This is a genomic window from Paenibacillus sp. PAMC21692 (assembly GCF_014303795.1).
Lineage (GTDB): Bacteria > Bacillota > Bacilli > Paenibacillales > Paenibacillaceae > Pristimantibacillus > Pristimantibacillus agaridevorans.
The window spans coordinates 4830312-4887982 of record NZ_CP060293.1; the positions used below are offsets into that span (position 1 = coordinate 4830312).

General features: G+C 52.4%; 52 protein-coding genes (2 of these 52 cut by a window edge). 48 read left to right on the forward strand and 4 right to left on the reverse strand.

Annotation, left to right across the window (positions count from 1 at the left end; genetic code table 11):
- The 43 genes from proS to pduL form a co-directional block, all read left to right on the forward strand.
- Positions 1–189, forward strand: partial view of a proline--tRNA ligase gene (gene proS / locus H7F31_RS19335; RefSeq protein WP_087570930.1) — the 3' end only. The gene continues 1260 nt to the left of window position 1, outside the view; only the last 189 of its 1449 coding nucleotides appear in the window; its start codon lies beyond the left edge, outside the window; it ends in the stop codon at positions 187–189.
- A 45-nt stretch (positions 190–234) separates the two neighbouring features.
- Positions 235–4539 (forward strand): PolC-type DNA polymerase III, encoded by a 4305-nt coding sequence (locus tag H7F31_RS19340; protein ID WP_187100106.1) that lies wholly within the window; start codon positions 235–237, stop codon positions 4537–4539.
- A gap of 208 nt (positions 4540–4747) precedes the next feature.
- Positions 4748–5209: a ribosome maturation factor RimP gene (gene rimP, locus H7F31_RS19345; protein ID WP_187100107.1), complete on the forward strand. Its 462-nt coding sequence runs from the start codon at positions 4748–4750 to the stop codon at positions 5207–5209.
- Between the two features lie 48 nt (positions 5210–5257).
- Positions 5258–6355, forward strand: coding sequence for a transcription termination factor NusA (gene nusA, locus H7F31_RS19350; RefSeq protein ID WP_087570927.1), 1098 nt, complete (start codon positions 5258–5260; stop codon positions 6353–6355).
- Between the two features lie 44 nt (positions 6356–6399).
- Positions 6400–6717, forward strand: a complete 318-nt coding sequence (gene rnpM / locus H7F31_RS19355) for an RNase P modulator RnpM (RefSeq protein WP_187100108.1) — start codon at positions 6400–6402, stop codon at positions 6715–6717.
- Positions 6701–7051: a L7Ae/L30e/S12e/Gadd45 family ribosomal protein gene (locus H7F31_RS19360; protein WP_187100109.1), complete on the forward strand. Its 351-nt coding sequence runs from the start codon at positions 6701–6703 to the stop codon at positions 7049–7051. The genes rnpM and H7F31_RS19360 overlap by 17 nt, the downstream gene beginning before the upstream one ends.
- The gene (gene infB / locus H7F31_RS19365) at positions 7029–9827 is read left to right on the forward strand and encodes a translation initiation factor IF-2 (RefSeq protein WP_187100110.1); all 2799 of its coding nucleotides are present in this window, start codon (positions 7029–7031) and stop codon (positions 9825–9827) included. Before H7F31_RS19360 ends, infB begins: the two co-directional genes overlap by 23 nt.
- Positions 9828–9834: 7 nt before the next feature.
- Positions 9835–10191 (forward strand): 30S ribosome-binding factor RbfA, encoded by a 357-nt coding sequence (rbfA, locus tag H7F31_RS19370; RefSeq protein WP_087570923.1) that lies wholly within the window; start codon positions 9835–9837, stop codon positions 10189–10191.
- A complete protein-coding gene (locus H7F31_RS19375) occupies positions 10188–11177 on the forward strand; it encodes a DHH family phosphoesterase (protein ID WP_187100111.1) in 990 nt (329 codons plus the stop codon). The genes rbfA and H7F31_RS19375 overlap by 4 nt, the downstream gene beginning before the upstream one ends.
- 2 nt (positions 11178–11179) lie before the next feature.
- Positions 11180–12088 carry a tRNA pseudouridine(55) synthase TruB gene (truB, locus tag H7F31_RS19380; RefSeq protein WP_187100112.1) on the forward strand — a complete coding sequence of 303 codons (909 nt, stop codon included), beginning with the start codon at positions 11180–11182 and terminating at the stop codon, positions 12086–12088.
- Positions 12089–12179: 91 nt separating this feature from the next.
- Positions 12180–13121 (forward strand): bifunctional riboflavin kinase/FAD synthetase, encoded by a 942-nt coding sequence (locus H7F31_RS19385; protein WP_315970578.1) that lies wholly within the window; start codon positions 12180–12182, stop codon positions 13119–13121.
- Positions 13122–13285: 164 nt separating this feature from the next.
- Positions 13286–13555 carry a 30S ribosomal protein S15 gene (gene rpsO, locus H7F31_RS19390; RefSeq protein WP_087570920.1) on the forward strand — a complete coding sequence of 90 codons (270 nt, stop codon included), beginning with the start codon at positions 13286–13288 and terminating at the stop codon, positions 13553–13555.
- Positions 13556–13701: 146 nt separating this feature from the next.
- The gene (pnp, locus tag H7F31_RS19395) at positions 13702–15807 is read left to right on the forward strand and encodes a polyribonucleotide nucleotidyltransferase (protein WP_187100114.1); all 2106 of its coding nucleotides are present in this window, start codon (positions 13702–13704) and stop codon (positions 15805–15807) included.
- Between the two features lie 201 nt (positions 15808–16008).
- Complete coding sequence (locus H7F31_RS19400) at positions 16009–17019, forward strand: polysaccharide deacetylase family protein (protein ID WP_187100115.1); 1011 nt, start codon at positions 16009–16011, stop codon at positions 17017–17019.
- A gap of 60 nt (positions 17020–17079) precedes the next feature.
- Positions 17080–18345, forward strand: a complete 1266-nt coding sequence (locus H7F31_RS19405; protein ID WP_187100116.1) for a M16 family metallopeptidase — start codon at positions 17080–17082, stop codon at positions 18343–18345.
- Complete coding sequence (gene dut, locus H7F31_RS19410) at positions 18326–18772, forward strand: dUTP diphosphatase (protein ID WP_108994329.1); 447 nt, start codon at positions 18326–18328, stop codon at positions 18770–18772. Before H7F31_RS19405 ends, dut begins: the two co-directional genes overlap by 20 nt.
- Before the next feature lie 141 nt (positions 18773–18913).
- Positions 18914–19813, forward strand: coding sequence for a dipicolinate synthase subunit DpsA (dpsA, locus tag H7F31_RS19415; RefSeq protein WP_187100117.1), 900 nt, complete (start codon positions 18914–18916; stop codon positions 19811–19813).
- Positions 19810–20400: a dipicolinate synthase subunit B gene (locus H7F31_RS19420; RefSeq protein WP_087570915.1), complete on the forward strand. Its 591-nt coding sequence runs from the start codon at positions 19810–19812 to the stop codon at positions 20398–20400. The genes dpsA and H7F31_RS19420 overlap by 4 nt, the downstream gene beginning before the upstream one ends.
- Positions 20401–20615: 215 nt before the next feature.
- On the forward strand, positions 20616–21830 hold the full coding sequence (dapG, locus tag H7F31_RS19425; protein WP_187100118.1) for an aspartate kinase: 1215 nt from the start codon (positions 20616–20618) through the stop codon (positions 21828–21830).
- A 42-nt stretch (positions 21831–21872) separates the two neighbouring features.
- Positions 21873–22748: a 4-hydroxy-tetrahydrodipicolinate synthase gene (dapA, locus tag H7F31_RS19430; protein WP_187100119.1), complete on the forward strand. Its 876-nt coding sequence runs from the start codon at positions 21873–21875 to the stop codon at positions 22746–22748.
- A gap of 540 nt (positions 22749–23288) precedes the next feature.
- On the forward strand, positions 23289–24971 hold the full coding sequence (locus H7F31_RS19435; protein WP_087570912.1) for a ribonuclease J: 1683 nt from the start codon (positions 23289–23291) through the stop codon (positions 24969–24971).
- A gap of 308 nt (positions 24972–25279) precedes the next feature.
- A complete protein-coding gene (locus tag H7F31_RS19440; protein ID WP_087570943.1) occupies positions 25280–26116 on the forward strand; it encodes a ClpP family protease in 837 nt (278 codons plus the stop codon).
- Positions 26113–26331 carry a YlzJ-like family protein gene (locus H7F31_RS19445; protein WP_187100120.1) on the forward strand — a complete coding sequence of 73 codons (219 nt, stop codon included), beginning with the start codon at positions 26113–26115 and terminating at the stop codon, positions 26329–26331. Before H7F31_RS19440 ends, H7F31_RS19445 begins: the two co-directional genes overlap by 4 nt.
- 64 nt (positions 26332–26395) lie before the next feature.
- Positions 26396–29173 (forward strand): FtsK/SpoIIIE family DNA translocase, encoded by a 2778-nt coding sequence (locus H7F31_RS19450; RefSeq protein ID WP_187100121.1) that lies wholly within the window; start codon positions 26396–26398, stop codon positions 29171–29173.
- 133 nt (positions 29174–29306) lie between these two features.
- Entirely contained in the window at positions 29307–30104 is a 798-nt protein-coding gene (gene sleB, locus H7F31_RS19455) for a spore cortex-lytic enzyme (RefSeq protein ID WP_187100122.1), read from the forward strand.
- 145 nt (positions 30105–30249) lie between these two features.
- The gene (gene yfmF, locus H7F31_RS19460; protein WP_187100123.1) at positions 30250–31524 is read left to right on the forward strand and encodes an EF-P 5-aminopentanol modification-associated protein YfmF; all 1275 of its coding nucleotides are present in this window, start codon (positions 30250–30252) and stop codon (positions 31522–31524) included.
- 5 nt (positions 31525–31529) lie between these two features.
- Positions 31530–32816, forward strand: a complete 1287-nt coding sequence (gene yfmH, locus H7F31_RS19465; protein WP_187100124.1) for an EF-P 5-aminopentanol modification-associated protein YfmH — start codon at positions 31530–31532, stop codon at positions 32814–32816.
- Positions 32813–33559, forward strand: a complete 747-nt coding sequence (gene ymfI / locus H7F31_RS19470) for an elongation factor P 5-aminopentanone reductase (protein ID WP_108994335.1) — start codon at positions 32813–32815, stop codon at positions 33557–33559. The genes yfmH and ymfI overlap by 4 nt, the downstream gene beginning before the upstream one ends.
- 102 nt (positions 33560–33661) lie before the next feature.
- A complete protein-coding gene (locus tag H7F31_RS19475; RefSeq protein ID WP_087570905.1) occupies positions 33662–33913 on the forward strand; it encodes a DUF3243 domain-containing protein in 252 nt (83 codons plus the stop codon).
- 252 nt (positions 33914–34165) lie between these two features.
- On the forward strand, positions 34166–34933 hold the full coding sequence (locus H7F31_RS19480; RefSeq protein WP_187100125.1) for a DUF3388 domain-containing protein: 768 nt from the start codon (positions 34166–34168) through the stop codon (positions 34931–34933).
- Positions 34934–34980: 47 nt separating this feature from the next.
- Positions 34981–35910 (forward strand): helix-turn-helix domain-containing protein, encoded by a 930-nt coding sequence (locus H7F31_RS19485; RefSeq protein WP_187100126.1) that lies wholly within the window; start codon positions 34981–34983, stop codon positions 35908–35910.
- A gap of 72 nt (positions 35911–35982) precedes the next feature.
- The gene (locus H7F31_RS19490; protein WP_087570902.1) at positions 35983–36474 is read left to right on the forward strand and encodes a YajQ family cyclic di-GMP-binding protein; all 492 of its coding nucleotides are present in this window, start codon (positions 35983–35985) and stop codon (positions 36472–36474) included.
- Between the two features lie 379 nt (positions 36475–36853).
- Positions 36854–37429 carry a CDP-diacylglycerol--glycerol-3-phosphate 3-phosphatidyltransferase gene (pgsA, locus tag H7F31_RS19495; RefSeq protein WP_087570901.1) on the forward strand — a complete coding sequence of 192 codons (576 nt, stop codon included), beginning with the start codon at positions 36854–36856 and terminating at the stop codon, positions 37427–37429.
- Between the two features lie 274 nt (positions 37430–37703).
- Positions 37704–38957, forward strand: coding sequence for a competence/damage-inducible protein A (locus H7F31_RS19500; RefSeq protein ID WP_187100127.1), 1254 nt, complete (start codon positions 37704–37706; stop codon positions 38955–38957).
- A 299-nt stretch (positions 38958–39256) separates the two neighbouring features.
- Positions 39257–40312: a recombinase RecA gene (gene recA, locus H7F31_RS19505; RefSeq protein ID WP_187100128.1), complete on the forward strand. Its 1056-nt coding sequence runs from the start codon at positions 39257–39259 to the stop codon at positions 40310–40312.
- Positions 40313–40444: 132 nt separating this feature from the next.
- Positions 40445–41137: a RecX family transcriptional regulator gene (locus tag H7F31_RS19510; RefSeq protein WP_261800055.1), complete on the forward strand. Its 693-nt coding sequence runs from the start codon at positions 40445–40447 to the stop codon at positions 41135–41137.
- Between the two features lie 182 nt (positions 41138–41319).
- A complete protein-coding gene (gene rny, locus H7F31_RS19515) occupies positions 41320–42864 on the forward strand; it encodes a ribonuclease Y (protein WP_108994339.1) in 1545 nt (514 codons plus the stop codon).
- Between the two features lie 75 nt (positions 42865–42939).
- A complete protein-coding gene (locus H7F31_RS19520) occupies positions 42940–43734 on the forward strand; it encodes a TIGR00282 family metallophosphoesterase (protein ID WP_187100129.1) in 795 nt (264 codons plus the stop codon).
- Between the two features lie 136 nt (positions 43735–43870).
- The gene (locus tag H7F31_RS19525) at positions 43871–44131 is read left to right on the forward strand and encodes a stage V sporulation protein S (RefSeq protein ID WP_006036664.1); all 261 of its coding nucleotides are present in this window, start codon (positions 43871–43873) and stop codon (positions 44129–44131) included.
- Between the two features lie 222 nt (positions 44132–44353).
- Positions 44354–45310: a dipeptidase gene (locus H7F31_RS19530; protein ID WP_397374722.1), complete on the forward strand. Its 957-nt coding sequence runs from the start codon at positions 44354–44356 to the stop codon at positions 45308–45310.
- Positions 45311–45628: 318 nt separating this feature from the next.
- Positions 45629–47377 carry a 2-oxoacid:acceptor oxidoreductase subunit alpha gene (locus H7F31_RS19535; RefSeq protein ID WP_187100131.1) on the forward strand — a complete coding sequence of 583 codons (1749 nt, stop codon included), beginning with the start codon at positions 45629–45631 and terminating at the stop codon, positions 47375–47377.
- Positions 47364–48230 (forward strand): 2-oxoacid:ferredoxin oxidoreductase subunit beta, encoded by an 867-nt coding sequence (locus H7F31_RS19540; protein ID WP_087570894.1) that lies wholly within the window; start codon positions 47364–47366, stop codon positions 48228–48230. The genes H7F31_RS19535 and H7F31_RS19540 overlap by 14 nt, the downstream gene beginning before the upstream one ends.
- 105 nt (positions 48231–48335) lie before the next feature.
- Entirely contained in the window at positions 48336–48908 is a 573-nt protein-coding gene (gene pduL, locus H7F31_RS19545) for a phosphate propanoyltransferase (protein ID WP_187100132.1), read from the forward strand.
- Between the two features lie 79 nt (positions 48909–48987).
- On the opposite strand, the gene H7F31_RS19550 is transcribed toward pduL, so the two are convergent.
- Positions 48988–50475, reverse strand: a complete 1488-nt coding sequence (locus tag H7F31_RS19550; protein ID WP_187100133.1) for an MDR family MFS transporter — start codon at positions 50473–50475, stop codon at positions 48988–48990.
- A 186-nt stretch (positions 50476–50661) separates the two neighbouring features.
- Between H7F31_RS19550 and H7F31_RS19555 the strand changes: the two genes are divergently transcribed.
- From H7F31_RS19555 to H7F31_RS19565, 3 genes are all read left to right on the forward strand, one after another.
- Positions 50662–51294, forward strand: coding sequence for a TetR/AcrR family transcriptional regulator (locus tag H7F31_RS19555; RefSeq protein ID WP_187100134.1), 633 nt, complete (start codon positions 50662–50664; stop codon positions 51292–51294).
- A 107-nt stretch (positions 51295–51401) separates the two neighbouring features.
- On the forward strand, positions 51402–52952 hold the full coding sequence (miaB, locus tag H7F31_RS19560; protein WP_261800056.1) for a tRNA (N6-isopentenyl adenosine(37)-C2)-methylthiotransferase MiaB: 1551 nt from the start codon (positions 51402–51404) through the stop codon (positions 52950–52952).
- Positions 52953–52975: 23 nt separating this feature from the next.
- Positions 52976–53467 carry a YlbF/YmcA family competence regulator gene (locus H7F31_RS19565; RefSeq protein ID WP_187100135.1) on the forward strand — a complete coding sequence of 164 codons (492 nt, stop codon included), beginning with the start codon at positions 52976–52978 and terminating at the stop codon, positions 53465–53467.
- A gap of 56 nt (positions 53468–53523) precedes the next feature.
- Here the strand turns inward: H7F31_RS19565 and H7F31_RS19570 are convergent, their stop codons facing one another.
- Positions 53524–54150: a biotin transporter BioY gene (locus H7F31_RS19570; protein ID WP_187100136.1), complete on the reverse strand. Its 627-nt coding sequence runs from the start codon at positions 54148–54150 to the stop codon at positions 53524–53526.
- Between the two features lie 127 nt (positions 54151–54277).
- On the opposite strand from H7F31_RS19570, the gene H7F31_RS19575 reads away from it, so the two are divergent.
- Together H7F31_RS19575 and H7F31_RS19580 are read left to right on the forward strand one after the other, a co-directional pair.
- A complete protein-coding gene (locus tag H7F31_RS19575; RefSeq protein ID WP_187100137.1) occupies positions 54278–55114 on the forward strand; it encodes an ATP-binding cassette domain-containing protein in 837 nt (278 codons plus the stop codon).
- A complete protein-coding gene (locus tag H7F31_RS19580; protein WP_187100138.1) occupies positions 55111–56691 on the forward strand; it encodes an ATP-binding cassette domain-containing protein in 1581 nt (526 codons plus the stop codon). Before H7F31_RS19575 ends, H7F31_RS19580 begins: the two co-directional genes overlap by 4 nt.
- On the opposite strand, the gene H7F31_RS19585 is transcribed toward H7F31_RS19580, so the two are convergent.
- Both H7F31_RS19585 and H7F31_RS19590 read right to left on the reverse strand, forming a co-directional pair.
- Entirely contained in the window at positions 56688–57419 is a 732-nt protein-coding gene (locus tag H7F31_RS19585) for an HAD family hydrolase (RefSeq protein ID WP_187100139.1), read from the reverse strand. The two genes, H7F31_RS19580 and H7F31_RS19585, sit on opposite strands and share 4 nt — an antisense overlap.
- Positions 57420–57491: 72 nt before the next feature.
- On the reverse strand, positions 57492–57671 hold the end of the coding sequence (locus tag H7F31_RS19590) for an MFS transporter (RefSeq protein ID WP_187100140.1). 1026 nt of this gene lie beyond the right edge of the window; 180 of the gene's 1206 nt are visible here — the last part of the coding sequence; its start codon lies off the right edge, out of view; the stop codon is at positions 57492–57494.

Genomic DNA, 57671 nt, shown 5'->3' on the forward strand with positions numbered 1-57671 from the left:
TTCCTGGAGGAGCAGCGCGGATTCGTGGAAGCGGGCTGGTGCGGTTCCGAGGCATGCGAGAAACAAGTGAAGGAAGAGACGGGAGCTACGAGCCGCAACATTCCGTTTAACCCTGCATCGCAGAAATCAACCTGTTTGGTATGCGGCGACGCCTCCAAACACACTGTCGTATTTGCGCGCGCATATTAATATCGGCGTAGATCCAGAAGTTCGAATCGACAGGAGTGAACGATCATGTCCAACGACAAGCGACAGCGCTTCGAGCTGCTTATGCAGCAAGCGGAGCTGCCGCAGGAGCTTATTCATACTTATTTCCAGGATGGCCATATCGAGCAAGTAATTGTAAGCAAGTCCAACCGTGAATGGACGTTTTGCATCCGCAAAACGTCCATAGTGCCTTTACAGGCCTATACGGGCTTCTGTGAAGCGGTTCGCCGGAAATTCCATCACATTGCCGACGTTTCGTTTTTGATCCAATATGAACCTGTCATCGATACGGAAAATATCGTTATGCAATACTGGCCGCTCTTTATGGAATGGGCTCAGCGAGAGATCGCCTCCGTTAACGGCTGGTTGCAGAAAGCGGCGCTTGCCGCTCAAGGCGATGCTATTACGCTGACGCTCATGGATTCCACAGGGCTTGAGCTTGCAAAGAAAAAAAAGGTCGACGAAGCGGTCGTTTCATTCTATCGGACTTACTTTGACCGCGAATGCAAGGTAAAGCTGGCCGTAGGGGAAGCGAACCAGGAAATTTACGACCAATTTATGATGAAGATCGAGCAGGAGGAGCGGGAGGCCGTTCAGCAACTGATGGCGGAATCCTACGTGGAGAGCGAAGAAGACGACGGCGAAGAAGCCGTGCGATTGGCTGTCGGCTACGACATCCGCGATGAAGCCGTGCCTCTCATGAACATTCAGGACGAGGAAAAGAAAATAACGGTGCAAGGCGCCGTATTCGGGCTTGATATGAAGGAGCTGCGCAACGGCAGCACGCTCTTTACCTTCAACGTCACCGACTTCTCGGATTCCATTGCGATGAAGATGTTCGCCAAGACAAAAGATGATGTCAAAATTTTGTCCCAGCTCGCAAATGGAAAGTGGGTAAAGGCTCGCGGACGGATCGAATACGACCGTTTTATGCAGGAGCCGGAGCTCGTTATGATGCCGAACGATCTGCATGAAGTTCTCGCACCTCCGGATCGGAAGGATCATGCCGAGGAAAAACGCGTCGAATTCCATCTGCATACGACGATGAGCACGATGGATGCCGTGACATCGATTGGCGACTATGTGAAGACGGCGGCAAAGTGGGGACATAAGGCGATTGCCGTGACGGATCACAGCAACGTGCAATGTTATCCCGATGCCGTCAAAGCCGCCAAGAAACATGACATCAAAGTGCTGTTCGGCGTGGAAGCGAACGTCGTCAACGATGCGGTCCCCATGGTTCTGAATTCCCGGCAGGAGCCTCTTGCTACGGCAACCTACATCGTATTCGACATCGAGACGACGGGTTTGTCCGTCGTAAACAACAAGATCATCGAGCTCGCGGGCGTTCGGATGCGTGAAGGCAAAGAAGTGAATCGGTTCTCGACCTTTATCAACCCGCATGAGAAAATTCCGTATCATATTCAACAGCTCACGAACATTAATGACGAGATGGTGCAGGATGCGCCTGAGCTTGAACCGAAGCTGCGCGAGTTTATCGAATTTATAGGCGACGATGTTCTGGTTGCGCATAACGCCCGCTTTGATATCGGCTTTATCCAGGCGAACTGCAAATCACTGGGATTGCCCGAAGTAAACAACCCGGTGTTGGACACGCTGGAATTGGCGAGATTTTTACACCCGACGATGAAGAATCACAGGCTTAATACGCTGTCGGACAAGTATAAGATCAGCCTGGACAATCATCACCGTGCCATCGACGACTCCGTCGCGCTTGGCGGCGTATTGTTCGGCTTGATAGGCGACGCTGCGGAGCGCAACGTCAGGGATTTGCATCAATTAAATGATTATGTCGGTCTGGACTTATCCAATCAACGTCCTTTTCATTGCAATATTTATGCTCTTAATGCCGTGGGCAAAAAAAATCTGTTCAGGCTGATTTCGATTTCCCACACGGAATATTTTAAACGCGTTGCTACCATTCCGAAGAGCAAGCTGGTGGAGCTCAGAGAAGGATTGCTTGTCATCTCCGGCTGCGAGAAAAGCGAATTTTTCGAAACGGTGCTAAACAAGTCTCATGAAGAAGCGCAGGATATCGCGGAGTTCTATGATGTGCTGGAGATTCAGCCGATCGACTTCTACATGCATCTCGTGGAAAAAGGACTTGTTGGCAGCCGGGCCGAAATCGAAGGCGCGATGCGGCGCATCTGTCAAATCGGCGACGCGCTGGGCAAACCTGTCATCGCGACGGGCAACGTACATTATTTGAACCCGCGGGACAAGATGTATCGGGACATTACGATTGGCGGCATTACCGGATTTAGTCCGCTTAAGGGCATGCGCAAGCCTGATGCCCACTTCCGCACAACCGAAGAGATGCTGGCGGAATTCGCGTTTCTGGGCGAAGCTCGCGCTCGCGAAGTCGTCGTGACGAACACCTCGGCGCTCGCAGATCGTTTTGAAGCCTACGACATGTTTCCGAGGGAACTATTTACTCCCAACATCGAGGGAGCAGACGAGGAAATTAGGAACACCTGCTATGATACGGCGAAGTCCATGTATGGGGAAGATCTGCCGCAGGTCGTCATCGACCGCCTGGAGAAGGAGCTTGTTCCGATAATCAAATATAAATTCTCCGCCAACTATCTCATCTCGGAGAAGCTGGTGAAGAAGTCGAACCGGGACGGGTACTTGGTCGGCTCCCGGGGTTCTGTAGGCTCATCGGTCGTTGCGACGTTCCTCGGCATCTCCGAGGTTAACCCGCTTCCCGCCCATTATCTATGCCTGAACAAGGAATGCAAAACCAGCGAATGGTTTCTCGACGGCAGCGTGCCGAGCGGCTTCGACCTGCCTTCCAAAGCTTGCCCGAATTGCGGGCAGCCGATGAAGGGCGAGGGACAGGACATACCGTTTGAAACGTTCCTCGGTTTCAAGGGCGACAAAGTTCCCGATATCGACTTGAACTTCTCGGGTGAATATCAGCCTATAGCCCACAACTTTACAAAAGAGATGTTCGGCGAGAAATGCGTATACCGTGCGGGTACGATCGGCACGGTCGCGGAGAAGACGGCATACGGCTTCGCCAAAAAATACGAAGAAGAGCATCACAAGAAGTGGCGCGGGGCTGAGCTTGCAAGACTTGCGAGCGGCTGTACAGGCGTTAAACGAAGCACGGGCCAGCATCCGGGCGGCATCGTGGTCGTGCCGGATTATATCGAGGTCGAGGACGTCACCCCGGTCCAGTATCCGGCCGACGACGTAAACGCCGAGTGGAAGACGACCCACTTCGACTATCACGCCTTTGACGAGAACTTGCTCAAGCTCGATATTCTGGGCCACGACGATCCGACGATGATGCGCATGCTCCAGGACTTGACCGGCGTCGATCCGACGACAATCCCCATGAACGATCCAAAAGTCATGAGCATGTTCAACTCGACGGCTGCGCTCGGCGTATCGCCGGAACAGATCCGCTCCTCTGTCGCCACTTATGGCGTACCGGAGATGGGGACGAAGTTCGTCCGCCAGATGCTTCAGGAAACGCAGCCGTCGTCGTTCGCCGACTTGCTGCAAATTTCCGGATTGTCTCATGGCACTGGCGTCTGGCTCGGCAACGCGCAGGAGCTTATCAAGAACGGGACCTGCAACATCAAAACGGTAATCGGCTGTCGTGACGATATCATGTTGTATCTTATCTATAAGGCAGGGATGGACGCGGGACTCGCCTTTAAAATTACGGAGAGCGTCCGAAAGGGCAGAGGTCTGACGCCGGAATGGATAGAAGAGATGAAACGTTGCAAGGTGCCGGCGTGGTACATTGATTCCTGCTTGCGCATCGAATACATGTTCCCGAAGGCGCATGCGGCGGCTTACGTTATATCCGCCGTGCGCACCGCCTTCTTCAAGCTGTATTATCCTATCCATTATTACGCGACCTACTTTACTGTTCGTGCGGACGATTTCGATTTGGAGCTGTTGTGCCAAGGTTACGAAGCTATCTTGCGCAAGCTGATCGAGATCGAAGCCAAAGGATTCAACGCAACGCCAAAAGAGAAAAACATGGTGTCGCAGCTGGAGATGTCGCTGGAGATGACGGCTCGCGGCTTCTCGTTTAAGCCGATCGATCTGTATCGCTCCGATGCCATCAAATTCCAGGTGGATGGCGACTCGCTCGTTCCGCCGTTTGCCGCGATAGCGGGAATTGGCGACAACGCTGCACGCAATATTGCTGCCGCAAGGAATGAAGGGGAGTTTCTGTCGATCGAGGACTTCCAGATGAAGTCCAAAGCGACGAAAACCATTATTGAAGTACTTAACGGCATGGGCTGCTTCCGCGGTCTGCCGGAATCCAATCAATTGTCGTTATTCTGACGTTAGGCCGTTGTGCAGCACTAGAAATCATTCCTTGTCACTTATTTGGGATTATGTTATAATTTTTGTGGCAATGATGAGGATAGATCTTTGATGCAGAAGAGTGGGGAAACCCACTCTTTACGTTTTGTAATCGGAAATTCTCGTTGCCCTGATCAGCGGAATTTACTTTTCCGCGCATGCAACCATTACAGGAGGTTTACTCAATTTGAGCACATCCACTATCAAATCCTCGATTGAGGCTATGGTGACGCCTTACCTCAACGAACAAGGTTTTGAGCTGGTCGATATCGAATACATCAAGGAAGGCAGCAACTGGTTCCTCAGAATCTTCGTCGACAAGGACGGAGGCATCGACATCGATGAATGCGGACGGATCAGCGAATTCGTCAGCGAGCAGTTGGATAAAAACGATCCCATCTCAGGCGCTTATTTCCTGGAGGTATCGTCCCCCGGGGCGGAGCGTCCGCTCAAGAAACCCGAGGACGTGGTTAAGGCGATAGGCAAACATGTGTTCATGACTACATATGAGCCTGTTGACGGCTCCAAGGAATTTGAGGGTTTGCTCGTATCGTTCGACGGCGTGCAGGCCGTCATTCGCATAGGCAAAAAACAGCATACGTTGCCGTACGCCAAAGTCGCCAGCGCCAGATTGGCTATTGTATTTTAGGTTACACCTATTATCGTTTTTATTTTCGAAAGGAGGATCAACGTTCCAATGAGCATGGATTTTATTGAGGCGTTGCAAGAGATCGAGAGAGACAAAGGGATCGCCAAGGATGTGCTGCTCGAAGCCATTGAAGCCGCGCTCATATCCAGCTACAAACGTAATTTCAACACTGCTCAGAACGTGAGAGTGGACATTAACCGCCATTCCGGCGTGATTAAGGTATATGCTCGCAAAACGGTCGTCGACGAGGTGTTGGATCCGCGCCTGGAGATTACGGTGGAAGCATCTCGCGAAATTAATCCGCATTATCAACTGGATGATGTCGCCGAGATCGAAGTTACGCCGCGGGACTTCGGCCGAATTGCTGCACAGACAGCCAAGCAGGTCGTTACCCAACGGATACGCGAAGCCGAGCGCGGCCTTATCTACAATGCCTTCATCGACAAGGAAGAAGATATCGTGAACGGCATCGTGCAGCGTCAGGACGTTCGCAATCTGTTCGTCGATCTGGGCAAGGTAGAAGCGGTAATGCCGCTGACGGAGCTTATGCCAACGGATAAGTTCAAGCATGGCGACCGAGTGAAGTCTTTTATTACGAAGGTCGAAAATACGACCAAAGGTCCCCAAATCATTTTGTCCCGTACGCATCCGGGTCTGCTTAAGCGTTTGTTCGAGCTGGAGGTGCCGGAAATTTACGACGGCGTCGTAGAAATTCGTTCCGTCGCGCGCGAAGCGGGCTTCCGCTCGAAGATTGCGGTTCATTCGCGCAATGACGAGGTGGATCCTGTCGGCTCTTGCGTCGGACAGAAGGGGATGCGGGTGCAGACGATCGTGGGCGAGCTTAAAGGCGAGAAAATCGATATCGTTCGTTGGTCAGAGAATGTCGAGGAGTATGTCGCGAACGCGCTTAGCCCTTCCAAGGTGCTGGAGGTTATCGTATTCGAGCAGGAAAAGATGGCCCGAGTTATCGTGCCCGATTATCAGCTGTCGCTGGCAATCGGCATCAAAGGTCAAAACGCCCGTCTCGCAGCCAAGCTGACTGGCTGGAAGATCGACATTAAGAGCGAGACGCAGGCCGAGCAGGAATACGGCCGTCCGAAGTCCGCGATGGGCACCATGCATCAGGATTCCGTCTCGATCGATTAGCAAAGCGGGCTAGTGCCGTAGATGTAGATAAAGGAGGGTGTGCGGTGAGACCGAGAAAAGTGCCGCTTCGCAAATGCGTCGCCTGTCAAGAAATGATGCCCAAGAAGGAGCTTATCCGGATTGTTCGGGCACCGTCCGGCGAAGTCGCGATCGACCTGACCGGCAAGAAGGCGGGACGCGGAGCGTATCTGTGCGGCAAGGTAAGCTGCTTTAAGCTGGCGAAGAAGACCAAAGCGTTGGACAGGGCGCTTAAGCAGTCCGTCGGCGATGATATTTATGATGCGCTCGAAAAGGAATTTGTTGCGGTAGAGGAACAGTTTATAGCCGCAAAGGAGCTGGAGTCCGATGACGAAGAAGCCTGACAAGGCGTTGTCGGCGCTCGGCATGGCCATGCGTGCGGGCAAGCTTATAACAGGTGATGAAATCGTGCTCAAGGCTGTCAGATCGGGCAAGGTCTGTCTGGTCATTCTTGCCGGTGACGCATCTCCGAATACGAAAAAAAAATTTAAAGACAAGTGCGGCACCTACGGAATACAACTCGCCGAGGCATACGACAGGGAACAGCTTGGCATGGCGATAGGAAAAGCGGAACGCGTCGTTCTTGCCGTGACCGATGTGAACTTCGGAAAAATGATCGAAAATCATCTGAGCCAAAATACGGAGGTGGATCCTATTGAGCAACAAACAGGACAGTAAAGACAATAAAGATAAACTTCGCGTATATGAATATGCGAAGTCGCTAAATATGAGCAGCAAGGAAATTATTACGATTCTTAAACGGCTGAACTTGCCGGTCAACAACCATATGAGCGTAATGGAGAACGAAATGGTTCATAAAGTGGAAGGTTTCTTCCGCGACATTAAAGCGAATGCGGCGGCGAAGCGCGCTCAGGAAAGCGGCGGAGCAGCCGTATCTGCGCAGGCTCGTCCGCAGACCGCGCAGCAGCAAGGCAATCGCGGCAACACAACTCAAGAGAGACAGGGGACAACGAACTCTATTAATACGAAAACACAACCATCCGAACAGCAGCAAACAAGGGATCAGCAGCGTGAGCAAAAACCACAGCAAGGCAATCGTCCAACTGGTCAAGGCCAAGGTCAAGGCGGAAACCGTCCATCCGGCGGTCAGGGACAAGGCCAAGGCGGAGGACGCTCCTATAACGGCGGTCAGGGACAGGGCCAAGGCGGCAATCGACCATCCGGCGGTCAAGGACAAGGCCAGGGCGGCAATCGCCAGTCCGGCGGCCAAGGTCAAGGCGGCTTCCAACGTCAGGGAGGACAAGGCGGTCAAGGAGGCCAAGGCGGCAACCGTCCATCCGGCGGTCAGGGCGGAAACCGTTCAAGCTTCGGTCAAGGCGGTTCCGGCGGCCAGGGCGGCAATCGATCCGGTTACGGTCAAGGCGGCCAAGGGGGCCAGGGCAATCGAACAGGCGCTCAAGGCGGCGGCCAAGGTGCTCAGGGCGGCGCTCGCACGGGCACTGCGCCTCAAGGACAGGCTCGCAGCTTCGATTCCCGTCCGGCACCGGCACGTACAGGCGGCGGAAGCGACGATCGCAGAGGCGGCGGCGATCGCTTCGGCAAGGGCGGCAACAGCGGCAACGGCAGTTCCAGACGTTTCGAAGATGGCCGCGGCGGCGGCTTCAACAAAGGGAACAATCGCGGCGGCAAAGGCCGCGGCAAAGGTCATCAGAATCAGCCTCCTCGCGAGAAGATCGACAACACGCCTAAGAAGATTATCGTCCGCGGCACGCTGACGGTCGGCGATCTTGCCAAGCTGCTGCATAAGGATGCTTCCGAGGTTATCAAGAAGCTTCTATTCCTGGGCGTTATGGCTACCATCAATCAAGAGATCGATATGGATGCGATCATGCTGATCGCAGGCGAATACGGTGTTGAGGTTGAAGTGAAAATTCCGGTGGAGGAAGACACCTTCGAAACCGTGGAAGAGACGGACGAAGAAGAGGATCTGCTCGTTCGCCCGCCGGTCGTTACGATTATGGGTCACGTCGACCATGGTAAAACGACGCTTCTCGACGCCATCCGCAAGTCGAACGTTTCAGGCGGCGAAGCAGGCGGCATTACGCAGCACATCGGCGCATACCAAGTCGAGATTAATAACAAGAAGATTACGTTCCTGGATACACCGGGTCACGAAGCGTTTACGCTAATGCGTGCACGCGGCGCTCAAGTAACGGATATTACGATTATCGTAGTAGCAGCCGACGACGGCATTATGCCTCAGACGGTAGAAGCGATCAGCCATGCCAAAGCAGCTGGCGTTCCAATTATCGTAGCGGTTAATAAGATCGATAAGCCGGAAGCTAACCCGGACAAAATCAAACAAGAAATGACGGAATACGAGCTCGTGCCGGAAGAGTGGGGCGGAGATACGATCTTTGTGGAAGTATCCGCGAAGCAGCGCATCAACCTGGAAGGTCTGCTCGAGATGATTCTGCTTGTAGCGGAAGTCAACGAATTCAAGGCGAACCCGAACAAACGCGCCCGCGCAACGGTTATCGAGGCGGAGCTGGACAAAGGCAAAGGTCCTGTAGCCCGTATTCTTGTACAGCACGGAACGCTTCGTATCGGCGACGCATTTGTAGCCGGCAACTGTTTCGGCCGCGTTAGAGCCATGGTAAACGACAAAGGCCGCCGTCTCAAGGAAGCTGGCCCGTCGACGCCTATCGAGATTACTGGTTTGACGGAAGTGCCGCTTGCCGGCGATCCGTTTATGGTATTCGAAGACGAGCGCAAGGCACGCGCGATCGCAGATCGCCGCGCCATCAAACATCGCCAATCCGAGATGGGCGCCAATACGCGCGTTACCTTGGACGATCTGTTCAGCCACATCAAAGACGGAGAGATCAAGGATCTTAACGTCATTATCAAAGCAGACGTACAAGGCTCGCTCGAAGCGCTTAAAGGCTCGCTCGCCAAGATCGACATCGAAGGCGTTCGCGTCAAGGTCATCCATAGCGGCGTAGGCGCGATTACGGAATCCGATGTCATTCTCGCGGCCGCGTCGAACACGATCGTTATCGGCTTCAACGTTCGTCCGGATCCTCAGGCGGAAGCAACGATTGCCCAAGAGAAAGTCGACGTGCGCATGCACCGCGTCATCTACAACGTCATCGACGAAATCGAGCAAGCGATGAAAGGCATGTTGGATCCGATCTACAAGGAAGTCATCATCGGACACGCCGAAGTCCGGAACGTGTTTAAAGTGACGAAAGTCGGCGCGATTGCCGGTTGCATGATTATTGACGGCAAAGTAACCCGTTCGGCCGAGGCGCGCATCGTTCGCAACGGCATCGTCGTGTACACGGGCAAGATCGATTCGCTTAAGCGGTTCAAGGACGACGCCAAGGAAGTCGCTCAAGGCTATGAGTGCGGTATAACACTGGAACGCTTTAGCGATATTAAAGAAGGCGACGTAATCGAAGCCTTCATCATGGAGTCGGTTGAGAGGTGATTAAGCAATGGCAAAAATTCGGGTAGGCCGCGTAAGCGAGCAAATCAAAAAAGAGCTTAGCAGCATTATTCAGATGGAATTGAAGGATCCGCGCATCGGATTTATAACCGTTACGGGCGTGGAGACGACAAGCGATTTGTCGCAAGCGAAGATTTACCTTAGCGTACTCGGCAATGACGAGCAGAAGGAAGCAACGCTCAAGGCGCTGGCAAGCGCGACAGGCTTCCTTCGTTCGGAGCTTGGCAAGCGCATGAAGCTTCGCCACACGCCGGTGCTATTATTCAAGTTCGACAGCAGCATCGAATACGGCAGCCGGATCGAATCCTTGCTCGAAGATATTAACAAAGGAAGCGACGCGAAGTGACGCGGCCCCAGAGCTATAACGACTTGTTGAAAGAAGCATTGGCCTTCATCGAAGGTCATGCTTCCTTTCTTGTTGTCTCCCATGTCCAGCCGGACGGAGACGCCATTAGCTCAACATCGGTTGTGGCTTGGCTGTTATCCAAACTTGGGAAGACCGCTGTTCTTGTGAACGAAAGTTTGCTGCCTTCAAGGCTGTCGTTCTTGCATCGATTCGAGGAGATTCATTCTTTAAAGGCAGCTAAACTAGAAGGCACTTACGATGCGATCATTGCGGTCGATTGTGCGGATTATCGCCGCATCGGAGAGGCAGCGACCTTATTTGCACCCGGCGCAGCGCTGCTGAACATCGATCACCATCCGACAAATGACGGCTTCGGAACGTTGAATATCATTCGGCCGGAAGCTGCTGCTACCGTCGAGATTTTGTACGACTTGCTTGAAGCGGCGGACATCGCGCCCGATCTCGATTGCGCGACTGCGATCTATACGGGGCTGCTGACGGATACGGGAGGTTTCCGCTATTCCAACACCAGCCCGCGCGTGATGGAGATCGCGGCGAATCTGCTCGCCATTGGCGTGTCTGGCAGCAAGCTTGCGGATCATCTGCTGGAAAAGATGACGATCGGCAAGCTCAAGCTGCTGCAGACCGCGCTTAGCCGTTTGACTTTCTCCGACAATTTGGAGATCGGCTGGCTGTACATGACGAAGGATGATCTGCGGGAATGCGGTGCGGTGCCTGACGATCTCGAAGGCATTGTGAACTACGCGCTTAACGTAGACGGCGTTGAAGTCGGCATTCTGTTTAAAGAGACGGAGTCCGGACAAGTCAAAGCCAGCCTTCGTTCCGCCGGCAAAGCGGATGTTGCTGCCATTGCCCAATCATTTGGTGGCGGAGGGCATGTCCGTGCCGCCGGCTGCACGCTGGATGGGCCGATATCGGCCGCAACGGCGTTGCTCGTCGAAGCGGTTAGAAAGGCGCTGGTCTAACAATGGATGGCATACTTGCGGTATGGAAGCCGGCTGGCTGGACATCGCATGATGTTGTGGCCAAAGCAAGGCGACTATTAAAGATGAAGCGGATTGGTCATGCGGGCACCCTTGATCCTATGGTTACTGGCGTTTTGCCTCTATGCCTGGGCCGGTCGACGAGAGTCGTCGAGTATGTGCAGGAGCGTCCTAAGGCATACGAAGCCGTACTGAAGCTGGGCATTGCTACAGATACAGAGGACATGACTGGCGAGGTTCTGGCACAGGAACCTGTCCGCCGTTTCACGGAGCAAGAGCTGGAAGCCGTGCTGGGACAATTTCTGGGCGAAATTGAACAAGTGCCGCCGATGTTCTCCGCTGTCAAGGTTGACGGGAAGCGATTGTACGAGCTTGCCAGGGAAGGGAAAACAGTAGACCGGAAGTCTCGCAAAGTTCGCATACATGATATTCGGCTCCTTGCTTCCGAGCTCGATATGGAATACCCTGAAATTACGTTCTCGGCCGTATGCTCCAAGGGGACATATATTCGTACGTTATGCGTCGATATTGGCAAGGCTCTCGGCGTGCCGGCCACGATGAAGAGCTTGACCAGAACGATGTCCGGCGGAATTCAGGCCGAGCAGTGCCTGACTCTGGAGGAGATCGAGCAATTGCAGGCTGCAGGCGAGCTCGAGAGCCGTCTTATCTCTCCCGAGGAAGCCATCGACCATATTCCGAAGGCAGTCGTTACGGAGGAAGCTGCAGCCAAGGCGTTGCGCGGACAAAAGCTGTCGCTTCGATCGGCATCTATTCAAGAGTCTTGGGTACATGGCACGTTGTTCCGCGTAACGGATACCCGTGAATCGTTCATTGGCATTTTCGAATGCGACATGGACATCTACGGCTTGCGCCCAGTGAAAGTATTCTCTTGAAATTTCAATAAGGTTCAAAAAGCTCGGTTTGGATGAAACGAAGTTTTTGAACTACCTCTTTTATGGAAATGCAGGTGTATTCGCGGTGAAAATGATTTCGATCTCTTATCCTTTTACGAATCTGGCAGAGCTTGTGCAGGAGAAGGCGGTCTCCATTGCGATCGGTCACTTCGACGGCGTACATCGAGGGCATCAAAACGTCATCCGGCAAGCGGTTGACGTTGCCCGCAAGGAAGGAATGCTGTCGGCTGTCATGACCTTCTCTCCGCATCCCAAGGAAGTGCTGGGCCATGGAGAACACTATTACAGCTGTCTGACTCCGCTTCACAAAAAGCAGGCGCTGTTCGAAGAGCTCGGCGTTGATATTATGTATGTGATGCGCTTCGACCTCAGCTTTGCCGCGGTATCGCCTTCCGAATTCGTCAGCGGCGTATTGCGTCCGCTCGGCGTCGGTCATGCCGTTGTTGGATTCGACTTTACATTCGGCAGCAAAGGCGCGGGTAATGCTTCGACTCTGCTTGAGCTGTGCAAGCCGGATATCGGAGTCAGCATTGTCGAGCCATTATACGATAACGGCGTCAAGGTTAGCAGCACATATACGCGAGATTCGCTGGAGCAAGGCAATCTTGACAAGGCGAACAGCTTGTTGGGCCGTCCTTATGAAGTATCGGGCACCGTCGTTCACGGCGACGGGAGAGGTCGTACCATCGGCTTTCCTACTGCCAATCTCGAGCTGCATGATCCTTACGTAGCCCCGAAGCTTGGCGTCTATGCCATTAAGGCATGGCTGGACGGTGTCGCATACAACGGCGTACTTAACCACGGAATGAAGCCGACCTTCAACAAGTCGGAGATTAAGCCCGTTATGGAAGCGAATCTGTTTGATTTCGACCGGGACATTTACGGCAAGGAAATCAGGGTACAATTTAAAGCTTTCATTCGCCCGGAGCAAAAGTTCGGGTCGATTGATCAATTGATCAGCCAGATCGCCGCCGACGCGGCGCAAGCCCGTGCGATTAATCAGAGTCTTTAAAACTCGACAACCTGCCTTATCATGTGATATACTAGTCAAAGTTGTGACCGAACGAAGCTTGTACAAGCATTCGGAAGCGGTCCAGCCGAACCTTGGCTTGGTTGTCCGCTCTCACCGGCGGCGGCGAGGCTAATGGCGATTATGATAGAAGGAGGTGAACAAGGATGGCAATTACACAAGAACGTAAACAAGAACTGATCGAGACTCACAAGACGCATGCAAGCGACACGGGGTCCGCTGAAGTTCAAGTCGCTATCCTTACGGAAAACATCGTGAACTTGACGCAACATTTGCGGGAACACAAAAAAGATCATCACTCCCGCCGTGGTCTGCTCAAGATGGTCGGTCAACGCCGTAAGCTGCTGGCTTACCTGAAGAACAAAGACGTAAGACGTTATAGCGCATTGATTGAAAAACTCGGCCTTCGCCGTTAAAACATGCGTAACAGAAAGCAACCTGATCGTCCCCATTGAGAGGGATACGGGTTGCTTTTTGTAAAATTACAAGAGTTTGTTCAAAAAGTCCTTTTTGAACACTCACTATAAGAATCTTGATTCTACTTATGAACGGAGGCTCGCGAATGATACATAAAGTTGAAATGATGCTTGGCGGAAGACCGTTAAGCTTGGAGACAGGCCGACTGGCCAAGCAAGCGAACGCAGCCGTAACGGTTCGTTACGGAGAGACGGTTATCCTTTGTACCGTCACTGCTTCTTCGGAGCCAAAAGATCTGGATTTCTTCCCTCTGACTGTCAACTACGAAGAGAGATTGTATGCGGTGGGCAAAATCCCGGGCGGCTTCATTAAACGCGAGGGCAGACCGAGCGAGAAGGCTATTCTGTCCAGCCGCTTGACGGACAGACCTATTCGTCCGCTGTTCCCGGAAGGATTCCGCAACGATGTGCAGATTGCCAACATTGTTATGAGCGTCGATCAAGACTGCACGCCCGAGATTGCGTCCATGATTGGTACTTCGGCAGCACTTTCGATCTCGGACGTTCCGTTCAACGGACCGATTGGCGGGGTTGTGGTCGGCCGCATCGATGGCAAATTCATCATCAACCCGACGGTTGAGCAGGAACAAGAGACAGATATTTTTGTCGTTGTTTCAGGTACCAAGGACGCTATCATGATGGTGGAAGCGGAAGCGAACGAAGTATCCGAGGAAGTCATGCTGGAAGCCATCATGTTCGGGCACGACGCGATCAGAGGCATCGTGGCTACGATCGAAGAGCTGACGGCAGCTGCCGGCAAAGAAAAAATGGCAGTCAAGCTTCACGCCGTAAACGAAGAAGTAAACGCTGCGGTTCGCGCATTCGCATCGGAACGTCTGGTAGAAGCGATCAAGATCGCCGAGAAACACGCGCGTCAAGAAGCGATCGACGCCGTAAACGGCGATACCGTGACTCACTTCGAGACGGTCTACGCCGATACGCCAGAATGGCTGGGCGATGTGAAGGAAGTGCTATACGACATCGTGAAGGAAGAAGTACGCCGCCTTATTACGCATGACAAGGTACGTCCCGACGGCCGCGGTCTCGATGAGATTCGTCCGATCGAATGCGATGTATCCTTGCTTCCGCGCACGCACGGCTCTGGCCTGTTCACACGCGGTCAGACTCAGGCGCTAAGCATCTGTACGCTCGGCGCAATGGGCGATGTGCAAATTCTTGACGGCATCTCGCCGGAAGAGACCAAGCGCTTTATGCACCATTATAATTTCCCGCCATTTAGCGTAGGCGAAGCTCGTCCTTTACGTCCTCCAGGACGCAGGGAGATCGGCCACGGCGCGCTCGGAGAACGCGCATTGTCTAAAGTTATTCCTTCGGAAACGGATTTCCCTTACACGATTCGTCTAGTATCCGAAGTGCTTGAGTCCAACGGCTCTACGTCGCAGGCGAGCATTTGCGCCAGCACGCTGGCCATGATGGACGCGGGAGTTCCGATCAAAGCGCCAGTAGCGGGCATCGCGATGGGTCTGATCAAGGACGGCGAGCATTTCTCCATCCTGTCCGATATTCAAGGGATGGAAGATCATCTGGGCGATATGGATTTCAAAGTGGCTGGTACCGCTGCTGGCGTTACGGCGATTCAGATGGACATTAAGATCGATGGCATCGACCGCGCGATTTTGCAGCAATCGCTGGAGCAAGCGCGTCAAGGACGGTTGCATATCCTCGGCAAGATGATGGAAGTGATGAGCGCGCCGCGTACGAACTTGTCGAAATACGCGCCTAAGATTTTGACGCTCCGCATTAATCCGGACAAGATCCGCGACGTTATCGGCGCCGGCGGCAAAATCATCAACAAAATTATCGAGGAAACTGGTGTCAAAATCGATATCGAGCAAGACGGCATGGTGTTTATCGCTTCCTCCAACGAAGAGATGAATCAAAAAGCCAAGTCGATTATCGAAGGCATCGTCAAGGAAGTTGTTGTCGGAGAGATTTATCTGGGAACGGTCAAACGGATCGAGAAGTTCGGCGTATTCGTCGAAATTTTGCCGAACAAGGACGGCCTCGTCCACATCTCCCAACTGTCTACGGAACGCGTAGCGAAATGCGAGGACGTTGTTAAAATCGGCGACCAGATTACCGTGAAGGTAACGGAGATCGATCAACAAGGCAGAGTCAACCTTTCGCGCAAAGTGCTCCTGACGCAGGAAGCGTCCTCGGAAACCAAGTAATTTCACACGAAACTTAATAGGCACCAAGCGAAGAGTCAGATATCATCTGCCTCTTTTTGTTTGGGTACAAGCCGCATAAAGTTGTCCTTCCGCTCATAAGATGGTTCATAACCGCATATCGGACTCCAACAGCACCGCCGTTTTAGCAGTTCAGGCGCTGCAGGATTCCGGATGGGACTGGATAAGCGGGGAGTGGGGGACATGACGCTGCGCAAAGCTGCTGCAATAGCGGCAAGCCTATTGATGGTGCTCGTATTTATACGATTAAACGGGGATATTAGCGCTTTTATCCACTCGGTTAAGGCCGGGCATGACGCGACTTACGCGTTCGGACCGCCTTCCTTGTCGGAAGAAGAGAAGAAGGAGCTGTACAATCGGATCGTCGCGGAAGCAGAAAGTCGGTATTCGGCGCCAATCGATGCTAGGATTGATCGGGTTTGGCATGCCATTCCCGGCTATAACGGGCTTGCGGTCGATATCGAGCGTACCTACGAAGCGGCACTTCAAGCAGCCAGGACGGATCCCATCCCTTATCAATACAAAGAAATCGAACCGAAGATCGGTCTCGAGGATCTTGGCGCGCAACCGATCTACAGAGGCAATCCTAACAAACGGATGATCGCTTTTATGATCAATGTCGCTTGGGGCAATGAGTACGTTGATCCCATCCTGGAGACGTTTGCCAGGGAGAATGTCAAGGCAACGTTTTTTCTGGACGGTTCCTGGCTGAACAAGAATAGCGAGCTTGCCCGCAAAATTATGGATGCCGGTCATGAGTTATCCAATCATGCGTACTCGCATCCGGATATGAAAAATTTGAATCGAAGCGATCAGTCTTCCCAAATAACGCGTACAGAGAAGCTGCTGCAAGAGAGGCTGGGCATTGGCGATAATCGGTGGTTCGCCCCGCCGTCTGGTTCCTTCAATGGCGCCACCTTGCAGATCGCGAAGGAGCTGGGCTTGCAGACGGTGCTGTGGACCATCGATACGATCGACTGGATGAAGCCGGCGCCGAGTGCCATTGTGGAGAAAATCGACAGAAAGCTGGAGCCGGGGGCGCTGATTCTCATGCATCCGACAGCTTCTTCGAGCCAAGCGCTGCCTGGCATGATTGCAAGCGCCAAGGCGAAGGGATACTTGATCGGCACAGTAAGCCAGACGCTGTCTTCGGAGCGGACGCCCGCTGTTGTTGAGGGCGGAGTTGGATTCTGATATAGTGGAATCATTCGTGTTAATACAGATTGGCATAACGCCAATATAGGGGGACGCTTGGTGAATAAATACGTACTTAGCAACGGCTTGCGCGTCATGGTGGAAAATATACCTACAGTTCGTTCCGTTTCGTTCGGTATCTGGGTGAAAACAGGCTCTCGCAACGAGACGCTAGATAACAGCGGCATCTCCCATTTTATCGAACATATGTTGTTCAAGGGTACAGAGAAGAGGTCCGCCAAGGACATTGCGGATCTGTTCGACGGCATCGGAGGCAACGTCAATGCTTTTACGTCGAAGGAATATACGTGTTACTTCGCGAAAGTGCTTGACGAACATCTGCCGCTTGCCGTGGATGCCTTGTCGGACATGTTCTTCCATTCGCAGTTCGACGAAGGAGAGCTGGCCAAAGAAAAAAACGTGATTCTTGAAGAAATCGCGATGTACGAGGATACTCCGGACGACAAGGTCCATGATGAGGCTTCGCGCGCCGCGTTCGGCAATCATCCGCTTGCCTATTCCATTCTCGGGCTCAAGGAACGGCTGGAGTCGATGGGTCCCGATACGCTGCGCGGATACATGAACGACAGATACACCATTGAGAACACCGTCATCAGCGTGGCGGGCAATGTGGAAGACGAGAAGCTGCTGGCGATGTTGGAGCAGTACTTTGGCGCCTTCTCGCGGCATTCGGAGCCTGTAGTCGTAACGCCGCCGGCTTTCCACGGGGACTATATCTTCTTTAAGAAAAAAACGGAGCAAAATCATCTCTGCATTTCCTTTCCAGGCTGCTCCAACGCCGATCCGCTGCTGTATCCGATGGTGCTGCTTAATAATGCGCTCGGCGGTGGCATGAGCTCGCGGCTCTTCCAGGAAATCAGGGAGAAACGCGGACTTGCGTATTCCGTCTATTCGTATCATACGGGTTATGCGGATTCCGGTCTGTTTACGGTCTATGCGGGTACGGCTCCGAAGCAGACGAAGGACGTGCTGGAGCTGACGATGGAACAGCTGCACGAATTGTCCGTCAAGGGACTGGGCGAAGACGAGCTTCATCGAGGCAAAGAGCAGCTTAAGGGATCTCTTATTCTGAGCCTTGAGAGCACGAGCAGCAGAATGAACCGGATCGGCAAAAACGAGCTGATGCTGGGACGCCATTACACGCTTGATGAGCTGCTTGCACGTATCGATAATGTGACGATGGATCATATCCGCGAAGTAACCAAGCGGATGTTGGCCGTGCCTTTTGCAGTGGCGACAGTGGGCACGACGGACAAAGAATTTGCGGGATTGAGGAGAGATCAGCTTGTACCAGGTTCTGTTTAAACGATTGGAAGGCAACGAGGACATCGCGGTTCCTCGCAAAATGTCGGAGTGGGCTGCGGGCTTCGACCTGCAGGCTGCCGTAAGCGAGCCTGTAGTCTTGCAGCCGGGAGAGCGCAAGCTCATTCCTACGGGCTTCTCCATGGCGATGCCCATGGAGCTGGAAGCGCAGATTCGTCCGCGCAGCGGACTGGCATACAAGCATGGCATAACCTGCTTGAATTCGCCAGGCACGATCGATGCGGATTATCGCGGAGAGGTGAAGGTGCTGCTCGTTAATCTGGGGGCGGAGCCATTTGCCATCACAAGAGGCGAACGTATTGCGCAGATGGTGTTCCAGGTCGTGCCCCAGGTGACGATCGAGGAAGCGGAAGAGCTTCCGGATACGGTGAGAGGCGCAGGCGGTTTCGGACATACCGGAGTGAAGTGATGAGGAAGTCGTACGGCTAACAGCTGTACGGCTTTTTTTGTTGCGCGCAAACTTTCACCCCGCTTTGGGCGGCGGCATAAGATGGTCTATATCCTTATGAGCATCTGATTGCTTATTTGTTTTTGAAAGGAGTGACGCTTAATGCTTACAGGCGTTCAAGTGCTGATGCTCGGCGGCGATGCCCGGCAGCTGGAGGTTATACGCAAGCTGAGCGAGCTGGACGCTTCCGTCACGGTATGCGGCTTCGATGGCTTGCACTCTTCGCTCGACGGCGCCGTGCATGCCGAGTTCGAAGAAGCTTTGTTCGAAAATGTCGACGCGCTGCTGCTGCCTGCCGTAGGTACCGAAGACAATGGCCTGATTCACGCCGTATTCAGCGATCGGGAAATTGTGCTCGGCGAAGCGCATCTGGCGAAGCTGCCCGCACATTGTACGGTTTATACGGGCATGGCAAAGCCTTACTTGAAACAATTGTGCGGGCAATACGGCCTGAAGCTGGTCGAGCTGTTCGATCGGGACGACGTAGCCATCTATAATTCCATCCCGACGGCGGAAGGCGCCCTGATGATGGCTATTCAGAATACGGATATTACAATCCATGGTTCACGCAGCATGGTGCTTGGCTTTGGCCGGACCGGCTTTACGATGGCTCGAGCCTTGCATGGATTAGGGGCTAAAGTCAAGGTTGGCGTCAGGCGCTCAGAGCATTTTGCAAGGGCGGCGGAGATGGGCTTCGAGCCTTTCTATACGGGGGCTTTACTGCATAATGCGGGCAACATTGACTTGCTTTTTAATACAATTCCGACTATGATAGTCACAGCGCAAATTATCGCAAATCTACCATCGCGAGCGGTTATCATCGACCTTGCCTCGAAGCCTGGCGGAACCGATTTCCGCTTCGCAGAGAAACGTGGCATCAAGGCGATGCTCGCACCCGGACTCCCCGGAATCGTCGCACCCAAAACAGCTGGACGCATCATAGCGGATTGCTTGACTCAGTTGATCATGGATGATACGAATAAGCGGGGGAATGGGATATGAATTGGAACGGAATTACGGTAGGTTATGCATTGTCCGGCTCTCACTGCACGTTCGCAGAGGTGATGCCGGAGATCAAGCGATTCGTCGATGCCGGTGCAAATGTCGTGCCGATCGTTTCGAATACGCTGATTACGACAGATACGAGATTCGGAACGGCGAAGGAATGGCAAGAGCAGCTTAGGGGCATTACGGGCAACGAGATCATTTCGACGATCGTTCAGGCGGAGCCGCTTGGACCTTCCAAGCTGCTTGACGTTCTTGTTATCGCGCCTTGCACGGGCAACACGACGAGCAGGCTCGCAAACGCAATTACGGACAGCGCTGTATTGATGGCCGCCAAGGCGCAGATGCGCAACGGCAGACCGATCGTACTCGCCATTTCGACGAATGACGGCTTGGGCCTTAACGCCGCGAATATAGCGAAGCTATTAGTAGCTAAACATATTTATTTCGTACCTTTTGGTCAGGATAATCCGATTCAGAAGCCCAATTCGCTGGTCGCTCGGATGGATCTGGTGCTGGAAGCTTGCGAGGCCGCGCTTCAGGGCAAGCAGCTTCAGCCGATGCTGGTAGAGCGGCACGGATAATCGAGGCGTTCCACGACTTTAGACGTCATTGTTGGATAACGAATGGGATCAAACGATCGAGGATGTTAAGCAGCTGCCTCTGAATTCCGGGGACCATCTACAAGGCTTGGCAAGGATCATATTCATATCGCGGCAATTATTTTCCACGGGTTCATGGATTCATTACGGATAACGTGCTGCTTCTCGTCTTCACTCGAAGATAGGAGGCTAACGGCTTGCGAATCCTCATACAGAAATTCGGAGGAACCTCGGTATCCAGCCCGGAAGCTAGAGAACGTGTTATTTATCATATCAATAGGGAACGGGGCGACGGCAATAGTCTTGTCGTCGTCGTTTCCGCTATGGGGCGCAGCGGAGATCCGTACGCCACGGATACGTTGTTAGAGCTTGTCCGGCAAAGCGGAGACGGTCTACCGGCAAAAGAAAGGGATTTGCTGCTTGGCTGCGGCGAGATTATATCGGCAGCCGTATTGTGCAGCATGCTCAATGCCAGAGGCATTTCCTCTGTTGCGTTAACGGGTGGAAGCGCAGGAATTTTAACGGACGAAAGCTTCGGTTCGGCGCGAATTAAACGTATTGACCCGGAGCCCGTCCTCACGCAGTTGGCTAAAGGCCATGTTGTCGTGGTCGCCGGCTTCCAGGGCGTAACGGCCCATGGCGACTTGACGACGCTTGGACGAGGCGGCAGCGATACGACGGCGACGGCGATCGGCGCTGCTTTGCGCGCGGAAATGGTCGATATTTACACCGACGTAAATGGCATTTTGACCGCGGATCCTCGGATCGTGGCCGATGCCAAACCGCTTCCTGTCGTAAGTTATGCGGAAATTTGCAACTTGGCTAGGCAAGGGGCCAAGGTTGTGCACCCCCGTGCGGTCGAGATTGCCCAGCAGGCGAAAATCCCGGTAAGAGTTCGCTCCACCTTCTCGGAGGAGGTCGGCACGCTCGTTACGGATGATGCTTCTGCGGCAGCCGATCATGATTTCAGGGACAGACACGTGACCGGCATTGCGCATGTGCCCGGCATTACCCAGATAGCGGTAAAAGCGATCGAGGGACAGAGCGACATGCAACTGCAAGTGTTCCAGACGATGGCCAGACATCATATCAGCGTAGACTTTATTAATGTTACGCCAAGCGGCGCTCTATACACGGTCTATGACCGGGACGCGGATACCGCGGAACGGCTGCTTCGCGAAGCGGGCTTCGCGCCGGTGCTGACCCCTGGCTGCGCCAAGATCTCCGTCATAGGAGGCGGAATGAACGGTCAGCCGGGCGTCATGGCGCGTATCGTCGAGGCGTTGACGGAGCAAGGCATCAGCATCATGCAATCCTCCGATTCCAATACTACAATCTGGGTTCTGGTCCGCGACGAAGATATGGCGGTCGCGCTTCGGGCGCTGCATGCCAAGTTCGATCTTCATTTATGAAGCAATTAACAGCATTATTGTACAATTCTAGGAGGAGTCTCTATGGATTTCGGAAGATTGATTACAGCGATGGTTACACCATTTGATGCGGAAGGATCTATCGATTGGCAAACCGCCGGTAAGCTGATTGATTACTTGATTGACGAGCAAAGCAGTGACAGCATCGTTGTCTCCGGCACGACGGGCGAGTCGCCTACCTTGACGGAGGAAGAGAAGCTGAAGCTCTTCGCATTCGCGGTCGAGCACGCCGCTGGACGTTGCAAGATCATCGCCGGTACGGGCAGCAACGACACTGCCCATACGATTCATCTGACGAAATCTGCCCAGCAATGCGGCGTGGACGGAATCCTGCTTGTCGCTCCTTATTATAATAAGCCTTCCCAAGAAGGTTTGTACCGCCACTTCAAGGCTATAGCAGAATCGACAACGCTGCCGATCATACTCTATAACGTGGAGGGGCGCACGGGCGTCAATATTTCCGTAGAGACGACGCTACGTCTGGCAGAGCTTGACAACATTGTTGCAACGAAGGATTGTGCTTCGCTGGAGCAACTTACTCTGATCGTAAGCGGAGCGCCGGAAGGATTCCGCGTATACAGCGGGGACGACGCCATGACGCTGCCGGCACTCGCAGTCGGAGCATACGGAATCGTCAGCGTGGCGAGCCACATTATTGGAGCCGACATGAAGGCGCTGGTTAATGCCTATGTAGCGGGTAATGTCGCGGAAGCAGCGAAGCTAAATGGCAAGCTGTTCACCATTTTCAAAGGTTTGTTCAACTGTCCTCATCCCGTGCCGAATCCGGTCGCGGTTAAATATGCGTTGTCGCTCAAAGGTTATCCCGTTGGCGGTGTGCGGCTGCCGCTGATCGATGCAAACGAAGCGGAGCGGGCTTTTCTTCGCGATTTGATTTCATAGGAACATGATCGCACCGCCTATCGGACATTAATGACGCTATTATTCGATTTTTTGAGTTCTTGAAAATCTAACGGACGTACACGACCTTATTGGCATCAACATCGCGCATTTTGGCTTCATTACGACCCGATAGCGGCTTTTCTGTCCGTTAGATTTGTTTGAGGTTAAAAATCGGACAAATAGCGTCGCTCGTGTCTGTTAAATTTTTAACCTGTTGTTCATAAAGCTTGGTGTTGCATTATTTCCTATACAATTAGATAACGCGCCGATCGGCGCGGTTATGCAAGAACCGATGCGCAGCATCGGTTTTTTTTGCATATCTAAGGATGAAGCGTTTTGGAGACGCTATCGGATAGAGGATTATCCGGTTGCACTTGTATTCCATCTTTTTCATCATGTATAATGATCACAAGTGATTGGGTGCGGCAAACAAAATCAATTCCAGTTCTTACCGTCAGAGCGGCATCTGGCGTTATCTGTAATACCAATAATCGGATAAAGCATGAATAATGACACTTTCTATAGGAGGTATAGATACATTTGTCTAAGAAAAACAACAACCAAGATAAGCTGCTTATATTCGCACTGGGCGGAGTAGGCGAGATCGGCAAAAACATGTACGTGATCCAATATAACAACGATATCGTCGTTGTGGATTCGGGTCTCAAATTCCCGGAAGAGGACATGCTCGGCATTGATATTGTCATCCCGGATATTTCTTACCTGACGGAGAACCGCGACAAGGTTCGCGCCATCCTCATTACACACGGTCACGAAGACCACATTGGCGGTCTGCCATACGTGCTCAGACATCTTAATGTTCCTGTCTACGGAACAAAGCTGACACTCGGACTGATCGAAGGAAAGCTTAAGGAAGCGGGCTTGCTGGGCGAGACGAAGCGCATCCTGATCAATGCGGATTCCGAGATCCAACTCGGCGCCATTCGTGCGAGCTTCTTCAAGACCAACCACAGTATTCCGGACTCCGTTGGCGTCTGTCTGGATACACCGGAAGGCATCGTCGTTCATACGGGCGACTTCAAGTTCGACCATACGCCTGTAAACGATCAGTTCGCCGACCTGCAGCGTATTGCCGAAATCGGCAGCCGCGGCGTACTGGCGTTGCTGTCCGACAGTACAAACGCAGAACGGCCCGGCTATACGCCTTCCGAGAGCAAGGTAGGGGACGAGCTCGAAGATATCTTCCGCAAGTCCACTCAACGCGTCGTCGTTGCCACCTTCGCTTCCAACGTGCATCGGATTCAACAGATCATCAACGCTTCGATTGCAACTCGCCGCAAGATTGCAGTCGTTGGCCGCAGCATGGTCAACGTAGTCGGCATCGCATCGGAACTTGGCTACCTTAACATCCCTGAAGGCATGCTGATCGAGCCGGAAGAAGTGAACAAGCTGGCCGCCGACCGCGTCGTTATTCTTTGCACGGGCAGCCAGGGAGAGCCCATGTCCGCTTTGACGAGAATGGCGCGCTCCACGCATCGCAAAGTCGATATTTTGCCTGGCGACACGGTTATTATCGCCGCTACGCCGATTCCTGGCAATGAGCGTTACGTAGGACGTACGGTAGACGAGCTGTTCAAGCTCGGCGCCAACGTCATCTATGGACCAGGCTCCGTGTCTGGCGTCCACGTATCGGGTCACGGCAGCCAGGAAGAGCTTAAGCTCATGCTGAACTTGATCAAGCCAAAGTACTTTATTCCGATTCACGGCGAATATCGTATGCTTCGCTTGCATGGCAGACTGGGCGAGTCAATCGGCATCGATAAGGAAAATATCTTCATTGTCGAGAACGGCGATACGGTAGAATTCCAAGGCGGCGCCGGTCGCAAGGGCTCCAAGGTTCCGGCAGGCAATGTTCTTATTGACGGACTGGGCGTCGGCGACGTAGGCAACATTGTATTGCGTGATCGCAAGCTGCTGTCCCAAGACGGCATTCTGGTCGTTGTCGTGACGCTCAGCAAGCAGGATGGCACGATTCTATCCGGTCCGGACATCATCTCCCGCGGTTTCGTGTACGTTAGGGAGTCGGAAGGCCTTCTGGACGAAGCCAACCGGATCGTCACTTCAACGCTCAACAAGCTTATGAACGACAAGGTTAATGAGTGGGCATCGCTCAAAACAAACGTCAAGGACGCTCTTGGACGATTCCTCTACGAACAGACACGTCGCCGCCCTATGATATTGCCGATCATCATGGAGGTTTAGACGGTATACAAATACCCATCACGATATAGAAATCGCTTTTCAGCCGGGCAACCGGAGGGAAGGCGATTTTTTTACCACATAAGAATTTATAAGTTTCCAAGCATGCATTGGATATGAAATTCTTATTGGCGATAAAACCACCTTTAATCGCGGCCGCACATCTTCGAAAGGCCTCGATAGAGGTTTTCTCATTGGCGGATGCTTCGCTACAATCGTTCGGATAATTGTTCTCATGACATTCCATACTATGACAAGCTGTAGAACTACATGATGGATATGAGGGGGATATAAGCATGTCGTATGGATACATGAATGAAGGAATTAAAAGCAACGGATCGGAGCCGCCGCCGGCCCAACCTGAACCGCAAGGAGCGCCTCAAGACGAGAAGCGAAAATCGGCTGCAATTGAAAGCATTCAGCAATTAGGAACCGTATCTCCGCCAGTTCCGGCGGAATCCAATATCTTTTGCATGACAATCATCGGACAAGTCGAAGGTCATCTCATTCTTCCTCCGCAAAATAAGACGACGAAATACGAACACATGATCCCTCAGCTGGTAGCCGCCGAACAGAATCCGAAAATCGAAGGGGTGCTAATCGTACTAAACACGGTGGGAGGAGACGTTGAGGCCGGGCTTGCAATAGCCGAGATGATCGCATCATTGTCGAAGCCGGTGGTAACGTTAGTGCTTGGCGGCGGGCATTCCATCGGCGTGCCCATAGCGGTGTCCGGAGACCTATCCTATATCGCGGAAACCGCAACAATGACGATTCATCCCATTCGGATGAACGGACTGGTCATCGGAGTGCCGCAAACGTTCGAATATTTGGAGAAAATGCAGGAACGCGTCGTACGATTCGTTACTTCTCATTCGAATATCTCTGAGACTACATTTAAGGAACTCATGTTCAAGACTGGCGAGCTTACACGCGACATCGGCACGACAGTGATCGGCGCTGATGCCGTAAAGCATGGCCTCATTGACAATATCGGTGGATTGGGAGATGCGCTTCGGAGTTTAAATGGACTGATTGAAACGAAACGAGCGGCAGCGCCTCAACCTTCAAGCATTGACGCATCGGTTGCAGCTGGAATTATGGCTGCGTCAAGCGAGGTCGGTTTAGAGGGAGGCGCTACGCAATGACCCTGCATACTATCATGCCTTTAGAGCTGGTTCTACAGGGCTACGGAGAAGAGGGTGAACCCATGCTTGACGTTACGGCAAAGGGTGTAAGAATGCTTGTTGTTCCCGTAGCGCCAGGCTGCGGTAAAATTGTAAGACTGTTGGATTGCTCCTTGTACGACTATCTGGATCCAACGCTGGCGCCTGGATCATTGATTACGTTCGGCTTCGAATAGTTGTTCGGAAGTGAAATAGTCCGTCACCCGGAACTGTGCTATAATGGAAATCCGAGGTGACGGCATGGCAAAGAAAAAAGGACGCAAAAAATCGATTGGCGCTCAACTGAAGTATGAAGTATACGGTATTCTCATTATTACAATATCCATCATCGCATTATCCGGCGAAGCGACTGTAGGACGCGCCTTATCCAAGCTGTTTGGTTTGTTTCTGGGCAAATTTTATTTCGTGCTTGCGCTTGTCGGCATATACATAGGTCTTACTGTAATGGTAAAGAGGGCATGGCCCCGAGGCTGGACAAGCCGCAAGACGGGGCTGCTTGTGCTTGTGCTGGGCCTTGCGCTCAGCAGCTCGATCTCCGATGTAAACGCCAGATTTCAGGGCGTCGAAAGAGAGACGTTATCAGGCGGCGTTATATTGGGAGCGCTTAGCCAGGGGTTGCAGGAGCAGCTTCTGACTTCGGCATCTGACGGGGTGAGCGAACTCCGAATTCAAGACAAGCCTATTAGCGGAGGTTATGTCGGCGCGTTGATGTTAGCCATGTTATTCACCTTGTTTGGCTATTACGGAGCCGTCATTATTAATATTGTCATGTTCGCCATAGCGATCATGTTGATAACGGGCAAGTCGTATGTCGAGCTGATCCGATTGATACGGACAAGATTCATACGGATGTTGAAGCTGCTTAACGCCAAGCGAAGCAGCCACAAGGCGAAGCGTGAAGCTGCCGCCGCCGCTGCGGGAGCGACGGCTGCTCAGCCAGGCGGATTATACGATGACAATACGATCGATGATGACGATCAATTCGCCAAGCCGAGGCCAAAGAAACGTAAATCGATATTCTTCGCTTGGCGGAACGAAGAGAGCAAGAGCCATGCCTCCGAGGATGACGAGTGGGAGTTTACTGGCGATAAGGACGAACAGCCAGGCGCAGCTGTTGGTTCCTGGGAAAACGGACTTGCCGAGCAGCCATGGGAGAAAACGGGCGAAAGCTCCGCTGAAAACGGCATAGGGACAGAAACGCAGTTTGACGATAATAATGATTCGCTTCCTCCATGGATGCGGCAGGATGAACACGACCTTGCTGACAAGGGAGAGACGGAGGGGAGCATACCTAAAGATCCATCCGCCCCAACAGGAGAAGAGTACGGGGAGGCGCAGGCATGGGGGAATCCCGATTGGCCTCCTAACGCCCAACAACAAGAATACGACGACAATCAAACCTATAACGAGATGAAAGAGACTGACGTGCTTGCAGAGAATTTTGACGATGTCGTAGACGGCATGCAAGACGAAACGTTCGACGAGGACGACAATAGCGCCGAGGCTGTTCAAGCAAGCAGCGAAACGGTTCCGCGAAGGCCGATTGGCGAAGAAATGGCCGTCAGCGGGGCTCCGCCTGCACCGCCTGCACCCAAGCCATATCGGTTGCCGCCGTTCACTTTGCTGCAAAAGCCGCTTGGCATGAGCAGAGGCTCCGACGCTTCGGATATGTACGATTCCAGGCGCAAGCTGGAAGCGACGCTGGAAAGCTTCGGCGTGCGCGCGAAGGTGCTGGACGTCGTTCGGGGGCCTGCGGTTACCCGTTACGAAGTGCAGCCCGCAACGGGCGTCAAGGTAAGCCGAATCGTTGGCCTTACCGATGATATTGCATTGGCTCTTGCGGCTAAGGATGTAAGGATGGAAGCGCCGATACCAGGCAAGTCCGCCATTGGCATCGAGGTGCCCAACATGGAAGTGTCCGTCGTCACCATGAGAGAGGTGATGGAGACGCCTGCCTTCCAGACGGCTACCTCCAAGCTCTCCATTGCGTTCGGCCGGGATATCTCCGGTCAGACGATCGTCGGCAACCTTGCACGTATGCCTCACTTGCTGGTTGCCGGCGCAACAGGCTCCGGCAAGTCCGTCTGTATCAACGGTATTATTACGAGCATTCTGTACAAGGCCAAACCGGATGAAGTGAAATTCCTTATGATCGATCCTAAGATGGTGGAGCTAAACATCTACAACGGCATCCCGCATCTGTTGGCTCCGGTCGTCACGGATCCGCGCAGGGCATCGCTAGCGCTTAAGAAGATCGTCGTGGAGATGGAGAAACGCTACGAGCTGTTCTCCAAATCGTCGACGCGCAATATCGAAGGCTACAATACGCTGATGGCCGACAATCCGGCCGCCGTATTGCCATACTTCGTCGTTATCGTGGACGAGTTGGCGGATCTGATGATGGTAGCCGCGAACGATGTCGAGGACTCCATTGCGAGACTTGCGCAGATGGCCCGTGCCGCGGGAATTCATCTCATAATTGCTACTCAGCGGCCATCCGTCGACGTCATTACAGGCGTTATCAAGGCGAACATCCCTTCCCGAATCGCGTTCGGAGTCTCGTCGCAAGTCGATTCCAGGACGATTCTCGATATGGGAGGAGCCGAGAAGCTGCTCGGACGCGGAGATATGCTGTTCTTGCCCGTGGGCATGTCGAAGCCGATTCGCGTACAAGGCGCCTTCCTCTCCGATCAGGAGGTGGAAGCACTGGTGAGTTTTGCGAGGAATCAGGGAGAGGCGGAATACAAGGAGGATCTCGTGCCAGAAATCGACGCGGAATCCGAGGACGAAGACATGCAGCTTGACGAGTTGTTCGACCAGGCCGTACAGATCGTTGTGGAGGCAAAGCAGGCTTCCGTATCGCTGCTCCAGCGCAGGATGAGAATCGGTTATACACGTGCTGCCAGACTGATCGACCAGATGGAGGCACGCTCCATCGTTGGCCCTTACGAAGGAAGCAAGCCGCGCGAGGTGCTGATGTCTCTCGAGCAGTTCCAAGCGAACCGCGCCAGCTCCTAAAGAGGTTGTTCAACACTCGTTTAAACATCTCTTTTGCCGAATTCTTGCATAGAAGGGAATCAATTTTCTCATACTACTCTCAGGTAACGCTATCCGTAGCGAACTAACTTGCATGAGAAAGGCAGATCCCTACATGAGAATTCGTTTGATCGTGGTGACTTCGCTCGTCGTGCTGCTTGCATTTAGCTCCTTTTACGCTATTAAGGGAAGCTTTGGTCCCGTATCGGAGACGTTCAGCAGCGCTACCCTTAAGGTCGGCTCATCTGGCGCGGACGTGCAGGAGCTGCAAGGCAGACTGACCCATCTCGGCTATTATAATGGCAAGATAGACGGTGTGTTCGGTTCCAAGACGAAGGGGGCCGTAACCTGGTTCCAATGGAAATTCGGCCTGAAATCCGACGGTATCGTCGGCGCCGAGACGAAGAAGAAGCTGGTGAATGCAACGAAGAACTGGAAGCCGGGTTCTACTTCTCCCGGCGGCGCAGCTACAGGCGGTGCCGGAGGCGGGAGCAATACCGGAGGCAATGCAGGTACCGGCTCTGGAAGCAATTTGGCTCAATCCAATCGACTGGGACTTTCGGAGAACGACTTGAAGATTATGGCGAATGCCGTCTACGGCGAAGCGCGCGGCGAACCATACGAGGGGCAGGTTGCGGTAGCCGCGGTCATTTTGAATCGCGTCCGTTCCGAGAGCTTCCCGAACACGGTTTACGGCGTTATTTTCCAACCTCGTGCGTTTACGGCCGTGGCTGATGGCCAAATCTATTTGACGCCGAATCAGAAGGCGAGAGAAGCAGTCGAGGACGCCCTTAACGGCTGGGATCCGACCGGCGGTTGTCTGTATTATTTTAATCCGGATACGGCAACTTCCGCGTGGATTTGGACAAGAACGCAAATTAAGACGATTGGCAAACATATATTCTGTATGTAGCCCAAGTACCGGCAATCGTCGGACAAACCTTGAAGCGACCGCTTCTGCTCGCAAGCAGGAGTGGTTGCTTCTTCCATTTCTGATCGGTTAAAATGGTAAAAACGGTTGCACCAGAAGGTGAAGCCGCTGAAAGGAGCCAACCTACGTGAGTGCATTCCAACGAGGGCAATTAGAGCGTATTCGCTTGCATGTACTGCCCACCAATCGGTTCAAAACGTTTGCGATTTCGTTGTTCGCGGGCCTTCCTCTCCAGGAGGATACGGTCACGCCTGTTGCTCTGATCCCGTTCGTGCTCCGCAGGGGGACGGCGTCCACGCCGGAGACGATCAATTTCCGCGAAAAGCTTGACGATATGTACGGAGCCGGCTTCGGCTTCGATGTATACAAACGGGGCGATTCCCAAATCATTCAATTCAAAATGGATGTCATTAACGACGCCTTCGTCTCTTCCGAGCATTCGCTGCTGGCTTCCTCGATCGGATTTTTGGGCGATGTCGTCACGAATCCGCTCATCGAAGACGGCGGCTTCCGTGCCAAGTACGTGGAGGCCGAGAAGGAAACGCTGCGCAAGCGTCTGGAGGCTATTGTCAACGACAAGATCAGATATGCTGCGGAACGCTGCATCGAGGAGATGTGCGCGGACGATCCATATCGCCTGCATCCGCTGGGACAGCGGAGCGACATTGCGGCTATTACTCCGCAATCGCTGCGCGAGACCTATGATCAGTGGCTAAACGACGCAGCGCTGGATCTCTATGTCGTAGGCGATACGACACTGGAAGAAGTGACGAAGCTTGTACGCGGGGCTTTCCAACTGAAGAGCGGATCACCTTCTGCTTATAAGCATCCCGTAACGCAGCATGACGTGACGGAAGTGAAGAATGTCGTCGATCGTCTCGAAGTGAGTCAGGGCAAGCTGAACATGGGCCTTCGAACCGGAGTCGGCTATAATGACGCCTTGTATCCTGCCGCTCTGCTTTATAATGGAATTCTAGGCGGATATCCGCATTCCAAGCTGTTTATGAACGTAAGGGAGAAGGAGAGCCTCGCCTACTACGCGGCTAGCCGGCTTGACGGTCATAAGGGCATCTGCACGATACAGTCCGGCATCGAATTCGCTAATTACGAGAAAGCCGTCGCCATTATCAAAGAACAGCTGGAATCCATGAAGCAAGGCCAACTGTCCGATCTGGAAATCAATCAAACGAAGGCGATGATCTCCAATCATCTCCGGGAGATGCAGGATTCCGCTTACGAGATGCTTTCGTACGATTTCAATAGCGTGCTGACGGGCAAGGAACGAACGGCGGGCGAGCTGCTTAAGCAAGTACAGGACGTGACGGCGGAAGATATCGTAGCGGTTGCGAAACAGGTGCAGCTGGATACGATCTACTTCCTGCGCGACCGGAAGGAGGCTTAGGGCAAATGGAAACTTTACGCTATCCGCATGTTCAAGAGACATTGTATCGGGAAGTTCTGAGCAACGGCCTTGAGGTCGTCGTGCTCCCTAAGGAAGGCTTCCAGAAGACATACGCCACATTCTCGACGAAGTACGGCTCTGTCGACAATCATTTCTCCGTCTCGGGACAGGAGCCGGCGAAAGTGCCGGACGGCATCGCCCATTTTCTCGAGCACAAAATGTTTGAGGAGCCGGAAGGCGATATTTTCTCCGTGTTCGCGGCGCAAGGCGCATCGGCGAATGCATTCACGACATTTGACCGCACGGTCTATCTTTTCTCGGCCACCGAGCAAATCAACGAAAATTTAACGACATTAATCAATTTCGTTCAAAACCCTTATTTCACCGATGCCAACGTGGACAAGGAGAAGGGAATCATCGAACAGGAAATCAATATGTATCGGGACAACGCGGATTGGCGCGTTTATTTCGGACTGATTGACGCCCTGTACCATACCCATCCGGTTCATATCGACATTGCAGGCACCGTGGAGTCGATCAAGCAGATCGATAAGGAGACGCTGTATCGCTGTTACGAAACCTTTTACCATCCGTCCAACATGATGTTGTTTGTCGTGGGAGGAGTCAACGCGGAGGAAGTGTTCCAGCTTGTCCGCGCCAATCAGGATGCCAAAACGTTCCAGCCGCTGGGTGAAATCAAACGTTATTTTGACCAGGAGCCTTCGTCCGTCAAGATTCCGCGCAAAGTCTCCAAGCTTCAAGTATCGCTGCCGAAGTGTATGCTGGGCTTCAAAGAGAAGAACGTCGGCCTGGCAGGAGACGCCTTGCTGAAACGGGAAATCGTGACGAAGCTGATGCTGGAGGCGCTGATCGGTCCAAGCTCGCCATTATATCAATCGCTCTACGAACAGGAGCTGATCTCCGATTCGTTCGGCCACGAATATAATTCCAGCACCGACTACGCCTTCTCCGTTATTGGAGGCGATACGCCGAAGCCAGATACGCTTATCGAAGCGATTAAGTCCGCTTTATCCGAGGCGGTGGGCAGCGGCATCGAACAGACATCGTTCGAGCGTGCCAAACGCAAAAAAATCGGCGGTTACTTGCGAATGCTGAATTCCCCCGAGTCCATCGCCGGAGAATATACCCGTTACCGGTTCCGTGACAGCGATATGTTCGACGTGATCAAGTTCTACGAGCAATGTACGCTTGACGAAGTCAATGCGCGGCTTCGCGAACACTTCGACTTCGGGCAATTGGCCGTCTCCATCGTGGAACAAGGGACAGAATGAAGACGCTGCAAGAAACGACGGTATTGATAACGGGGGGAAGCCGCGGTATCGGCGCTGCCATCGCGCAGCGCTTCGCCGCGGAGGGAGTCAATATCGTCCTGCATTATTTGGAATCTCACGAACGAGCGAATGAAACGGCCCGGCGCTGCATGGCGCTTGGGGCCAATGTCATGACGATCGCAGCCGATCTAAGATCGAAGGATCAACTTGCCCGCATGCGCGACAAGCTGTTAAGCCATAACATTAGGCCCGATATTCTGGTCAACAACGGAGGGATCGCCCATTATGGCATGCTTGCCGACGTTACGGAGGATGAGTGGGACGACGTTATGTCGGTTAACTTAAAGGGCATGTTTCTCAGTACGCAATTATTTATGCCTCATATGATTGCCCAGCGTTACGGCCGAATTATTAATGTATCGTCGGTATGGGGAATGTCGGGCGCTTCCTGCGAGGTGTTGTATTCGACGACCAAGGGAGGCGTTAACGCATTTACCAAGGCATTGGCCAAGGAGCTTGCTCCATCGGGTGTTACCGTCAACGCAGTTGCTCCAGGAGTAGTGGACACTTATATGATGGACGGATTTAATCTGGAGGAGAAGGCTGCTCTGCAACAGGAAATACCGGCAGGCCGCTTCGGCTCGGCGGAAGAAATCGCTTCGCTCGTTTATTTTTTGTCGTTGCCGGAATCGTCGTATATAACCGGACAGATTATAAGCCCGAACGGCGGCTGGCATACTTAACCTTCGACCCACACGCGTAAGGGCTGTATAACGAAAGCTCGAAAGGTGCAGAATAAGGACTGTTGCTGATTCTTTTCCAAACCAATGAGGAGGCGAAGAGCCGTGTCAACTGTCCTTTCGAATTTCGATACTTGGAAACATTTTTTGTCCGACCGTGTAACGCAAGCGAAAAAGATGGGGCTTACCGAAGATACCATCGCTAATCTGGCGTATGAGATCGGCTCCTTCCTGGACGAGAAGGTCGACCCTAAGAATGATGAGGAAAGCGTGCTGAAACAGCTTTGGGATGTTGGCGACGAATCGGAGCGCAAAGCCATCGCAAGCTGTATGGTCAAGCTGGTCGAGCACTCGTAGTATTTTAAAAAATTATAGGAAAGTATAACATTTCTCATACTTGACCTATAATGCTCGAAATGAAACCCGCTGCGCCAAAAAACGGCAAAGGCGTTTCACCTTGACGTTTGCAGAAAGCCTCCACAACGGGGGCTTTTCTGCAATGTTTAATTTATATTTGCAGGAATGTGGCGAAATTTGTAGAATAGAGAATTAGGGTTGCCCATCATACTTTATCTATTTTTTACGCTTCCAAGGGACGGTGAGAACAGATTGGAAATCAAGCAATGGTACATGGAATACAAGATACATAAAAATAGACCGGGTCTGCTTGGCGACATCGCTTCGCTGCTAGGTATGCTTGAAGTTAATATTTTGACGATCAATGGCGTCGAGGATCGGACACGCGGCATGTTGTTGCAGACGAATGACGAAGAGAAAATCGAGCTGCTTGGCAAGATGCTTCAAAAGGTAGATAATATTACGGTGAACAAGCTTCGAGCGCCAACAATCGTCGACATTCTGGCTGTACGTCATGGCAGATATATTGAACGGGATTCCGATGACCGGAAAACATTCCGCTTTGTTAGAGACGAGCTTGGCATGTTGGTCGACTTCCTCGGAGAAGTATTCAAGCGCGATGGCAATCATGTCATTGGACTCAGAGGGATGCCGCGGGTCGGCAAAACGGAATCCATCATTGCAGGAAGCGTATGCTCCAACAAAAGATGGACCTTCGTATCGTCCACGCTGCTTCGTCAGACGGTGCGCAGTCAACTGTCCGAAGAAGAGATGCAGCCGAACAACATCTTTATTATAGACGGGATCGTCAGCACGATTCGTTCCAACGAGAGGCATTACGCGCTGCTGCAGGAAATTATGGCTCTGCCTTCCACGAAGGTTATCGAGCATCCCGATATTTTTATCAAGGAATCGCAATACGACTACAGTCATTTCGACATAATCATCGAGCTTCGCAACACGCCGGACGAAGAGATTTCATACGAATCCTTCACCGCTAATTACACGGACGAATTTTAAATCTCCGTACTTGCCATTTATTGTTATGCTGAAAGGAGGATGTCCACATGTCAGAACTCGGAGCTTTGCTTAGAAGGGCCAGAGAGGAACGCAACTTGTCGCTGGATGACATTCAGGAATTGACGAAGATTCGCAAACGTTATCTGGAGGCGATCGAATCCGGCGATTACCGCGTGCTCCCCGGAACCTTCTACGTTCGCGCTTTCGTCAAGAACTATTCCGAAGCAGTAGGACTTGAGCCTGATGAAGTTTTGAGACTATACCAACATGAGATTCCTGCCGCGCCAATCGAGCAAACCGTCGAACCGATTCCTGCCCGCAAGCCGAGGCAAGTCAAATCCCAGACTTCGGAGCGATTTGGCAAGATCGGCTTCAATCTGGTTATGTGGCTGTTCCTCATTGTCATCGTTGTTGTGGTATGGTATTTTGTCATTAACAAAAATACCGATGATCCCAAGACCGTCGACGAGACGAATATAACGGAAAACTCGGCGCCGCCTCAAGAAACAAGCACGGGTTCATCGCCGGATGTGGCTCCTACGCCTCCACCCCCGACTAAAGCTCCGACAACTGTCGTATTCGACCGCAAGGCGGGCAGTGCCGATCAATACCTAATCGGTCCAGCCGGCGGTACGCATCAATTGGAGATTAAGGTGAACGGCGGCCGCAACTGGATTGAGGTGCGCGAGGGCAGCTCCTCAGGCAACAAATTGTTTTACGCCAATGCGGAGGACGGCGCCGTGCAAACCTATGAATTGACAGGCGTTCTCTACATAAACGTCGGTCGCGCCGATCTCGCGGAGATCAAAGTCGATGGCGTTTTGGTGCCGGACGGAGACCGCGCGAACTCCAAGAAGCTGCTTCTTAAGCCGACTGAGGAAGATGCTGCTGGCGACGGAACCGGTGATGGTATGGAAGGCGGAGCGGGAACTGAAGCGTTCGGCGAGGGCTCGAACTCCATTACCAAAGGCGAATGATGCTTATCATTATTCGAAAGTGTTTCAATTTTCATTAACAGCATTAATAACTAGAAGGGAGACCTATTACATATGAGTTCCGAAAGTTCATTCGATATTGTATCGAAGGTAGACATGCAGGAGTTGTCCAACGCGATTACGCAGGCAGAACGCGAGATCGAGACGAGATTTGACTTCAAAGGCAGCAAGAGCAGCATTGCCCTCGAAAAAGAAGAGCTGGTAGTCGGCTCTGACGACGAATACAAGCTCAAAAGCGTAATCGATATTCTTCAATCCAAGATGATAAAGCGGGGCGTGCCCATCAAGAATATGGACTTCGGCAAGCTCGAGGGCGCTTCCGGCGGCACGGTCAAGCAGCGCATCAAGCTGAGACAAGGGATCGAACAGGACATCTCCAAAAAAATAAATATTCTCATTCGCGATTCCAAGCTGAAGGTGAAAAGTCAAATTCAGGGCGATCAATTACGAGTCACAGGCAAGAGCAAAGATGATCTGCAAGCGGTGATGGCTTTGCTGCGCGGCGCCGATTTGCCCATCGAGCTGCAATTTACAAATTATCGTTAAATGCGTCTTATGTATTGGAAACAATAAAATCGGCAATGAATTGGATGTATTGGTCGAACGGTACGGTGGTGGAAGTGCGTGTTCAAAAAGTCCGGTTTTCAGCACCGAGAAGATTGGAGGCAGGTAGAAACTGAGTAGCGGAGCGTAGTGGAAGCTACGTGAGCAACCGCAATGTTTCCGGAGGAAACATACTTCGAAAGCATACGCTTAGTTTCGCCTGCATTCAATATTCGATGTCGAGTACGCTTATTGGCCTACTTCGTGATGGGAAGCGGACTTTTTGAACAACCTCTAAAAGCGATACTTATAACGGTCGTTCCATCCAGAAGGTTCGCGTAACGCATGCCTGTTAGTTTGACCTTTCTGGGGAGGGAAAATAGTGAATTTAGCCAACAAGATTACGCTGGCCCGCATCTTTCTCGTGCCAGTCATTATGTTTTTCCTATTAATTAAAGTGAATCTGGGATCGGTCAGCTTCTCGGACTTCACGATTTCCTACAATCAGATCGTAGCCGCGATCATCTTTATCATTGCGGCAAGCACGGATGGGCTGGATGGTTATATCGCCCGCAAAAACAAGATCGTTACGAATCTCGGCAAGCTGCTGGATCCGCTGGCGGACAAACTGCTCGTAGCCGCGGTGCTGATCTCCCTGGTGGAGATGGACAAGCTGAACGCGCTGATCGCCATCATTATTATAAGCCGCGAGTTCGCGGTAACAGGTCTGCGCCAAATTGCGCTTCTCGAAGGTTCCGTCATGGCCGCAAGCACTTGGGGCAAGTGGAAGACGGCGATACAAATTACGATGATCATCGCGCTTTTGATCAACAATTTCCCGTTTGCCCTTATCCACTTTCCGTTCGATGTTATCGCGAGCTGGGTGGCGGCTGCAATAACCGTGTATTCGGGCATCGATTATTTTGTCAAAAACAAACATTTAATTCCGGTCGAGTAAAGCGTGAGAGCACTTCCCTGCAAGCGGGAGGTGCTCTTGTCCTTCTGCAGGGCTCGGATGGAATCTTAAAGAGGTTGTTCCAAAAGTCCGCTTCCCATCACGAAGTAGGCCAATAAGCGTACTCGACATCGAATATTGAATGCAGGCGAACCTTCCGGTGCTCGCGTAGCTTCCACTACGCTCCGCTCCTCAGTTTCTACCTGCCTCCAATCTTCTCGGTGCTGAAAACCGGACTTTTTGAACACGCACTAAAAGCATGGGGGCGAGGAATCATATGAAGGCGGAAATTATTGCCGTGGGAACAGAACTGCTGCTGGGTCAAATTGTAAATACAAACGCGCAAGCGATCTCGCAGCAGCTCGCTGATCTAGGCATCGATGTTTACTTCCAGACTGTGGTGGGGGATAATCCGGAACGTCTGCGCCAAGCAATCGAGATCGGCCGCGGTCGGGCAGATCTGCTGGTGTTCACTGGCGGTCTGGGACCCACTCAGGATGATCTGACAAAGGATGTGCTGGCAGACTACCTGGGAAGGCCTATGGGCATTCATGAACCCTCTATGAGGGTTATCGAGGAACTGTTCTCGTCCCGCGGAGCCCACATGGTGGAGAGCAACATACGGCAAGCTCATCTTATTCTGGGGGAAGGAAGCGATCCGCTCGATAATTCCACGGGACTTGCCGTTGGCAATGGAATAGAAGACAGCGGCACGCTCTACATGCTTCTTCCGGGCCCGCCCAGAGAGATGGAGCCGATGCTGCTGGGACCTGGAACCGCTTGGCTTAGAAGCAAGCTGCGGGAGGAGCGGCCTCTATACTCCAGAGTGCTTAAATTCGCAGGAATTGGGGAGTCCAATCTGGAGGCGGCCTTGATCGATCTGATCGACGGCCAGAGTGATCCTACGATAGCTCCTTATGCGAAGGAAGGCGAGGTCGCGCTGCGGGTGTCGACCAAAGCTTCCAGCGAGGAGGAGGCCGCCATCAAAATCAACGCGACGGTATCCGTCGTCGCCCAGCGTGTCGGAGAGCATCTCTACGCGCAGAAGGATGTCCCTATCGAGGATTCCGTCGTAGAGCTGCTCAGAAACGCCAGGAAGCGTCTTGCAAGCGCCGAGAGCTTAAGCGGAGGGCTGTTCGGAGAGCTGATTACGCGCGTCCCTGGAAGCAGCGGGGAATATGTCGGCGGCGTGATCACGTATACGAACTTAATGAAACACAAGCTGCTGGACATCCCGATGTCCCAGTTGGAGGGCGATGGCGCTCCCGGCGCCATCAGCGAGTCTACCGCCAAGTTAATGGCCGAAAACGTCATGAATATAACGGGAGCGGATTTCGGCGTCGCGCTTACCGGCGTAGCCGGCCCTGCGGAATCCGAAGGCAAGCCGGTCGGCCTCGTTTATTTCGCGGTTGCGGAGAAAGGCAAGGAGACGGTCGTGTATACGTCGCACTTCAAAGGCGTACGCGAGATGGTGCGCATTCGCGCCGTGAAATCCGCGTTGTACCGATTGTGGCAGGCGCTTAGAGCATAAGTTTGGAATTGTGCCCGATATTCTCAGCTGTATACGGTTGCCAATTGTCGAACCGTGCGCTATAATGAGGACTAGTTACCGGAAGAACCGTGGCGAAGATTACTTTGCTGCGGTTTTTTATTTTTTTGGGCCGGATTTCAGGTTCTGAAGAAGGGGGACGGGTGATGCGGTGAGCGCCTGAATAACGGGGGCGAAGATGCCTGAGAGTCAAAATTGCGAATGTGTGTTCGAAAAAACTATTGGCAACCCGTCCGAAATAAGGTATTATACAAATATAAATTATGAAGGATGTGAGTGAGTTGGCGGATCGTCGCGCAGCTTTGGATAATGCTCTTCGTCAGATCGAGAAGCAATTTGGCAAAGGCTCCATTATGAAATTAGGGGAATCGACTCATATGCAAGTAGAGACCGTGCCGAGCGGCTCGCTTGCCTTAGATATTGCACTTGGAATCGGCGGCTTGCCGCGTGGCCGGGTTATCGAAGTATACGGTCCGGAATCATCCGGTAAAACGACAGTAGCGCTTCACGCAATTGCGGAAGTACAACGTATTGGCGGACAAGCCGCGTTTATCGACGCGGAGCACGCGCTGGATCCGCTGTATGCCAGCAAGCTTGGCGTTAACATCGACGAGCTGCTGCTGTCCCAGCCGGATACGGGCGAGCAGGCGCTGGAGATCGCGGAGGCGCTCGTGCGCAGCGGCGCCGTTGACATTATCGTTATAGACTCCGTGGCGGCATTGGTGCCGAAGGCGGAGATCGAGGGCGACATGGGCGACTCTCACGTTGGTCTTCAGGCTCGTCTTATGTCGCAGGCTCTGCGTAAGCTGTCCGGAGCCATTTCGAAGTCCAAGACGATCGCAATCTTCATCAACCAGCTTCGCGAGAAGGTTGGCGTTATGTTCGGCAACCCGGAGACGACGCCAGGCGGACGCGCATTGAAGTTCTACTCCAGCGTTCGGCTTGACGTTCGCCGTATCGAGACGCTGAAGCAGGGCAATGACATGGTGGGCAACCGGACTCGCATCAAGGTTGTAAAAAACAAGGTAGCGCCTCCGTTCAAGCAAGCGGAGATCGATATTATGTACGGCGAAGGCATCTCCAAGGAAGGCAGCTTGGTTGACATCGGTGTAGAGATGGATATCGTTCAGAAGAGCGGCGCCTGGTTCTCTTATAACGGCGAGCGTCTCGGTCAAGGCCGCGAGAACGCCAAGCAATTCCTGAAGGAGAAGACCGACATTGCAAACGAGATCGAGAGACAGATTCGTGAAGCCAGCAACCTGTCGGCTAATGCGTCTCAAGCGAACTTCTCGGCTGACGAGGACGAGGACGAAGACGAGTTGGAATTTGACGTATAGGCTATAGTAATATAGAATCGCCGCTCTCTTATGGGAGCGGCGATTGTTTTACCACAAATATAACGCGGTCGCTCATCCTCGAACAACTTCAATTGAAGTTGTTCTCACGACGAGCAGGAAGGAAATATAGCATTGGAAGAGTCGAATATGTACATTATTGCTTCCGTGCGGCGCGACAAGAAGGAGAAGAGACGTTACCATCTCTATATGGCAGGAGAAGAAGAGCCTTTCTTGTCGGTGCACGAAGATATCATGATCAAATTCAGGTTATTGAAGGAAGTCGAGCTGGACGGGGATACCGTTCGCCACATTAAAGACGAAGACCAACGATACCGGGCTTACGTGCTGTCCGTGGCGTATTTGGGCGTCAAACCGAGAACGGCCAAGCAGATCGGCCAATATTTGGCGAAGAAGGAATTGGACGAAACCCATATAGAATATGCAATCCAGCGTTTAGAAACGGAGAAGCTTGTTGATGATGAAGAATATGCGCGTCAATTCGCGGAGAGCAGATTGCGTTCCGGCCAAAAGGGCAGACTGATGATTCGGCAGGAACTGCAGCAGCGTGGCGTATCCAAGCAACTCGCCTCCGAAACGCTGTCCGCACTGGATCGGAGCAGTGAGTTGGAGGCCGCGAAGACGCTTGCGCATAAGAAGGCAAGATCTTTGACAGGCGAGACCGCGAAGAGACGTACTAAGCTAATGAGCTTTTTACTCAGGCGCGGATTTCCTGGCGATATCGTCAGGGAAGCGATGAGGTCGGTCGACTTGTCATCTGATGACAGTTGGGAAGAGGAAGATGATGGCGTTTTGCTTGACAACTGAAATTGTGAAAAGATAAAATGAAGTTGTATTCCTTTACATTTGAATCGATTTTTCTTCCAAAGGTTGATTCAAATGTCTTATTTTCGTCAAAATGATCCATGATGAAACGGTTTGGAAGCCGGTTAAAAACCAAATAACATCCCAAGCAGTGCCTTGGTGTATGCAGCAAGGAGGTGAACAAGATGGATAATCCCTGGATCTTGATTCTTGTCTCTGTCCTTGTTGGCGCAATTTTCTTTGGGATTGGTTATTTTTATCGCAAGTCAATTGCCGAGGCCAAAATTTCGAGCGCTGAGCAAGCTGCGGTTCAAATCGTAGAAAATGCGAAAAAAGACGCAGAAGCTCAAAAGAAAGAAACGGTGCTTGAGGCGAAAGACGAAGTCCACAGACTACGTGCAGAAGCTGAAAAAGACATCCGCGAGCGGCGCAATGAGGTGCAACGTCTGGAAAGACGCGTGCTCCAGAAGGAAGAGTCGCTGGATAAGAAGTTGGAAGCGCTAGAACGCAAAGAAGAAATCGTAGCCAACAAGGAGAAAAGAATCGAAGAAACACAAGAGCAAATTGATTCCATTTATAAACAGCAGCTTAGCGAGCTGGAGCGTATTTCCAGCTTGACGATGGAAGATGCGAAGTCGATCATCCTGAACAACGTCGAGCAGGAAGTTCGTCACGAAACGGCTCAGATGATCAAGGAGATCGAACAGCAGGCGAAGGAAGAGGCCGACAAAAAAGCGCGTGACATTATTTCTTTGGCTATCCAACGTTGCGCAGCCGATCATGTAGCAGAAACGACGGTATCCGTTGTCACTCTGCCGAATGAAGAGATGAAAGGTCGCATTATCGGACGTGAAGGCCGCAATATCCGCGCTTTGGAAACATTGACCGGTATCGATCTCATAATCGACGATACACCGGAAGCGGTCATTCTGTCGGGCTTTGATCCAATCCGACGCGAAATTGCCCGTACTTCGCTTGAGAAGCTGGTGGCCGATGGCCGTATCCACCCGGCCCGCATCGAAGAGATGGTCGAGAAGTCCCGCAAGGAAATCGACGAGCGCATTCGCGAATATGGCGAACAAGCGACTTTCGAGGTTGGGGTTCATGGCTTACATCCAGATCTGATCAAGATTCTTGGAAGACTTAAATACCGTACAAGCTATGGTCAGAACGTACTGAAGCATTCCATGGAAGTTGCTTATCTGACTGGACTCATGGCAGCAGAGCTTGGCGAGGACATTACGCTAGCGAAGCGTGCCGGACTTCTGCACGATATCGGCAAAGCGCTTGATCACGAAGTGGAAGGCTCTCATGTCGAGATCGGCGTGGAGCTTGCGAAGAAATACAAGGAGCATCCCGTCGTCATCAACAGTATCGCATCCCATCACGGGGATACGGAAGCCACTTCCGTTATCGCGATGCTCGTAGGTGCCGCAGATGCGTTGTCGGCTGCACGGCCTGGCGCACGGCGCGAAACGCTGGAAACGTATATCAAACGACTGGAGAAGCTCGAAGCGATTACAGAATCGTTCGACGGCGTCGAGAAGTCTTATGCGATTCAAGCAGGACGCGAAGTCCGCGTTATGGTTCAGCCAGAGAAGATTGACGATACGGAAGCATTCCGTCTTGCTCGCGATATTACGAAAAAAATCGAGGCTGAACTCGATTATCCGGGACATATTAAAGTTACGGTTATTCGTGAGACACGGGCAGTCGAATATGCCAAATAAACATGATGTTGAAAAGTGGCTGCCAGTCAGCCACTTTTCTGCATGATGGGCTACATAAAGGAAGGATACACAACGATGAAAGTATTATTTATCGGCGATATCGTCGGGAATGTAGGAAGAGGCGCTCTTAAGCAAGTGTTGCCCTCGCTGAGAAGTAAACATAATCCGGACTTGATCGTCGTAAACGGGGAAAATGCCGCAGCTGGCAGAGGCATCACGAAAGCGATCGCGAAAGAGTTTTTTGACGCCGGCGTTAATGGAATTACGATGGGTAATCATACATGGGACAACAAGGATATCTTCGAGTGGATTGACGATGAGCCCCGCATCGTGCGCCCCGGCAATTTCTCGCCAGAAGCGCCAGGGCAAGGGATGGCGATCATCGGCACGGGCAACAAAAAGCTGGCGATCATCAATCTGCAAGGAAGAGCTTTTTTGCCGCCGAATGACTGCCCATTCCGCAAAGCGGATGAGCTGATCGAGAAAGCGAAGGAACATACAAATAACATTCTGGTTGATTTCCATGCGGAAGCGACCTCGGAGAAGATTGCGATGGGCTGGTATTTGGACGGACGCGCCTCCATCGTGCTTGGCACGCATACTCATGTGCAGACGAATGATGACACCATCCTTCCTGGCGGCACGGGTTATCTAACGGACGTAGGAATGGTCGGCTCCAAGGAAGGCGTGCTGGGGATGGAGCGCGACGCTGTGCTGCACCGCTTCCTGACGGGACTTCCGGCAAGATTTGTCGTGGATGAGGGCAAATGGCATTTGCACGGACTTGTCATAACGATTGAGGATGGCAGAGGGCGCGCCTTGAAGTTGGATAAAATTCGGATGACGGAAGAGGATTGGCTTCTCATGTAGAGAAGTCTTTTTTTCATATTCTGACTTTTCAGAATACTTTGTTAAGTTAGTCCATAAAAAGCAGGAATCTTTCTCATTCTCTCGAATAGTATTGTAAATGTGGAATCCATCCAACATTCTAGGGGAGGTACTATTCATGGATGTATTAAAGGTATCAGCCAAGTCCAATCCAAATTCAGTCGCAGGCGCATTAGCTGGCGTTCTGCGTGAACGAGGTGGAGCGGAGCTGCAAGCGATTGGCGCCGGCGCGCTCAACCAAGCGATCAAGGCGGTAGCGATTGCCCGTGGATTTGTGGCCCCGAGCGGGGTGGATCTCATCTGCATACCGGCATTTACGGATATTGTCATTGACGGAGAAGATCGTACTGCTATTAAGCTCATCGTCGAGCCGAGATAACAAGCGGCATACATCCATCGTTGTCGCTCACCTGAGGCCTGTTTACAACGTAGACAGGTTTTTTGCTTTTTTACCAAATAAGAATTTATAAGTTTCCAAGCATGCATTGGATATGAAATTCTTATTGGCGATAAAACCCACCTTTGAACACGGTCGTACATCTTCGAAAGGCCTCGATAGAGGTTTTCTCAGAAATGTATCGTTCGCCTTGGTTGGCAGCGAATAAAGAAGGAGGAATTTATCATGATCGATTTCCATTGCGATGTGCTTAGCAAGATGCTGAAGAACGACGCGCTTACGTTTCAAGGCGGGGGCGACGGGACTCTTGACGTCACCTATGAGCGGTTGCGCCAATCTGGAACCATGCTGCAGACGTTCGCTATTTATATATCGCCCCGCCAATCTGCTACTATCGAACCTGTTCTGGAATCCGTCGATTTGTTCTATGAACGTGTATTGTCATGCAAAGAGATGCAGCTTGTCACAAGCGCAGCCGATCTGGAGTTCTGTATAAATAGCGGGAAAACCGGCGCTCTGTTATCGCTAGAAGGCGTGAGCGGATTGCAAGGGCGACTGTCGATGCTTAGGCTATTGTACAGGCTGGGCGTGCGGGCGGCTGGCCTGACATGGAACGATGGGAATTGGGCAGCTGACGGTATCATGGAGCCGCGTGGAGCGGGGCTGACGGGAAAAGGTCGGGAGTTCGTGTCGGCATGCAATGAGCTTGGCATCATTGTAGATGTTTCCCACTTGTCGGAGCAAGCCTTTTGGGATGTAGCCGGACTATCGACGAAGCCGGTTATCGCATCCCACTCCAATGCCAGAGCCGTCTGCAATCATCCGCGCAACTTGACCGACAGGCAGTTGCAGGCAATTATTCTGGGAGAAGGCAGAGTGGGGATCACTTTTGTGCCTTGGTTTGTAACGTCGGACCGTGAGGCAAGCGTAACGGATCTGCTGGGGCATGTCGATCATATATGTGCGCTGGGCGGGGAGAAACATATTATGTTAGGCTCGGATTTCGACGGGATCGATTCTTATATGACGGACCTGAAGCATCCAGGCGAAGTGTATCGGTTAAAGGAGGCACTGCTCGCTCGTTATTCGGAAGTTCAAGTAGCAGGTTTTATGCAGGACAATGCCTTAACCTTTCTAAGGGAGAATCTCCCGGCCGTTTAGCACGCAGCAATTCCATTACAAGCTATGCCATCTCATAATGGTATCATTATGATCGAAACATGTTATGTTTTAATTAAACGTTTACATATTGCAATTTGGCAGCTTCCAACATAAAATTGTTGTGACGATACAGCTTCTATTATATAATGGCTCAAGTTATCTCGAAGTTGACAGGTTTTTTACCACATAAGAAAGTATAAGTTTTCGGTCCTCGAAAACGACTTTCTTATTGGCGATAAATCCTACCTCTGAACGCGGTCGCTCAACTTCGAAAAGCTTCGATAGAGGATTTCTCACGATGCAGAGGAGATGGACATTTTGATTAGCCAATTGTCATGGAAGATCGGAGGACAACAGGGAGAAGGGGTTGAAAGTACCGACCGGATCTTCTCTACGGCGCTTAACCGACTAGGTTATTACTTATATGGATACCGTCATTTCTCGTCCAGGATCAAGGGCGGACATACGAATAATAAAATCAGAATCAGCACGAAGCCGATTCGTGCGATTTCGGACGATCTCGACATTCTCGTCGCGTTCGATCAAGAGAGCATAGATTTTAACGCGCATGAGCTTCGTCCCGGCGGCGTTATCGTCGCGGACGCGAAGTTTGGTCCCACCATTCCGGATGGCGTGGATGCAAGGCTGTTCGCCGTTCCTATCACGAAGATCGCTGAGGACCTGGGCACCTCGCTGATGAAAAACATGGTTGCGTCGGGGGCGTCCTGGGCGCTGCTTGGTTTGCCGCTGGAAGTGTTTAACAAGGCGGTCGAAGAGGAGTTCGGACGTAAAGGTCCGGCCATTGTGGAAAAAAATATCGAAGCCGTAAAAAATGGCGCCGAGTTCGTCCTGGACCAAGCTGGCGGTCCGCTGGATGACTTTAAGCTGGAAGAAGCAGACGGCAAACAAAAGCTGTTCATGATCGGCAACGAAGCGATCGGACTTGGTTCCGTCGCAGCGGGCTGTCGTCTTATGTCGGCGTATCCGATTACCCCGGCTTCCGAAATTATGGAATATCTCATCAAGAAGCTGCCGAAGTTCGGCGGCACAGTCGTGCAGACGGAGGACGAAATCGCCGCGGTCACGATGGCGATCGGCGCGAACTACGCCGGCGTACGAACGATGACAGCTTCTGCCGGACCAGGCTTGTCACTTATGATGGAAGCGATCGGCTTGTCCGGCATGACGGAGACGCCGCTTGTTATCATCAACACGCAGCGTGGAGGCCCGTCTACGGGTCTGCCTACCAAGCAAGAGCAATCCGACCTTAATGCAATGGTCTACGGCACGCACGGCGAAATTCCGAAGATCGTTATCGCTCCGGCGTCGATCGAGGATTGCTTCTACGATATGGTAGAAGCGTTTAACCTGTCGGAGGAGTATCAAGTGCCGGTCATCGTCATGACGGATCTGCAGCTATCGCTCGGCAAACAATCTTGTGAGATGCTGGACTTCTCCAAGGTTGAGATTAATAGAGGCAAGCTGGTAAAGGAGACTCCGCCGCTGGAAGGTCACGAACTGTTCAAACGCTACGAACTGACGGAGGATGGCATTTCGCCTCGCGTGCTGCCGGGCGCCAAGGGCGGTCTGCACCATGTTACAGGCGTCGAGCACGACGAGGTTGGCCGTCCATCGGAGAATGCGGATAATCGCCGTAAGATGATGGACAAACGGCTTGGCAAGCTGAACGGCTTGCAGGTTCGTGATGCGCTTCGCATTGACGCGCCGCATGAGAACCCTGATCTGCTAATAATCGGGATGGGCTCCACCGGAGGTACGATCGACGCGGCGAGAACCAAGCTGCAGGAGGACGGACTGACCAGCAATCATATTACGATACGTCAAATCCATCCATTCCCGACGGAAGCGCTGACGCCTTACTTGCAAAGCGCCAAACGCGTTGTCGTCATCGAAAATAATGCAACAGCACAGCTTGCGTCGCAAGTGAAAATGAACGCCGGATTCGGCGACAAGATCAAAAGTTTGTTGAAATACGACGGTAATCCGTTCCTGCCGCTCGAAGTCTATCAAGCTTGTAAGGGGATGAGCGAAGATGGCAACATTTAAGGAATTCCGCAACAACGTCAAGCCCAACTGGTGTCCCGGCTGCGGAGACTTCTCCATTCAGGCTGCGATTCAGCGTGCAGCGGCTAATGTGGGATTGGAGCCGGAGCAACTGGCCGTTATTTCGGGTATTGGCTGCTCCGGACGAATCTCCGGTTATATTAACGCGTACGGCCTGCACGGCATCCATGGGCGCGCTCTACCGATCGCGCAAGGCGTTAAGCTGGCCAACCGCGAGCTGACCGTTATCGCATCCGGCGGCGACGGCGACGGATTCGCGATCGGCATGGGCCATACGGTGCATGCGATCCGCAGAAACCTCAATATAACGTATATCGTCATGGATAACCAGATCTACGGCTTGACGAAGGGGCAGACGTCTCCGCGAAGCGCGGAAGGCTTCAAGACAAAATCGACGCCGGAAGGCTCCATCGAGTCGACGCTCTCCCCGCTGGAGATCGCCATGTCGGCAGGAGCAACCTTCGTTGCCCAGTCGTTTTCCAGCGATCTAAAGGGATTGACCAGCCTTATTGAGCAGGGGATCAAGCATGAAGGTTTCTCGCTTATCAACGTGTTCAGTCCATGCGTCACCTTTAACAAGATCAATACCTACGATTGGTTCAAAGAAAATATCGTAAGCCTGGACGGATTCCCGGATTACGATCCAAGCAATCGCATGGCGGCCATGAACAAAATTATGGAGACTAACGGATTGCTGACCGGTCTTATCTACCAGAATACGACCCGCAAGTCGTATGAGGATATGATTACCGGCTTCAAGTCCGAAGGATTGGCCAATCAGGAGCTTGCTATTACGGAAGAGCAGTTCAATCAGCTTGTCTCGGAATTTAAATAAATGGTATGATGGGCATACGGTCATATAGACCGTATGCTTTCTTTTATTTTGGGATTATAGCAGGAAGGCAATCATTAATAAATAAATAGCGGAGTGGTGAATAGCATGAAAAAAGAAGTGCCCGTAGGCGTATCGGCGAGACATATCCATCTCTCGCAAGAGCATGTGGAATTATTATTCGGTTCGGGTTACACGTTGACGGAGATGAAGCCGCTGTCGCAGCCCGGTCAATATGCAGCAAACGAAACGGTAGCCGTGGTGGGACCGAAGGGCTCGTTCCCGAAAGTCCGCATTTTGGGACCCGCGCGCAAAGCTACGCAATTGGAAGTATCTCGCACGGACGCATTCGCGCTTGGGGTTAATCCTCCGGTGCGAGAGTCCGGCAACATCGCGGGCTCCGCGAGCATCACGATTCAAGGCCCTGCAGGCGAAGTAACGATTGCGGAAGGCGTAATCGTAGCCGCTCGGCATATCCACTTCCATACGAGCGACGCAGAGAAATTCGGCATACAGGATAAAGCCCAGCTTCGCGTTCGCGTAGGCGGAGAACGAGGCGTCGTATTCGAGCATGTCGTTGCTCGGGTATCGACCGAATACGCGCTTGATATGCACATCGATACGGACGAAGCGAACGCTGCCGGCGTCCGAAACGGCGATATCGCCGAAATTATCGACTAGCATGTTCTAACCGGGGAAATCCAAAAAGGCTGCATGTCTGGAATGCAAAAATTCCGGCATGCAGCCTTTTCTAAAGTCGTTAATGGCCCATCATCATGGTGACTTCCGGCCCCTTGCTTTCTCCTTCTTCGTTCGGCTGCTGCTTCGGTCTACGAAGGACCAGCGCAACAAGAACGCCGAATACGCCAATACAAGCGAGCAAGAAGAAGGCGTCCCCGAAGGAAAGATATGCGACATCGGAGGCCGGGTGAGTCAAAGCGTACGATTGGTTCCTGTCAGCCAGAAGCGTGGACAATCCCGCAATGGCGAAGGAGCTGATGACCTGCTGGGCGGCGGCTGTTAGCGATGTGACACGACCGACGAGATGCCTGGGTGCCGATTGAATAATATGCGTGTTCAGCGGCATCATGGAGAAGCCCATGCCTGCTCCGAGCAGAACCAGAGGAATCATGATTTCCGCGATCGTGGTCGACGCCGATATGCCTGACAGCAGAAATGCGCCGGTGGAGATCAGCAACAGGCCGAACAATACGACGGGACGCGCGCCGAGTTTATCAAATAGCTTACCGCCGATCGGCATAAAGAGTCCGGCAGCGAGCGCTTGCGGCAGAAGAATAAGACCAGTCTCGAACGCGCTGTATCCTTTGGCCTGAATGAGGAAGACGGGGAACAGGAACAACGTGCCGAACAACGCGATCTGCACGATCCACTGGAGAATGATGCCTCTCGTGAAGTCGCTGGAACGGAAGACGCGAAGCTCGAGCAGCGGCGAAGTACGGCGAAGTTCGACCGTGATGAAGATGATCAGGGATATACCGCCTACGATAAGTCCGATCAGTGTCTCTGGAGCTGTCCAGCCGTTGCCGCCGCCATGTTCGCCGCCAGCAGAGCTAATGCCGTACGCCAATGCGGCGAAAGCGAGCGGAGCAAAGATCATGCCGAGCGTATCCAGCATCGGTACAGTTTGCCGCTCCAAATTCGGCAGCGTGCGCAGACCGACGATAACGGCTACAACGCCGATGGGGAGGTTAATGAGGAAGATCCAGTGCCAGGTGACGTATTCGACGAGCCAGCCGCCTACAACGGGGCCGAGCGCAGGAGCAAGCAGCATGGGAATGCCGATCATGCCCATGACGGCGCCTTGTTTGCCCGGAGGACTAAGCCTGTAAGTAAAAGCCATGGCGATAGGCGCAACCATGCCGCCGCCGAGACCTTGGATAATGCGGAAAGCGATCAGTTGCTCAACCGTACCCGCGAGGGCGCATAGAGCGGAGCCCAATGTAAATAAGACGATGGACATGAGGAAAATGCGTTTGGCGCCGAACCGATCGGACAACCAGCCGGCTAGCGGAATTACGGCAGCCTGGGCGAGAGCGTAACCTGTAACGGTCCATTGCACAAGGGAGAAGCTGCTGCCGAAATCCTCCATAAATTGATTTAGCGCTACATTCATGGCAGTGCCGTCGAGAATGACCATGAACATCCCGACGATAATAGCGAGCAGAGGAAGCATGATCCCTCGAATCGACAATTCGCCTGGCGGCGTGTTTACTTTTACTGCTGACATTCTGATTCCTCCTACTCCGAATCCGGATCTCTTTCTCTGACTTTCTTTCTTGTGGATTGACCTTACATGTCGACAAGGCTACAATGTAATTGAGCCACATGCAGCGGACAATTGTCCGCAAATAGAATCATATATAATGGGCAAGACGAAAGTCAATGCATTTTTTTGAAAACAAGGAGCTATGCCATGTCTGCATCAGATCATACGAGATCGAAGGAAGAGCTAAGCCAAGCCATTCTGGATGCGGCTTCCAGGCTCTTTCTGGAGCAAGGAATCGAAACCGTCAGCATGCATCAGATCGCCAAATGCGCTGGTATCGGACAGGGAACGTTGTATCGCCGATATTCCAACAAAGCCGATCTATGCATGGCTATGATGCACGATCAATTCGAGAAGTTCAGCAAGGATATAGGCGCATATTTGCAAGAGCATGCGGCGGAGTCTCCTTGCGCGAAAATTCGGGAAGTCGTCGCTTATATCGTTCGGTTCCTGGAGAATAAGTGGAAGTGGATGGGGATTATTCAGTCACAGATGATTCATGAAGGCGTCAAGACGGGAGAAGATTTCGTACAGTCGCCGCCATATCGGTTCCTACATGGAGTTTTTGCTGCCTTGTTGAAGGAAGGCGCCGACGAATCCGATCCGCGTTACATTCACGCCGATTTTATCTCTCATTCTTACATCTCGGTGTTATCGCCGCATACGTGCAAGCATCTGGCTTTCACTAAAGGATATACGTCCGACAGGATCGTCTCTGAATTTGTAGACTCGTTTGTAATGCCGTTATTCCATAAGAACGGAAGAGAACGATCCACGTAATCATAGATTCCGGCAAGCGATTATGGTATAATCATACATTGATGTTTCAATGTTTGTATTGATTCACCGCCCAAGGAGACATTATCGAACAGGGATGTGTGTGCATAGTGACGACTAAGGATTACTCCAAGTACTTTGATTTCTCCGATGCCAAGATTATAGGAGAAGATGACGGCGTAACGACCATCCGGATCAAGGGTCGCAACATTCAGCTTAACGCGGCGCCATCCCATACGGATGAGAAGAAACGCGGCAAAGAAGACATTAAGGTCCATTACGACTTCTCTATACCGGAAGAGCTTAGAACGATGGGCGTCGGCAAACATTACCTCATTCAGACTTACGGCTGTCAGATGAACGAACATGATACCGAGGTCATGCGAGGCATGTTTGAGTCCATGGGATATGCGCCAACCGAGGATCGGACGTTAGCCGACGTCATTTTACTTAATACTTGCGCCATTCGCGAAAATGCAGAGGACAAGGTGTTTGGCGAACTCGGACATTTAAAGATACTCAAGAAGGAAAAACCCGGACTGCTGCTCGGCGTATGCGGCTGCATGGCGCAGGAGGAGTCGGTCGTCGGGCGGATATTGCAGAAACATTCGTTCGTCGATATGATCTTTGGCACGCATAATATTCACCGGCTGCCGCAATTGCTGCAATCCGCTTATTTTAGCAAGGAGCTTGTAGTCGAGGTATGGTCCAAGGAAGGCGACATTATCGAGAACATGCCCAAGAAACGGGAAGGGCTTCGGGCATGGGTCAACATTATGTACGGCTGCGACAAATTTTGCACTTATTGTATCGTGCCGTATACTCGCGGCAAAGAGCGGAGCCGCAGACCCGAGGACGTCATTGCCGAAGTGCGCGAGTTGGCGCGGCAGGGCTATAAGGAGATCACTCTGCTCGGTCAAAACGTAAATGCGTACGGCAAGGACTTCGAGGATATCGAATATCGTTTCGGTCACCTGCTGGACGAGATTCGAACCATCGATATCCCTCGGATTCGGTTTATGACCAGCCATCCGCGCGATTTCGACGATCATCTCGTCGATGTGTTGGCAAAGCGCGGCAATCTAGTGGAGCATATTCATCTACCCGTTCAGTCAGGCAGTACGGAAGTTCTAAAGAAAATGAGCCGCAAATATACGAGAGAGAGATTTTTGGAGCTCGTAGCGAAGATCAAAAATGTTATTCCCGACGCGGTACTGACATCCGATATTATTGTCGGTTTCCCGGGCGAGACGGAGGAGCAGTTCGAGGAGACGATGTCGCTGGTGCGGCAGGTTCGCTTCGAATCGGCGTATACGTTTATCTACTCGCCTCGCGAAGGAACGCCTGCCGCCGCCATGGAAGACAATGTGCCAATGGAAGTCAAGAAGCAGCGGCTTCAGCGGCTGAATGCTTTAATCGCGGAAATTGGCCGCAAGAAGCATGAAGAGTTGATAGGCGAAATCATTGAAGTGCTTGTCGAGGGCGAAAGCAAAAACAATCCAAACGTATTATCCGGACGCACCCGCACAAATAAGCTCGTCCATCTGGAAGGGCCCAAGTCGTGGATCGGAACGTTCGTTCAGGCGCGCGTCGTCGAAGCGCAAACCTGGTATATCAAAGCAGAGCCTGTCCATTCGGCTTCGAAAGAAGCCGTTAGTTAACGTAAATCGAGGAGAGATTACTGATGGGAGTACAAGGCGGACATACTCACGAGAACGGAGTGGCATGCAGCCACGTTGGCGGCACGACGGATATTCCATCGTACCATACGCGCGACCTGATCGTGAAGGAAGATATTATGGCGAAGACGAAGGAACTGGCGGAGGTTATCTTCAATTCCGCCGAGGTTCAGCAGTATCGGAAGGCAGAGCAGCAAATTAACGATAATGAACGCGTTAAATCTTTGATCGGTCAGATCAAGAAAAAACAGAAGGAAGTCGTGGCCTTCGAAAAAACGTTTAAAAATCCCGACATGGTCAAAAAAATCGAAGCGGAAATGGAAACGCTGCAGGATGAGCTGGATGGCATTCCGATCGTCGCCCAATTTCAGCAAAGCCAATCCGACATCAACTACTTGCTTCAACTTGTCGTTACGGTCATTCGCGACACGGTCTCCGAGCGTATCAATATGGAAGACGTAACACCGGAAGAAGATCCGGAGACTTGCAGCGACTAAGTTGTATTTTTCATACGAATGGCGGTGCTGGGGGATCTCCCTGCACCGCCATTTTTTTACCTAATAATCATCGTTTCGCGATGACTGGCAGACGGTGCGCCAACCGAGCTGCTGCGAATTCGTAAAATGAGCGATGCAAGTCCAATTGCGACCGCCACGCCAAGCGCGGACTTGATGGCATCTCCTAAAATAAACGGATAGAAACCAGCGACCAATGCTTCATTAAGCGTGAAATCGAGGACCTTCATCATCCAAGGAATACCGAGAACATAGGTAAGCAAGGAGCTCAAGCCTTCCATAATAACGAAAAGCACGATAGCCGCGACAGCCTTGTTCCGCATCAGTTTCTCGTTTTCCAGCATTTTGCCGACCACCAGACTAATGAACATGGCGCAGAACGGAAAGGCGAAGATAAAGCCGCCGGTTGGCCCCAATAACAGCGATAAACCGCCTTTGCCCCCGATGAGAGGCAATCCTGTTGCAGTCAACGCGATGACGGCAAGAATACTGGCAAACGCTTGCTTCGGCTTCAGAAACAAGCCGGCAAGAATGACGGCGAAGGTCTGCAGCGTGATGGGGATAGGCGTCAACGTCAGCTTCATCTGTTGCAAGCTTAGAACGATAAACAAGGCGGAAAAGAGAGCTGTGAACACTAAGCTGCGAATAGAGATTACATTTTTCATCATATAGCTCCTTTATGCATTTTATGTAGTTGCAACTTTATTGTTAACCATTTATCATGAATTGTGGTTAACGATTTGAATTCTATCACAGCGTTCCAACATTGTGAAGAGGTCGGGGTGATTTTTTTTGGGAGCGGAGATCATCGTCCGTGGAACGAATATGAGCTTGTCTGCGATATCGCCTAATGGCAGAGATCGAATCGCGATTCTCCAATCGGTGAACTTCACCATCAAGCAAGGAGAGTGGATTACGGCAATCGGCGGCAATGGAAGCGGGAAAAGCACGCTTGCCAAGATTATCGCCGGCATGCCTCTTACGGGTGTATCGGGGCGTCTGGAGAAAAGCGCCAAGACAGGACCTTCGACGCCGATCGTGCTGCAGCATCCTGACGCTGGTCTGGTCGGAGCAACGCCATGGGAAGACGTAGTCATTATGATGGAGCAATGGGGTACCGTGGTGGGCGTCCGAATACCCGAAGCAACTGAGGATGCGCTAAAGAGGCTGGGGCTAGACGGCAGAATGCAGCAGGCGATTGATACTTTATCCGGCGGCCAGAAGCAATTAACCGCGATCGCGGGTTGTTTGGCTGCCTCGCCTAACTTTATTATTTTGGATGAAATAACGTCCATGCTGGATCCGGATATGTCCCGTGAAGTGTATAAGCAGGTTCGGCATCTGCATAAGGCCGGAATGACTGTGTTATGGATCACGCAGAAGCTGGAGGAGCTGGAAGGGAGCGATACCGTCTGGGTCATGGCGGGCGGCGAAATGGCATACGAAGGCACAGGCCTCGGATTGTTCCGGAGAAGCGGCCCCGGCGCATGCGACAGTCCATCGGAAAGGTATGGATTCGAGCCTCCATATTCCGTTCAGGTCGGCTGGGAGCTGGAAGTATTGGGCGTTCCCGCGTCGGACATCCCTTTGTATCTGGAGAAGCTCCAAGGGGCGGTGGGCAGCAGGTGACCGATAATTGGACGCTTAGGCGCGTATCTGTTTTGGCGGATGACCGCGCAACTCCATTGCTGCATGATGTGGATGCCGAATTTCATGCCGGTCAAATTACGCTGATCATCGGCGCCAACGGAGCGGGCAAGTCGACGCTGCTCGAGACAATCGCAGGCCTGCGCAAGCCGGCAAGCGGCGATATTCGTCTGGGCGGTCAAGCGTTGTGGCTGCCTAAGCGCAGGCAGCCGCTTAACCGCGAGGCGCTGCTTCGATTCGGAATCTCCATGCAGCAATCGGAATCCCAATGGTTCGCATCGAACGTTCGAGAGGAATTCGTTTATTCCTTGAAACCATATGGCGCTTACGATGAGTCTGAGAAAGATCGAAAGATACATGGGGCATTGGAAGCGGCGGGTTTGGCACCCGACCTGCTGGAGCGGGATCCGTGGACATTAAGCGGCGGGCAGCAGCGCAGGCTTGCGCTTGCTTGTCTTCTTGCCTGCGAGCCGGATTGGCTTCTTCTGGATGAACCGACGGCTGGTCTGGACGCAGGCGGCAGGGCCATCCTATGCGAGCTTCTGAGAACCTATCGATCCCAAGGTCGCGGAGTGATCGTAGTGACTCACGATCTGGATACATTTCTCCCGCTGGCGGACGACGTGCTGGTCGTGGAGGGAGGGATCGTCCGTGCAGCGACAACGAATGAGCGGACGATGCGGGAGTCGCCTCGCGACATGGCTCTGCGCCTGACGAATTCCAAGCAAGATGGGAATACGGCTCGGCAAACCGAAATTCATAATCGCAAGGTTATCCAAGAAACGGGAGCGGCAGCAGGGAACCAATGTACGCGGCCGGCATGGCAACGACCGCATACGTTCGATCCGCGGGCGGTCGTACTCGCTTATCTGCTGATGTCAACCATTCTACTTCTGCAAGATTCCCTGCTCCAGTTAACCTTATCCGCAATTGTAGTCGCAGCAGCAGTCGCACCGTTTTGGCCGCTGTTCCGTCACTGGCTGCCCGTTATTCGAGGATATGCCATTCTGTCGGCCGTGCTCATTCTGATCGGCGGCCTGTCGTTCGAGCCTTTCTCTCTGGAGTGGGGGCGAGTGGAGACAACCGCAATCCGGCTTCTTCAGCTCATGTTCGTCATGGTGCTGGGAATGCCTATACTCGGTCTAATGACGCCTCTTAGGCTGCAGCGAGCGCTGGACCAGACGTTTGGCTGGCTGTCGAAGCTTAAGGTTCCCGTTGGTTCCCTGACGTTGCTAGTGACGCTTATTTTCCGATTTATCCCCTTGCTGATGCGAGAATGGGGCCGGTTCGGCAAGCTTGCCCGGGCGAGGGGCAAAGAAACAACGGCTTCAGGCGGCATTCCCGTCAAGCGAATACATCGCATGTTAATGCCATATCTGCGAGCGATGCTCCGGTTAGCGGAAGAGATGTCCGGCGCGCTTGAAGCAAGAGGCTTTGACAGACCGCGCGGCAACCCCGTGTACGGATTCAAGCTTAAACCGGGCCGGGCGGATGCCTGGCTGCTGGCCGCGGCGATAGGATGCTGTTCCATCTTGTATTTTATTGGAGGGCTGCTTTAACGAGGTTTGGCTGAATCGAAAATGGGGACGTCCCTAGCGGAGTTATTATGGATCCAGCGATCGGCCTCCTCTATCCATGCGCCGCCTTCATCAGCCAGTACAACCTCCCATCCCATGGTTTCCGCCATATCCAGATTGCCCCGCTTGTCGTCCACGAACAAAACGTTGGACTGGGACGGCAATAAACTCGCGGCGTGAGCAAACAGCTCGCGCTGCGGTTTTTTCCATCTTTGTTCGCTCGAGATGACAATATGGGTCAAATAACTTCGAACTGGCTGCAACAGAGGCGTGACCCAAGACAACAAATGATTGCTTAAAATATGCAAGTCCGCCGCCCGGCTCCACTCCGGCAATCGTTGAAGTGCCGGAAGCGGCGACAGACATCCTGCAAGCATGTGCTTCGCTTCCGATAGACTCAACTTCGGCGCTTGTTCCTGCAGCCATCCCCAAAATTGTTCCTCCCGGAGTTCCCCTCTCCACAATTTCGAACTGATCTCCTGCTTATAAATTTTGTACAGCGTTGAATGTTCCACTTCGGCAGCCTCCGAGACAAGCATCCAGAACTTCGGCGAGAAGTTGGCGGCAAGTACGCCGCCGATATCCAGCACAAGCTGCGGGCGGGTCGCAAGTTCTTCAGACCTGCTCCGCGGCTCATTCGATTTGTTCGATGAAGATACGGGAATTTGCGGATGGCTAGTGAAACTTCGAGAAGTCGATAACGGTCGCATATGGTTAAACCTCCTGATTGTCGGAAAAAGAAATAGCTGAGTCGCGGCGTGTTGTTGTATAATCAACGCATTCTAGTTCAAGGGCAAGTCCTTCTTCTGGCGTAAGCTGCCCCGCCTGCGATCAGCCCAAGACCAGCGCCACACAAGCGCCGAAGCAGCGGCGGCAAGCAATGCGCCGAACAGGAAGCCGCTGTTGAGGCCCCAATTTTCATTCAGCCAGCCGGCCATAAAAGGACCGGAGAACATCCCGAT

Coding starts and splice junctions, on each gene's coding strand:
- H7F31_RS19340 (WP_187100106.1), top strand. CDS start 235: ATGTCCAACGACAAGCGACAGCGCTTCGAGCTGCTTATGCAGCAAGCG.
- nusA (WP_087570927.1), top strand. CDS start 5,258: ATGAGCATGGATTTTATTGAGGCGTTGCAAGAGATCGAGAGAGACAAA.
- H7F31_RS19360 (WP_187100109.1), top strand. CDS start 6,701: ATGACGAAGAAGCCTGACAAGGCGTTGTCGGCGCTCGGCATGGCCATG.
- rbfA (WP_087570923.1), top strand. CDS start 9,835: ATGGCAAAAATTCGGGTAGGCCGCGTAAGCGAGCAAATCAAAAAAGAG.
- truB (WP_187100112.1), top strand. CDS start 11,180: ATGGATGGCATACTTGCGGTATGGAAGCCGGCTGGCTGGACATCGCAT.
- H7F31_RS19385 (WP_315970578.1), top strand. CDS start 12,180: ATGATTTCGATCTCTTATCCTTTTACGAATCTGGCAGAGCTTGTGCAG.
- rpsO (WP_087570920.1), top strand. CDS start 13,286: ATGGCAATTACACAAGAACGTAAACAAGAACTGATCGAGACTCACAAG.
- pnp (WP_187100114.1), top strand. CDS start 13,702: ATGATACATAAAGTTGAAATGATGCTTGGCGGAAGACCGTTAAGCTTG.
- H7F31_RS19400 (WP_187100115.1), top strand. CDS start 16,009: ATGACGCTGCGCAAAGCTGCTGCAATAGCGGCAAGCCTATTGATGGTG.
- dpsA (WP_187100117.1), top strand. CDS start 18,914: ATGCTTACAGGCGTTCAAGTGCTGATGCTCGGCGGCGATGCCCGGCAG.
- H7F31_RS19420 (WP_087570915.1), top strand. CDS start 19,810: ATGAATTGGAACGGAATTACGGTAGGTTATGCATTGTCCGGCTCTCAC.
- dapA (WP_187100119.1), top strand. CDS start 21,873: ATGGATTTCGGAAGATTGATTACAGCGATGGTTACACCATTTGATGCG.
- H7F31_RS19440 (WP_087570943.1), top strand. CDS start 25,280: ATGAATGAAGGAATTAAAAGCAACGGATCGGAGCCGCCGCCGGCCCAA.
- H7F31_RS19445 (WP_187100120.1), top strand. CDS start 26,113: ATGACCCTGCATACTATCATGCCTTTAGAGCTGGTTCTACAGGGCTAC.
- H7F31_RS19450 (WP_187100121.1), top strand. CDS start 26,396: ATGGCAAAGAAAAAAGGACGCAAAAAATCGATTGGCGCTCAACTGAAG.
- sleB (WP_187100122.1), top strand. CDS start 29,307: ATGAGAATTCGTTTGATCGTGGTGACTTCGCTCGTCGTGCTGCTTGCA.
- yfmH (WP_187100124.1), top strand. CDS start 31,530: ATGGAAACTTTACGCTATCCGCATGTTCAAGAGACATTGTATCGGGAA.
- ymfI (WP_108994335.1), top strand. CDS start 32,813: ATGAAGACGCTGCAAGAAACGACGGTATTGATAACGGGGGGAAGCCGC.
- H7F31_RS19485 (WP_187100126.1), top strand. CDS start 34,981: ATGTCAGAACTCGGAGCTTTGCTTAGAAGGGCCAGAGAGGAACGCAAC.
- H7F31_RS19490 (WP_087570902.1), top strand. CDS start 35,983: ATGAGTTCCGAAAGTTCATTCGATATTGTATCGAAGGTAGACATGCAG.
- H7F31_RS19500 (WP_187100127.1), top strand. CDS start 37,704: ATGAAGGCGGAAATTATTGCCGTGGGAACAGAACTGCTGCTGGGTCAA.
- rny (WP_108994339.1), top strand. CDS start 41,320: ATGGATAATCCCTGGATCTTGATTCTTGTCTCTGTCCTTGTTGGCGCA.
- H7F31_RS19520 (WP_187100129.1), top strand. CDS start 42,940: ATGAAAGTATTATTTATCGGCGATATCGTCGGGAATGTAGGAAGAGGC.
- H7F31_RS19525 (WP_006036664.1), top strand. CDS start 43,871: ATGGATGTATTAAAGGTATCAGCCAAGTCCAATCCAAATTCAGTCGCA.
- H7F31_RS19540 (WP_087570894.1), top strand. CDS start 47,364: ATGGCAACATTTAAGGAATTCCGCAACAACGTCAAGCCCAACTGGTGT.
- pduL (WP_187100132.1), top strand. CDS start 48,336: ATGAAAAAAGAAGTGCCCGTAGGCGTATCGGCGAGACATATCCATCTC.
- H7F31_RS19550 (WP_187100133.1), bottom strand. CDS start 50,475: ATGTCAGCAGTAAAAGTAAACACGCCGCCAGGCGAATTGTCGATTCGA.
- H7F31_RS19555 (WP_187100134.1), top strand. CDS start 50,662: ATGTCTGCATCAGATCATACGAGATCGAAGGAAGAGCTAAGCCAAGCC.
- H7F31_RS19565 (WP_187100135.1), top strand. CDS start 52,976: ATGGGAGTACAAGGCGGACATACTCACGAGAACGGAGTGGCATGCAGC.
- H7F31_RS19570 (WP_187100136.1), bottom strand. CDS start 54,150: ATGAAAAATGTAATCTCTATTCGCAGCTTAGTGTTCACAGCTCTCTTT.
- H7F31_RS19585 (WP_187100139.1), bottom strand. CDS start 57,419: ATGCGACCGTTATCGACTTCTCGAAGTTTCACTAGCCATCCGCAAATT.